At 32.8% G+C, this 57,671-nt stretch carries 51 protein-coding genes and 3 tRNA genes (1 of these 54 running past the window's edge); 40 read left to right on the forward strand and 14 right to left on the reverse strand.

Going from position 1 to position 57,671, the window contains the following annotated elements; translation table 11 throughout:
• Positions 1-29: 29 nt before the first annotated feature.
• The 4 genes from ACW9JY_RS03945 to ACW9JY_RS03960 form a co-directional block, all read right to left on the reverse strand.
• Positions 30-776: a glycosyltransferase family 4 protein gene (locus tag ACW9JY_RS03945; protein ID WP_457283471.1), complete on the reverse strand. Its 747-nt coding sequence runs from the start codon at positions 774-776 to the stop codon at positions 30-32.
• Positions 777-804: 28 nt separating this feature from the next.
• Positions 805-1,818, reverse strand: a complete 1,014-nt coding sequence (locus ACW9JY_RS03950) for a glycosyltransferase family 2 protein (protein WP_103077833.1) — start codon at positions 1,816-1,818, stop codon at positions 805-807.
• Between the two features lie 117 nt (positions 1,819-1,935).
• Positions 1,936-3,405: a hypothetical protein gene (locus ACW9JY_RS03955; protein WP_457283472.1), complete on the reverse strand. Its 1,470-nt coding sequence runs from the start codon at positions 3,403-3,405 to the stop codon at positions 1,936-1,938.
• Between the two features lie 115 nt (positions 3,406-3,520).
• On the reverse strand, positions 3,521-4,480 hold the full coding sequence (locus ACW9JY_RS03960) for an asparagine synthetase A (protein WP_457283473.1): 960 nt from the start codon (positions 4,478-4,480) through the stop codon (positions 3,521-3,523).
• 451 nt (positions 4,481-4,931) lie between these two features.
• On the opposite strand from ACW9JY_RS03960, the gene ACW9JY_RS03965 reads away from it, so the two are divergent.
• From ACW9JY_RS03965 to ACW9JY_RS04015, 11 genes are all read left to right on the forward strand, one after another.
• Positions 4,932-5,663 carry a basic amino acid ABC transporter substrate-binding protein gene (locus tag ACW9JY_RS03965; RefSeq protein WP_103077285.1) on the forward strand — a complete coding sequence of 244 codons (732 nt, stop codon included), beginning with the start codon at positions 4,932-4,934 and terminating at the stop codon, positions 5,661-5,663.
• Positions 5,664-5,733: 70 nt separating this feature from the next.
• Positions 5,734-6,405, forward strand: coding sequence for an amino acid ABC transporter permease (locus tag ACW9JY_RS03970; protein ID WP_103077284.1), 672 nt, complete (start codon positions 5,734-5,736; stop codon positions 6,403-6,405).
• A gap of 3 nt (positions 6,406-6,408) precedes the next feature.
• On the forward strand, positions 6,409-7,176 hold the full coding sequence (locus ACW9JY_RS03975; protein ID WP_457283474.1) for an amino acid ABC transporter ATP-binding protein: 768 nt from the start codon (positions 6,409-6,411) through the stop codon (positions 7,174-7,176).
• Positions 7,173-7,853, forward strand: coding sequence for an amino acid ABC transporter permease (locus tag ACW9JY_RS03980; protein ID WP_457283475.1), 681 nt, complete (start codon positions 7,173-7,175; stop codon positions 7,851-7,853). The genes ACW9JY_RS03975 and ACW9JY_RS03980 overlap by 4 nt, the downstream gene beginning before the upstream one ends.
• A gap of 102 nt (positions 7,854-7,955) precedes the next feature.
• The gene (gene argS / locus ACW9JY_RS03985; RefSeq protein ID WP_457283476.1) at positions 7,956-9,608 is read left to right on the forward strand and encodes an arginine--tRNA ligase; all 1,653 of its coding nucleotides are present in this window, start codon (positions 7,956-7,958) and stop codon (positions 9,606-9,608) included.
• Positions 9,609-9,693: 85 nt separating this feature from the next.
• Positions 9,694-10,797: an FtsW/RodA/SpoVE family cell cycle protein gene (locus ACW9JY_RS03990; RefSeq protein WP_103077282.1), complete on the forward strand. Its 1,104-nt coding sequence runs from the start codon at positions 9,694-9,696 to the stop codon at positions 10,795-10,797.
• On the forward strand, positions 10,784-11,830 hold the full coding sequence (locus tag ACW9JY_RS03995) for a UDP-N-acetylglucosamine--N-acetylmuramyl-(pentapeptide) pyrophosphoryl-undecaprenol N-acetylglucosamine transferase (RefSeq protein WP_457283477.1): 1,047 nt from the start codon (positions 10,784-10,786) through the stop codon (positions 11,828-11,830). The genes ACW9JY_RS03990 and ACW9JY_RS03995 overlap by 14 nt, the downstream gene beginning before the upstream one ends.
• Positions 11,831-11,995: 165 nt before the next feature.
• Positions 11,996-13,345 (forward strand): UDP-N-acetylmuramate--L-alanine ligase, encoded by a 1,350-nt coding sequence (murC, locus tag ACW9JY_RS04000; protein ID WP_457283478.1) that lies wholly within the window; start codon positions 11,996-11,998, stop codon positions 13,343-13,345.
• Between the two features lie 44 nt (positions 13,346-13,389).
• A tRNA-Glu gene (locus ACW9JY_RS04005) sits at positions 13,390-13,465 on the forward strand.
• A 12-nt stretch (positions 13,466-13,477) separates the two neighbouring features.
• Positions 13,478-13,552, forward strand: a tRNA-Val gene (locus tag ACW9JY_RS04010).
• An 11-nt stretch (positions 13,553-13,563) separates the two neighbouring features.
• Positions 13,564-13,639 (forward strand) — tRNA-Phe (locus ACW9JY_RS04015).
• Positions 13,640-13,716: 77 nt separating this feature from the next.
• On the opposite strand, the gene ACW9JY_RS04020 is transcribed toward ACW9JY_RS04015, so the two are convergent.
• The 4 genes from ACW9JY_RS04020 to ACW9JY_RS04035 form a co-directional block, all read right to left on the reverse strand.
• Positions 13,717-14,199, reverse strand: coding sequence for a GNAT family N-acetyltransferase (locus tag ACW9JY_RS04020; protein ID WP_457283479.1), 483 nt, complete (start codon positions 14,197-14,199; stop codon positions 13,717-13,719).
• A gap of 152 nt (positions 14,200-14,351) precedes the next feature.
• Positions 14,352-16,154, reverse strand: a complete 1,803-nt coding sequence (dnaK, locus tag ACW9JY_RS04025; protein ID WP_457283480.1) for a molecular chaperone DnaK — start codon at positions 16,152-16,154, stop codon at positions 14,352-14,354.
• Between the two features lie 192 nt (positions 16,155-16,346).
• On the reverse strand, positions 16,347-17,147 hold the full coding sequence (locus ACW9JY_RS04030) for a nitrilase-related carbon-nitrogen hydrolase (RefSeq protein ID WP_457283481.1): 801 nt from the start codon (positions 17,145-17,147) through the stop codon (positions 16,347-16,349).
• 84 nt (positions 17,148-17,231) lie between these two features.
• Positions 17,232-17,780 carry a 5-formyltetrahydrofolate cyclo-ligase gene (locus ACW9JY_RS04035; protein WP_457283482.1) on the reverse strand — a complete coding sequence of 183 codons (549 nt, stop codon included), beginning with the start codon at positions 17,778-17,780 and terminating at the stop codon, positions 17,232-17,234.
• Between the two features lie 554 nt (positions 17,781-18,334).
• Here ACW9JY_RS04035 and alr point away from each other — a divergent pair.
• The 9 genes from alr to ACW9JY_RS04080 all read left to right on the forward strand — a co-directional run bounded on the left by alr (position 18,335) and on the right by ACW9JY_RS04080 (position 27,285).
• Positions 18,335-19,459, forward strand: a complete 1,125-nt coding sequence (gene alr, locus ACW9JY_RS04040) for an alanine racemase (protein ID WP_169925172.1) — start codon at positions 18,335-18,337, stop codon at positions 19,457-19,459.
• The gene (locus ACW9JY_RS04045) at positions 19,452-20,510 is read left to right on the forward strand and encodes a 3'-5' exoribonuclease YhaM family protein (protein ID WP_245855490.1); all 1,059 of its coding nucleotides are present in this window, start codon (positions 19,452-19,454) and stop codon (positions 20,508-20,510) included. Before alr ends, ACW9JY_RS04045 begins: the two co-directional genes overlap by 8 nt.
• 18 nt (positions 20,511-20,528) lie before the next feature.
• Positions 20,529-22,823: a type I DNA topoisomerase gene (topA, locus tag ACW9JY_RS04050; protein WP_103077237.1), complete on the forward strand. Its 2,295-nt coding sequence runs from the start codon at positions 20,529-20,531 to the stop codon at positions 22,821-22,823.
• Between the two features lie 23 nt (positions 22,824-22,846).
• The gene (locus ACW9JY_RS04055) at positions 22,847-23,752 is read left to right on the forward strand and encodes an ATP-grasp domain-containing protein (RefSeq protein ID WP_457283483.1); all 906 of its coding nucleotides are present in this window, start codon (positions 22,847-22,849) and stop codon (positions 23,750-23,752) included.
• Between the two features lie 165 nt (positions 23,753-23,917).
• Positions 23,918-24,451 carry an ATP-dependent protease subunit HslV gene (gene hslV / locus ACW9JY_RS04060; RefSeq protein WP_103077235.1) on the forward strand — a complete coding sequence of 178 codons (534 nt, stop codon included), beginning with the start codon at positions 23,918-23,920 and terminating at the stop codon, positions 24,449-24,451.
• Positions 24,448-25,032 (forward strand): NUDIX domain-containing protein, encoded by a 585-nt coding sequence (locus ACW9JY_RS04065; protein ID WP_457283484.1) that lies wholly within the window; start codon positions 24,448-24,450, stop codon positions 25,030-25,032. The genes hslV and ACW9JY_RS04065 overlap by 4 nt, the downstream gene beginning before the upstream one ends.
• 107 nt (positions 25,033-25,139) lie before the next feature.
• Positions 25,140-25,409 carry a hypothetical protein gene (locus ACW9JY_RS04070; RefSeq protein WP_103077232.1) on the forward strand — a complete coding sequence of 90 codons (270 nt, stop codon included), beginning with the start codon at positions 25,140-25,142 and terminating at the stop codon, positions 25,407-25,409.
• Positions 25,410-25,509: 100 nt separating this feature from the next.
• On the forward strand, positions 25,510-26,337 hold the full coding sequence (locus tag ACW9JY_RS04075) for a PHP domain-containing protein (protein ID WP_103077231.1): 828 nt from the start codon (positions 25,510-25,512) through the stop codon (positions 26,335-26,337).
• A 111-nt stretch (positions 26,338-26,448) separates the two neighbouring features.
• On the forward strand, positions 26,449-27,285 hold the full coding sequence (locus tag ACW9JY_RS04080) for a DUF368 domain-containing protein (protein WP_169925169.1): 837 nt from the start codon (positions 26,449-26,451) through the stop codon (positions 27,283-27,285).
• Positions 27,286-27,287: 2 nt separating this feature from the next.
• On the opposite strand, the gene ACW9JY_RS04085 is transcribed toward ACW9JY_RS04080, so the two are convergent.
• Positions 27,288-27,848, reverse strand: coding sequence for a 2'-5' RNA ligase family protein (locus tag ACW9JY_RS04085; protein ID WP_169925168.1), 561 nt, complete (start codon positions 27,846-27,848; stop codon positions 27,288-27,290).
• 32 nt (positions 27,849-27,880) lie between these two features.
• On the opposite strand from ACW9JY_RS04085, the gene ACW9JY_RS04090 reads away from it, so the two are divergent.
• Positions 27,881-28,129, forward strand: a complete 249-nt coding sequence (locus ACW9JY_RS04090; RefSeq protein WP_103077228.1) for a hypothetical protein — start codon at positions 27,881-27,883, stop codon at positions 28,127-28,129.
• Positions 28,130-28,137: 8 nt separating this feature from the next.
• Here the strand turns inward: ACW9JY_RS04090 and ACW9JY_RS04095 are convergent, their stop codons facing one another.
• Together ACW9JY_RS04095 and ACW9JY_RS04100 are read right to left on the reverse strand one after the other, a co-directional pair.
• Positions 28,138-28,683 carry an HD domain-containing protein gene (locus tag ACW9JY_RS04095; RefSeq protein ID WP_103077227.1) on the reverse strand — a complete coding sequence of 182 codons (546 nt, stop codon included), beginning with the start codon at positions 28,681-28,683 and terminating at the stop codon, positions 28,138-28,140.
• Between the two features lie 12 nt (positions 28,684-28,695).
• On the reverse strand, positions 28,696-29,004 hold the full coding sequence (locus ACW9JY_RS04100) for a hypothetical protein (RefSeq protein WP_103077226.1): 309 nt from the start codon (positions 29,002-29,004) through the stop codon (positions 28,696-28,698).
• 315 nt (positions 29,005-29,319) lie between these two features.
• Between ACW9JY_RS04100 and ACW9JY_RS04105 the strand changes: the two genes are divergently transcribed.
• From ACW9JY_RS04105 to rd, 4 genes are all read left to right on the forward strand, one after another.
• A complete protein-coding gene (locus tag ACW9JY_RS04105; RefSeq protein ID WP_103077225.1) occupies positions 29,320-31,134 on the forward strand; it encodes a heme NO-binding domain-containing protein in 1,815 nt (604 codons plus the stop codon).
• 152 nt (positions 31,135-31,286) lie between these two features.
• Complete coding sequence (locus tag ACW9JY_RS04110) at positions 31,287-31,781, forward strand: ferritin family protein (protein ID WP_103077233.1); 495 nt, start codon at positions 31,287-31,289, stop codon at positions 31,779-31,781.
• A 30-nt stretch (positions 31,782-31,811) separates the two neighbouring features.
• Entirely contained in the window at positions 31,812-32,165 is a 354-nt protein-coding gene (locus ACW9JY_RS04115; RefSeq protein WP_103077224.1) for a class II SORL domain-containing protein, read from the forward strand.
• Between the two features lie 32 nt (positions 32,166-32,197).
• Entirely contained in the window at positions 32,198-32,362 is a 165-nt protein-coding gene (rd, locus tag ACW9JY_RS04120; protein WP_103077223.1) for a rubredoxin, read from the forward strand.
• A gap of 13 nt (positions 32,363-32,375) precedes the next feature.
• Here the strand turns inward: rd and ACW9JY_RS04125 are convergent, their stop codons facing one another.
• Positions 32,376-34,838: an ATP-dependent Clp protease ATP-binding subunit gene (locus tag ACW9JY_RS04125; RefSeq protein ID WP_457283485.1), complete on the reverse strand. Its 2,463-nt coding sequence runs from the start codon at positions 34,836-34,838 to the stop codon at positions 32,376-32,378.
• Positions 34,839-35,118: 280 nt separating this feature from the next.
• Between ACW9JY_RS04125 and ACW9JY_RS04130 the strand changes: the two genes are divergently transcribed.
• From ACW9JY_RS04130 to ACW9JY_RS04145, 4 genes are all read left to right on the forward strand, one after another.
• Positions 35,119-37,875 (forward strand): ATP-binding protein, encoded by a 2,757-nt coding sequence (locus tag ACW9JY_RS04130; protein WP_457283486.1) that lies wholly within the window; start codon positions 35,119-35,121, stop codon positions 37,873-37,875.
• 211 nt (positions 37,876-38,086) lie between these two features.
• Complete coding sequence (locus ACW9JY_RS04135) at positions 38,087-38,446, forward strand: response regulator (RefSeq protein WP_103077220.1); 360 nt, start codon at positions 38,087-38,089, stop codon at positions 38,444-38,446.
• Positions 38,447-38,468: 22 nt separating this feature from the next.
• Positions 38,469-41,228: an isoleucine--tRNA ligase gene (gene ileS / locus ACW9JY_RS04140; RefSeq protein WP_457283487.1), complete on the forward strand. Its 2,760-nt coding sequence runs from the start codon at positions 38,469-38,471 to the stop codon at positions 41,226-41,228.
• Between the two features lie 90 nt (positions 41,229-41,318).
• Positions 41,319-41,972, forward strand: a complete 654-nt coding sequence (locus ACW9JY_RS04145; protein ID WP_103077218.1) for a TIGR00153 family protein — start codon at positions 41,319-41,321, stop codon at positions 41,970-41,972.
• Positions 41,973-42,024: 52 nt separating this feature from the next.
• Here ACW9JY_RS04145 and ACW9JY_RS04150 read toward each other — a convergent pair whose 3' ends face one another.
• Entirely contained in the window at positions 42,025-43,014 is a 990-nt protein-coding gene (locus ACW9JY_RS04150; RefSeq protein ID WP_169925166.1) for an S-layer homology domain-containing protein, read from the reverse strand.
• 107 nt (positions 43,015-43,121) lie between these two features.
• Here ACW9JY_RS04150 and aspS point away from each other — a divergent pair, with 107 nt between their 5' ends.
• The 11 genes from aspS to ACW9JY_RS04205 all read left to right on the forward strand — a co-directional run bounded on the left by aspS (position 43,122) and on the right by ACW9JY_RS04205 (position 57,484).
• Positions 43,122-44,921 (forward strand): aspartate--tRNA ligase, encoded by a 1,800-nt coding sequence (aspS, locus tag ACW9JY_RS04155; protein ID WP_457283488.1) that lies wholly within the window; start codon positions 43,122-43,124, stop codon positions 44,919-44,921.
• Positions 44,893-45,585, forward strand: coding sequence for a (d)CMP kinase (gene cmk, locus ACW9JY_RS04160; RefSeq protein ID WP_457283489.1), 693 nt, complete (start codon positions 44,893-44,895; stop codon positions 45,583-45,585). The genes aspS and cmk overlap by 29 nt, the downstream gene beginning before the upstream one ends.
• The gene (gene ispH, locus ACW9JY_RS04165) at positions 45,575-46,429 is read left to right on the forward strand and encodes a 4-hydroxy-3-methylbut-2-enyl diphosphate reductase (RefSeq protein WP_457283490.1); all 855 of its coding nucleotides are present in this window, start codon (positions 45,575-45,577) and stop codon (positions 46,427-46,429) included. The genes cmk and ispH overlap by 11 nt, the downstream gene beginning before the upstream one ends.
• Positions 46,426-48,024, forward strand: a complete 1,599-nt coding sequence (locus ACW9JY_RS04170; protein ID WP_457283491.1) for a S1 RNA-binding domain-containing protein — start codon at positions 46,426-46,428, stop codon at positions 48,022-48,024. Before ispH ends, ACW9JY_RS04170 begins: the two co-directional genes overlap by 4 nt.
• Before the next feature lie 100 nt (positions 48,025-48,124).
• Complete coding sequence (gene der, locus ACW9JY_RS04175) at positions 48,125-49,441, forward strand: ribosome biogenesis GTPase Der (protein ID WP_457283511.1); 1,317 nt, start codon at positions 48,125-48,127, stop codon at positions 49,439-49,441.
• 55 nt (positions 49,442-49,496) lie between these two features.
• Positions 49,497-50,105: a glycerol-3-phosphate 1-O-acyltransferase PlsY gene (gene plsY / locus ACW9JY_RS04180; protein ID WP_103077211.1), complete on the forward strand. Its 609-nt coding sequence runs from the start codon at positions 49,497-49,499 to the stop codon at positions 50,103-50,105.
• Positions 50,102-51,910, forward strand: coding sequence for a hypothetical protein (locus tag ACW9JY_RS04185; protein WP_457283492.1), 1,809 nt, complete (start codon positions 50,102-50,104; stop codon positions 51,908-51,910). Before plsY ends, ACW9JY_RS04185 begins: the two co-directional genes overlap by 4 nt.
• Entirely contained in the window at positions 51,903-52,352 is a 450-nt protein-coding gene (locus tag ACW9JY_RS04190) for a tetratricopeptide repeat protein (RefSeq protein ID WP_457283493.1), read from the forward strand. The genes ACW9JY_RS04185 and ACW9JY_RS04190 overlap by 8 nt, the downstream gene beginning before the upstream one ends.
• A 28-nt stretch (positions 52,353-52,380) precedes the next feature.
• On the forward strand, positions 52,381-54,894 hold the full coding sequence (locus tag ACW9JY_RS04195; protein WP_457283494.1) for a polysaccharide biosynthesis/export family protein: 2,514 nt from the start codon (positions 52,381-52,383) through the stop codon (positions 54,892-54,894).
• 24 nt (positions 54,895-54,918) lie between these two features.
• Positions 54,919-55,746, forward strand: coding sequence for a 16S rRNA (adenine(1518)-N(6)/adenine(1519)-N(6))-dimethyltransferase RsmA (gene rsmA / locus ACW9JY_RS04200; protein WP_457283495.1), 828 nt, complete (start codon positions 54,919-54,921; stop codon positions 55,744-55,746).
• A gap of 34 nt (positions 55,747-55,780) precedes the next feature.
• Positions 55,781-57,484, forward strand: a complete 1,704-nt coding sequence (locus tag ACW9JY_RS04205; protein WP_457283496.1) for a flagellar basal body-associated FliL family protein — start codon at positions 55,781-55,783, stop codon at positions 57,482-57,484.
• 4 nt (positions 57,485-57,488) lie between these two features.
• On the opposite strand, the gene ACW9JY_RS04210 is transcribed toward ACW9JY_RS04205, so the two are convergent.
• Positions 57,489-57,671 carry the 3' portion of an acyl-CoA dehydratase activase-related protein gene (locus ACW9JY_RS04210; RefSeq protein WP_457283497.1) on the reverse strand. 4,281 nt of this gene lie beyond the right edge of the window, so the window shows 183 of its 4,464 coding nt (coding positions 4,282-4,464); its start codon lies off the right edge, out of view; it ends in the stop codon at positions 57,489-57,491.

Raw genomic sequence — 57,671 nt, forward strand, 5'->3', positions numbered from 1 at the left:
GAGGAGGTAAAAGTACAATATTGAAGGTATTAAAAGTTAGTTACAATACGTGTTTTAGAGTTTCTAAAGACAGTATTTTTACTAAGTAAACGTCTTATCACAGCATAAGCCAAATCCGTGAAATAAAACCCAGTGATAATTAATGAGATGAAGTAACCTCCTCTACCAGATCTCCCGGATAGAAAAGAAAAGGAATAAAACAAAATAAAACCCAAAAGATAAGAACCCGCATCGCCAAGAAAAATTTTAGCTGGTGGTAAATTGTATAATAGAAATCCAAAAATGGCAAAAGCAAAGATTAACAGTTCGTAATTTTTGGATATCAACGAAAAGAATAACAGACTTACTATTGCCGTTCCAGCACAAACTCCATCCATTCCATCAACCATATTCACTCCGTTAACTAGAGCAATTCCTGTTAATACCAAAATAAAAAAATGAAAAGGTTGTATAATTCCTCCAACAAAATATATTGCCATTGAGACTACAACAAACTCTGCAAATAATCTAACATAAGGAGAAACGCTCTTAATATCATCGTAAAGCCCAATAAAAGTTAAAATACTGGCAGGAATTATAAAACCAATATCATTGTAATAAAAGGGTAAGATTGAAAGAAAAATAGCAACACCACCCAAATAAGGAATGGGAGCCTTATGAACTTTCAACTTATTGTCAGGCCTATCAACAATATTGTATTTTTTTGCAACTCTTATCATAATGGGAACTAAAATAATTGATAAGACAAAAGAGCTTATACATTTTATGACTAACAAATTGCATTCACCCACAATTTTTCAAAATTTATGTTTTCCCGATCTTTGTAAAACGGATTGATTTTATTATACTCCAAAATGTTCCTAAACCATATGAAATATGCAAAAGTAAAAACATAAAAAAACTACAAAATAACAATAAAATATTTTTCTCTTTTATAGCATATTTTAATGAAAATAATGTGTCTAATAACAAATATATGAAAAAAGGAATCGCTAAAATAATATTAAAAGCAGTATTTTTTGATAGAACCAAAAATAAGAATAAGCAAAAAAGATACACTACGAAAATAAGAGGAATGAAATGTCTAAGGGAAATCCCATAAGGAGATATTTTTAGAGTTATGTAATTCCAAAAACCGTTTGAAAAATTCTTTTTCATAAAATCCAACAATCCATTTGGAACATAATATTTATTTGTAATTGGCAATAAAAAGATTTTTAAACCCTTTTTTCTCATTCTATAATTAAATTCAATATCTTGATTTCTTAAAAGTTTATCATTAAAATATCCAACCTTATCAAAAACTTCTCTTCTATAACATGCATATGCAACGGTATCAACTTCTCGTGGCTCTTTCACTTGATATCTATGCCTGGATGCTGTACCAAAGGGGGAAGAAAACGAGAAAGCCATCGATTTTTGTAAACAACTTTTAGCATTAACGGGGGTCGCCAAAGACACTCCTCCAACTGCGCCCGCTTCTGGGTGTTTCATCAAAAACTTCACACAAGATTCCAAATATTTTTTATCAAATTCCGTATGGGAACCAGCTATAAAAACAAAATCCCCCTTACTATTTTTGATCCCTAAATTTAAACCGTAAGGGGTATATTTTTTTTTATTCGTAATGATTTTTATATTATTACTCTTTTCAGCGAGTTTCTCTATTATACTAACGGTATTATCCGTCGACTGACCATCAACGACAATTATCTCATCCGGCTTTCTTGTCTGATTGATTAAAGAATTTAACACATTTTCGATCGTTTTTTCTTCATTTCTACAAACTAATATTACTGAGACTAAAGGTAAAGAAATTTGGTATCACTCCTTGTTTGCGTACTGTGCAAACTACGTTTTTGAATGATTTTGACTTTGAATTTGAATTTGGGGATCTTAAGGGGCTTGCCCCTTAATGCTTCCCCTTAATGAACATTAATATCTATGATACCTTCTCTGTGTTACCAACAAAGTAACGCCATTTTCCTCTAAAATCTTTATATACTTTTCGTATCCCGGTAAGGTTGGAGGAACAATTACCTTTTCAACCTGCCAATTTAATATTGCATCAGTAATTTTCTCAGAATTAATAGGAGAATCAAATATAATTGTTCCTTCCTTCAGAAGTACTTCAAATCTTTCCAAAGTATTTTCAAGGGCATTTAATGCGATTTCTCTGTTCAAACAAGACTGATTACCACAACAAATGAGATTATTTTTTACATACACAGAGGTATCAGATTTATGAATCTTAGCGATCTCGAAGCCCAATTGTTCTGAAGGAGATAAATTCAAAGCAATCTCTTGAAAATTTTGCTTTACGACCAAATCACCATCCACGATATATTCTTCTTCTTGTTCCAAAACTTTTTTATTAACCTTAAAAACCATCGGTTTAAAGGAAATTATTTCTTCTCTTTGTTCAAGATTATAAGAAGTCATTACTCCGTCATGTTTTGAATCTTTCAACTCAGTAATTATATTTGGATCGTCACTATAAACAACCCCGCCTTTTAGTTCTTTAATAATTCTAACAAATTGTTTTTTCTCTTCTTCAGTGGGAGAAGAATATCCAAATACGAAAATTCCTTTCTTTGCAAAACCCAAAAACTCATTGTTTGTAAAACTCGCCAAATGAAAAAGTAATTTTATGTCTTTTAATATCCTCAATGTAGGCTTTTTATGAAAAGTTAAATTTTCTAGATAATCGATGAAAGTATCCTTTCCCAAAAATTTCATTAAAATCGCTTCTTGCATTGGATTAGAGCCATACCTTAAGTTTCCCAATATTTCAAAAAATTCATGGTCAAACTTCTCGGCTGCAAATAGTTCAGAAAAGATTTTATGAATGCTGGCATCGTACTTAGATGTAGAAAAGAAAACTTTCAATGCCAACTTTCTTCTTAATTGTAAAGGAACATCACCACAATCCTCTAAATTGTCAATAACTATTTGATAATCTTTTGGATCTACCAATGCCACAACATCTTTATAATTTTTTGCAGCCGCCCTAAGAAGAGAATAGCCTCCAATATCTATATTTTCTAAAAGTGTTTCCTCATTCTTTGTTTTTTTTGCAATTTCCTCAAAGGTAGGAAAATTACCCACAACCATATCAATTTTTTTAATATTATAATTAATCATATCTTCTTCATGCTGTTTATTGTTAGACTTGGCTAAAATACCTCCAGCTAATTTTGGATCTATACTTTTAACACGCCTACCTAGAATTTCAGGAAATCCAATATAATCAGCCATCTTTACAGTAGGAATTCCTTTTTCTTGAAGATATTTATTTGTCCCTTCTGTACATATAATTTCGACACCATTGCGAAATAAAAAACTAGCTAAATCCTCTAAATTAGTTTTGTCGTAAACTGAAATAATAGCCCTTTTTATATTCATTAGATACCTCCAGTAAAAAAAATTAATTTCCTTAAAAAGGAAAGCAGAGACGATCCTCGATGAACGTCTCTTGCTCTGCAATAATAAACATTTTAGACCTTTTTTGTTAATACAACTAAATGGTATACTTTCCAGGAGCTTTGGCGAACAACCTAGTTTTTTCAACATGATCCAAATCTAATATGTATTTAGTGAACCTTTCTATACCTATACCACAACCTGCAGAATGTTTTAATAACCCTTCTTTTGCTAATTTCAAATAATCTTCATAGCTTTCTAGACCATTACCCTTCAATTTGATTCTTTTAACTATTTGCTCATACTCATGCTCTCTTTCACCACCAGATATGCCTTCACCATGACCTTCAGGATATATTAGATCAAAATCTAACAAAACTTCTGGATTATCAATATCTTGTTTATCATAAAACTCTCTCTCTAAAAGTGGCATATCTATCAACCACACAGGTCCTTCAGCTCGCTCAGATAAAATTTTTTCATAATCATCACCGTAAAGTTCTTTTGCTTTTTTTACACTTATTTTTTGAAAAGGCTTAGTAGGAACTCTCAAATTTGGGTGATACTTTTCTATTATACCAGAATATTTCGTCAATATACCTTTTAATACATAAATTATTAAATCTTCCATCAAATCCATAATCTCTTCTCTTTTCATTTCTTTAGCCTCTATATCCAGTTGAACAAAATCAATCAAGTGTCTACCAGAAGAATATTTTTCCGCTGTTTCCAACCTTAAATTTGGTGAAAATGAAAATATTTTATCATGAACCAGAACGCTAACTTGCTTTTGCAAAATCATGGATTTAGTAACATAATATTTGTTACCATAATAATCTATTTGAGCATCAAAAACGTCGTGATTTAAAGGATCGGTGATTGTTGAAACGATCACCGGAAGAATTTCAACAAAACCCTTTTCTGAAAGAAATTCTCTCGATAATCTCAGTATTTCAGATTGAACCAAAAGTGCGTCACTGTAAGTCTCGTCTTCCAAATAAATTTTTACTAACTCAACAGAATCCACTCTTCTATCTTTTTTCTCTACTTCTGCCATAATTTTCCCTCCTGTAGTGTTTTTTAAAGACGTTATATCGTCTTTTAAAATAAAAATAAAAAAACCGACGCTGTTTTTTCTGCGTCGGCAATTTCCAAAACAACAATGCACAGCGTAATCACCGACGCTGTTTGTTGTTATTATTATTTACTTTTTTAGAAACTGATAGCATTTTTGATATTTTCATAACCATTTTCTCCTAAATCAATTTTTCTTACTATCTTTATAAATTTTCAAATTTGATTAATTATACTATAAAAAAAAATATTTGTCAAATTAAAAATGGGCTCTTTCATTCAAACATATATTATGTTATAATATGTTCAAACAATCATTCTTTAAATAGATTGATACGGCGAGAGCCTGTTGGATAGTTACAAATTAGTTGCAAAGATTCTGATGTTTTATGACTAAGTAAAAAAGTAAATAAGACGATAGGAGGTGTATCAACATGGTGAAAAAGGCTTTTTTGATTTCTATGATTTTGATTTCTTTTGTGTTTTCAGCTTTTTCAGTTACTTATGTTGTCGGTACAGAAGCATCTTTCCCACCTTTTGAGTACGTAGAAGGTGGTGAATTTGTTGGTTTTGATATTGATTTAATAAAGGAAATTGGAAAAATGTACGGATTCGATGTTGAAATAAGAGACATTAGCTTTGACTCTCTCATACCTTCTTTAATGACTGGAAATATTGACATTATTGCTGCTGGAATGACAATAACAGAAGAAAGAGAGAAAGTAGTGGACTTTACAATCCCATATTATAGCGCCGATCAGAGTATTATGGTAAGAAAAGGAGAAGGCACAAATCTAAGTATCCTTTTTACGGAACCAAAAATCGGAGTTCAGACAGGTACTACCGGGGATCTTTGGGTGACTGAAAATCTTATTGACACGGGTTACTTGCCAAAAGCTAACCTTACAAGATACGATACATTCAACTTTGCTGTTCGTGACTTAGTTAACAAAAATATCGATGCGATAGTACTAGATAATCCTGTAGCTGAAAGATTCACCAAGACAGATCCGGTAGAAATTGTAGGAATCATTAAGACTAATGAAAATTATGGTATGGCCGTTGCACCAGGCAATGAAGATTTATTGAATATGTTAAACGAAGGTATAACAAAGTTACAAGAATCAGGAAAGATGGATGAACTTATCGGAAAATATTTTAAGTGATGCTTGTAAATCTTTAAAGTAAAAAACAAGGGGGGTTTACCCCCCTTATATTAAGAAAGAAGGATTATATTTGGAAGACATTCAAGTTATTATCAATTCTTTTCCCTATTTACTAAAAGGAACTCTTGTAACGTTGGAATTAACCCTTTTTAGTTTGATAATAGGATTTGTTATGGGGGTTATAATTTCTTTCGGTCAATTGTATGGTAATAAACTTGTACAATTTATTTTTCTAATCTACGAACGAGTATTTAGAAGTATTCCTTTGTTAGTCATACTTTTTTTGATTTTTTACGGTTTACCTGCTATAGGAATAAGATTGGATCCTTTAATCGCCTCAATACTTGGTTTGGGTTTGAGAAGTTCGGCATATCAATCGCAAATTTTAAGAGGCGCAATTTTATCCATACCAAAAGGACAGCTCGATGCTGCTTACTCCATCGGGATGAACAAAATTCAGACTTTTTTCTATATTATCTTCCCTCAGGCAATAAGAATCGCATTATCAGGATGGACCAATGAAGCAGCGGTGGTTTTAAAAGATACATCTTTAGCTTATGCCTTAGGTGTCGTAGAACTACTAAGGCAAGGTACTTATATTATCTCTGTGACCAACAGACCTTTGATAGTTTATCTAATTTGCGGGGTTATATATTTTATCCTAACTTTTAGTATAAGTAGAGGATTAGGTAGGATCGAAAAAAAGCTTGCAATACCAGGATATGAAACAAGGAGCGTTTGATTAATGAAAAAAGAAAAAGATACAATATTAAAAGTGGAAGATCTTCATAAAAGTTATAATGAAACAGAAATACTCAAAGGGATAACATTGGAAGTTAAAAAGGGTGAAACAAAGGTAATAATAGGTCCAAGTGGAACGGGGAAGAGCACCCTTTTAATGTGCATAAATAGGCTTGTAGAACCTGATTCCGGAAGAATATATCTGGAAGGAGAAGAAATATTATCCTCGAAGAATATTCACAAAATTAGACAAAAAATAGGCTTTGTATTTCAACATTTTAACCTATTTGATCACTTAACTGTGCTTGACAACGTTAAAATCGGGTTGACTAAAGTGAAAAAGATTGAAAAATCGCAAGCTACTGAAATTGCATTAAAAGAATTAGAACGGGTTGGACTGAAGGATAAATCAGAACTCTATCCTGCCCAACTTTCGGGTGGACAAAAACAAAGGGTCGCGATTGCTAGAACTTTGGCTATGAATCCCAAATTGATCCTGTTTGATGAGCCAACCTCCGCTTTAGATCCAGAGCTGATAGGAGAGGTTCTGAACGTTATGATAAATCTTGCAAAAAGTGGGATGACTATGGTGTGTGTTACTCACGAAATGGGTTTTGCAAGGGCTGTTGCTGATGAGATTATATTTATGGAAAATGGTGTGATCGTTGAAAAAGGTCCCCCAGAATCGATGTTCAAAAATCCTCAAAAAGATAGAACTAAGGAGTTTTTAAATAAATTATCGCAGTTGTACGGAAAGGAAGAAAACACATGAGCTTTTTTGAAATTGTCGAAAGTTCCTGGGTTTATATGGTAGAAGGTATATGGGTTACACTTTTTTTAACTTTAATTTCTGTAATTATAGGATTCTTTTTGGGCGTTTTACTAGCAGCTTCTAAAACGTATGGAAATAAATTATTCTATTATATAAGCTATGTTTTTATCGAAATAATAAGGGGTACCCCATTACTTGTTCAACTTTTCATTCTTTATTATAGTTTACCTGTTATTGGAATTAGGCTTTCTCCAATATTAGCCTCAATAATGGCTTTTTCTTTAAATTCTGCCGCTTATCAGGCTGAATACCTAAGAGGTGCCATTCAATCGATAAGTTCAGGTCAAATGCAAGCCTCTTTATCTATAGGAATGAAAAAATGGCAAGCTATTAGATTGATCATATTACCCCAAGCATTAAGAAGGTTTATCCCTTCGTGGACAAATGAATTTATATACCTATTGAAGTACTCCTCTCTCTCTTATATTGTTGGAGCGCCAGAAATAATGGCTCAAGCTAAGTTTGTAGCGAGTCGTAACTTTGAATTCTTTCAAGTTTACCTTTTCGCTGCTATCATATATTTTGTGTTAGTCACAATTTTTGGAGAAATATTCAGATTTATTGAAAAGAAAATGAAGATTCCAGGGACCCTCACTTATGCTAGAAATCAAATTTAGAAATGTAATAAAAGCTAAGTGATTGTAAAGCGAATGGTCGTTAAAGCAATTTTAGAGTTACTAAAGCCGGTAATATACGAAAAAACAGGAGGAAATAAATAAATGATGGAAATAATCGAACTAATAAAGAAACAAATCAATATAACCTTGTCAAATATAGGTGTTTCTGACATCGAACTCAATTTTACTATTGAAACTCCTCCAAAAGATGATTTAGGAGATTTTTCGTCCAACGTAGCATTCTTATTAACAAAAAGGTTGAGAAAATCACCTCAAGAAATTGCCCAAATTTTAAGGGACGAATTAGATAAATCTTCTTTTTTTGAAAAAGTAGATAATGTAAATGGGTTTTTAAATTTTTTTGTTTCTCCCCAAATATATCAAAGGATATGTTCTAAAATTTTAAGCAATCCAAAAACCTACGGGAGATTTGACATAGGGAAGGGTACAAATATACAGTTTGAATTTGCAAGCATTAATCCAACTGGTCCAATTACCGTCGCCCATGGCCGACAAGCTGTTATGGGAGACGTTTTAGCAAATATGTATGAACAAGCTGGATACGTTGTTCAAAGAGAAATGTATTTAAACGATGCAGGCAGACAAATAAAACTTCTCTCCTTCTCACTGTGGGTAAGATACAACGAAATTCTTGGTTCAAAATATGAAATACCCGAAGATGGTTACAGGGGAGAGTATCTTGTCGATACGGCAAAAAAAGTATTGAACAAATATGGAGAAAAGTTTAAAGACAAATGGGATGAAGAAGCTGAGGACATATTCAGAAAAGAAGTCCTGGAAGATATGCTAAAAAATATGTTGGAAACGCTTGGAAAGATAAATGTAAACTTCGATGTAATCTTCAGTGAACAATTATTATTTAAAAATAAAATGGTTGAAAAGACCTTGAACGATTTAAAAGCTAAAGGTTACGTGTATGAAAAAGATGATGCGTTATGGTTTAAAGTATCAGACTTGATAGATGAAAACGACAAAGTATTGATAAGGTCTAAAGATTCGATGCCAACATACTTTTGTGATGACATTGCTTACCATTATTACAAGTACTTACGGGGTTTCGATACTGTGATTGATATAATGGGTTCTGACCATCATGGCCACATACCTAGAATGATGGCTTCTGTAAAAGCATTAGGATTACCAGAAGATTTTTTAAAAATAATTTTACACCAATTTGTAAATGTAAAAAAAGGAAAAGAAATTATAAAGATGTCAACAAGAAGTGGGGAATTCTTCACTCTTGACGATCTTATACAAAATGTTGGAAAAGATGCTGTTAGGTACTTCTTTGCTATGGTTGATCCTGATACAACATTGAACTTTGATATTGATTTGGCTATAAAAAAATCTAATGAAAACCCTGTTTACTACGTTCAATATGCTCATGCAAGAATATGCAGCATATTTAAAGAAGCTCAAAAAAGAGGAATAGACTACGAATTATTTTTAGGTTTAGAATATCTAAAAGAAGCCGAAGAAAAATTATTAATGAGAGAGTTATCCTTATTTCCCAACGTATTAACTAAAGCTGTAATTCAAAACAAACCTAACTTGCTCACTCAATATTTAGAAAGAGTGGCCTCACGATTTCATCATTTTTACAACAACCTCTCTGTTCTCAATGCAGAAAATTATGAACTTATTCAAGGGAGGTTGAATCTCTGTCACGCAACAAAAATTGTCATAGCAAGAGGTTTATCTATTTTGGGTGTAAATGCTCCTGAAAGCATGTGAAAGGAACTTGGGGTTTGGTGATGCTTCCAAACAAAATCTTGAAATTTGAATTTGAGAGGGGGGGTTAGGGGCTTGCCCCCAACGTATGGTAATAAAACGAAATTTCATCTTTTACTTAATAATATTAGGTATTACTCTATTCGTAGGTGTTCTATTCATCTACAGTTCTCTCTTTGCAATCAGTGACATCAAAGAGATAAACCCAGATCAAAAATTTCAAACATATATAATCGCCTTAATTCTCGGCTTTTTAGGTGCGATAATTGCTTTTATGTTCAGTGATATGTTTACAAAAAACAAGCACATTATGATTGCTCTTTTTGTATTTTTAAATCTCATTTTAATTATCGTTTTATTCACTCAACCTATCGCAGGTGTGAAAAGATGGATGAACATTGGTCCTTTCCAATTTCAACCATCAGAACTTGCAAAACTCATTATTCCTGCTTTCTTAGCTTTTTATTACACTCAAATACTTAATAAAAAGAATCTACTAATAAATGTAATTTTCCCTCTTTTAGTATGTGGTTTTAGCATATTCTTAATCTTTTTGGAACCAGATCTCAGTTCTTCCCTTATAATTACAATGTTAACCTTAATAACGATGTTTTTGGGAATAAGAGATAAAAAGGTTATGTTGTTCTTCATTATTTTTACCTTGATTATCGTCTCTGTTCTTTTTATCTTTAAGGATAATCTTCTCCAGACCTACCAAATTTCAAGATTGACAAGTTCCGACGATTTTCAGAGTCAACGTTCGAGAGATGCCATTACAAATGGTGGGCTGATTGGTACAGGACCTTTTGCCGGTGAATTTAAATACTATGTTCCCGAATCTTACAGTGATTTTATCATATCTGTTATAGGAGAAGAATGGGGAAAATTAGGGATAGTGATGGTTCTAACTCTATTCTTTTTTCTATCTCATGAACTTGTGTATCTAGCTTATCTTACCAAAGATCACGGTACTTTCATATTCTGTGGAGCTACAGCTTCTTGGATCTTCATTCAAGTTGTCATAAACACGTTGGTCGGATTGGGAGTACCATGGATGCCAGTTACAGGGGTAACGCTTCCAATGGTAAGCTATGGAAATTCTTCTATGATAGTTACATTAACATCTATAGGGTGGGGACTAGGATTAATATATCATAATTCGGAGTTGACAAGCACAGATGGGGAAGAATAAAGAATTAAAAGTTGTTTTTTCGGGAGGAGGTACAGGAGGACATTATTACCCTGCTCTATCTGTTTTAAAATATTTAAATAAATATTATAATAAGTTAGAGGTAATATATTTTACTACAAAAGGAAGAATTGAAGAAAAAAAGTTGCCTACCGACTTTCCAAAAGCAAAGTTAATTCCTTTAAATACCAAAGGTCTAGAAAGGCCTTTATACAACTTTAAAAATATAAATAGAGCCTTTGAAGTTCTGAAGGATACACATAAAGTTGAAAAAATAATAAAAGAATTCAAACCTGTATTTGGATTTCTAACAGGTGGGTACGTAACTGTTCCCGTTGGTTTAGCTTTAAAAAAACAAAATATTCCTTTTTATCTTCATGAACAAAATTCAACACTTGGAATATCCAATAAAGTACTATCTAGATGGGCAAAAAAAGTTTTTGTAAGTTACGAGCAAACCAAGACGAACGACAAGTTTATTCTTACAGGCAATCCTGTAAGAACGCCTGAAAACGAAATACCACGGTCTTACTTGCTTAATTTTGGAATAAATGATCTAAATAAAAGATGTATATTAGTCTTTGGCGGAAGCCTAGGTTCAAACGAAATAGATGAATTAATGCTCAAAGTATACGAAAAAGAAAAAATTAACAATTATATACACATAACGAAAAACCCAGAAAAATTCAAACAATTTCCTAACGTTTTTACTTTTGAATATTTAGAAAATTTATATGAATTAATGGCTATCTCCGATGGAGTGATATCAAGGGCAGGAGCAACAACACTCGCCGAAATTCAGTTTTATGATCTCTCTGCTATTTTGATCCCATGGAAAGGTGCAGCAGAAAATCACCAATTAAAAAATGCTCTCTCTCTTCAAAAGAAGGGAAAGGTTGCAGTCTTCGATGAAGAAAATGTGGAAATTGATCGACTGATCAACTTTTTAAATTGTATCCAACCAAAAAATGAAGAATATATATACACACCTAAGATAAATAGAGCCACAGAAAGTATTGTTAATAATATCTTATGAGTGCGGGGTGCGTTTGCGTCACTGTGCAAACCATTTTTTTAAATGATTTTGACCTTGAATTTGGGGATCTTAAGGGGTTTACCCCTTAACGTCGGGTTAAGTGGCGCTAACACAAGGTTTTAGAGTTTCTAAAGTCAATATTTGTATTCTCAAAAGGAGGTATCTATGAAGTATTACTTCTCCGGGATAGGTGGTATCGGTATGAGTTCCCTAGCCTTATACACAGCTTATAAGTATGGAATAAAAAACGTGATTGGATCGAACAACGAAATGAACGAAAGAGTAGAATACTTAATAAAAAAAGGAATAAAAGTCAAATTAAATCAGGATTCTGATCTTCCTGATATCGATTTTTTTATTAAATCTACAGCGATAAAAGATACTAATCCAGAACTCATGGAAGCCAAAAAAAGAAAGATAACTATTCTGAACAGAATGCAACTACTCAATTCAATATTACAAAAACATACCTCAATAGGCATAACTGGAACAGATGGAAAAACTACCACAACTGCTATGGTTTCTCAAATATTCAAAAACGCTGGTAAAGATCCGACAGTTTTTTTAGGTGGAATACATGATTCATTAGAAGATGGCAACTTTAGATATGGAAATGGAATAGTAATAGCGGAAGTCGACGAAAGTGATGGCTTTATAGAAGAAACAGAAACGGACTTTTCTATCATAAACAATCTAAGACCTGACCACTTAGAACACTACGATAATGAATTTGATAAATTGGAAAGTTCTCTTTATAAATTTGCAAACAACACTACAGAACTTATTTTATTAAATGGAGACGATAACCATCTCACCAAATGGCATCTGAACGTAAAGAAAGTCTTATACTTTGGGCAATGTGAAAAGGCAGATTATACTATAAAAAACAGACGTCAATATAACGGGTATCAACTTTTTGAGCTTTATCACAAAAATACATACATTGGAGATATTACTTTAAATCTTCCAGGATTACACTACGCTTATGATGCACTAGCTTCAACCGCACTTTCTTTAGAATTCGGCATTGAATTTAACACAATAAAAGAAACTTTTCTTAGATATAATTCGGTTGGAAGAAGATTCAATATACTTTACGATAAAGATAATCTATCAATAATAGACGATTATGCCCATACACCTGACGAAATCTTAGAAACTATAAAGGCAACGAAAGAGTATTTCCCAAAAAGAAAAATAATAACCATATTTCAACCACACAGGTACACCCGTCTTTACTTCCACATAAACGACTTTATTGATGTCCTAAAATATTCAGATGAAGTATTAGTCTACAGAATATATTCAGCCTTTGAAGAACCCATAAACGGAGTGGATGAAAAAAAGGTTGTAGAAGCTCTTAATTCACAAGCTACTTTTTCCAAATATTATAATTCGGAAGATGAAATCATATCAGACCTTTTACAAGAAAAAAATGCTGTATTACTCTTTGTTGGTGCAGGAGACATAACAGAGATAGCAAAAAAATTATCAAAAAACAAAAAAAAACCTTGACATCTCATAATTTTTATGATAATATATTTCAGGTTTGAGATATTGCCCCCATCGTCTAGCGGTCAAGGACATTGGCCTTTCACGCCAAAGGCACCAGTTCGAATCTGGTTGGGGGCGCCATAACATAAACTAGGGTGTTTAGCTCAGTGGGAGAGCGTCTGCCTTACAAGCAGAAGGTCGCAGGTTCAAATCCTGCAGCGCCCACCAAGTTTAAGGATGGGCAGGTAGCTCAGTCGGTAGAGCAACGGACTGAAAATCCGTGTGTCGGCAGTTCGATTCTGTCCCTGCCCACCATACTAGTTTTTAGCTTAACGCTAGTAATATTAAAAAGGCAACCATTTTGGTTGCCTTTTTTTGCATGGTATTGAATATTATGATTTATATCTCATCTCAGCATATTTGGATTCGAAGCCAACTTTTTCGTACAATCTTCTAGCCGGGTTGCCGTATTCCACATGCAAGGATATATCCCCGTCGCATCTGCTAATTGTTTCTTTCAAAAGGTTACTACCGATCCCTTTACCTCTACAATCTTTATCAACAGCTATGTACACCAGCACATGCTCAGGGATATATCCTTCCATACCCGTATCGTTAATAACAACAGCTCCTACGATGCTATCATCATTATGAAGCACCAAAACAAATCCTCCTTTTCCTTTCTCCTCGGAAAAGGCGTAATCAATAGAACTAATGATATCTTCTTTTGGATCTCCATACTTTCCCAAATTTTCTTCTAAGAACTCTGCTATTTCTAACTTGGTGAACTCAAAATCGTCATCTAATAGATCTTCCTTTGAGTTCAGTTCTTTCAAAGATAAGTTGAATGAATCGTAATTAAAGGTTTTCTGCACTTTGCAACCACCTCCAAAATATATTATACCACATTTACGCTTATCTACAAAATGTGGAGAAATGTGAATGTGTTTTATACGACTAATAGATGTAGGGTTATTCAAAGTTTGGTTCAAAAAAATTTAGGAGGCATTAAAAGCCTCCTAAATTTCTAATTTTCTGGGTTGTTTCCAGGGTTGGTTGTTCCCGTAGTCGCTTCTGGGTTTTGGTTTTGATAAATATATTGTCCTACTTTTATAATCTCTTGTTGTAACTCATCTTTGACTATCTTAATTTTACCAACGTTATCTTCCTCTAAAGCTTGCTTTAATTCTTTTGTTTTTTCTTCTATATTCGACTTTAAATCATCAGGTATTTTATCTCCGTTTTCACGTAACAATTTCTCTGTTTGATAGATTAAATCATCTGCTTGGTTCCTCAGCTCAATCTTTTCTTTTACCTTTTTATCTTGTTCTTCGTACTCTCTAGCTTCTTTCATCATTCTATCTATTTGTTCTTTGTCGAGCTTGTGTCTTCCGGTTACTACCATAGACTGCTGTTTCTGAGTCCCTAAATCCTTAGCTGATACGCTTACTATTCCATTAGAGTCAATATCAAAAGTAACTTCTATTTGAGGAACCCCTCTTGGTGCCGGGGGAATTCCTGTCAACTTAAAACTCCCTAAGAAGAAATTGTCTCTTGCTAAAGGCCTTTCACCTTGATAAATTCTTACTTCAACCTCTGTTTGTCCATCAACAGACGTTGTAAAAACTTTCGATTTTTTCACAGGAATTTTGTTATTTCTTGGTATAATAACTTCCATTAAACCTCCTTTAACTTCTACACCTAAAGATAAAGGAGTAACATCAACTAAAACTAGATCTCTTTCAGTCTCTCCAACCATTATAGAAGCTTGAACACTTGCTCCAATTGCGACTGCTTCATCTGGGTTAACATTCTTTGCAGGATCTTTCCCAAAATAATTTTTAACCAATTTTTGGACGGCGGGTATCCTCGTTGAACCACCTACAAGTAGTACATCACTTATATCTTGTGGAGAAAGTTTAGCATCCCGCATTGCATTCTCAATGGGGCCTCTTGTCGATTCTATTAGGTCTCCAATGAGTTCTTCTAATTTAGTTCTTGTTAGTTTCTTTTCTAAGTGAACAGGTTGACCGTCGACAACCGTGATGAAAGGTAAATTTATATCCGTTTCCAATTTACTTGATAATTCTATCTTCGCAGATTCAGCTGCTTCTTTCAATCTTTGAAGTGCTTGCTTATCTTTTCTTAAGTCAACCTTGTACTCTTTCATAAATTCATCAGCTAACCAGTCGATTATTCTTTGATCAAAATCGTCCCCACCTAAATGATTGTTCCCTGAAGTAGCGATAACCTCAATGATATCTTCACCTATATCTAAAATGGAAACATCAAACGTTCCACCACCAAGATCATATACAACTATTTTTCTTTCTTCTTTTGATCGATCAAGACCAAAAGCTATGGATGCCGCTGTTGGTTCGTTTATTATTCTTAGAACCTCCAATCCTGCAATTTCACCCGCTTCTTTTGTTGCTTGCCTTTGAGCATCGTTAAAATAAGCAGGAACAGTAATAACAGCCTTTTTGATCTTTCCTCCTAAATATTCTTCTGCATCTTTAACCAGCTTTTTAAGTATAAAAGCACTTATCTGTTGAGGTGTATACACCTTATCATCGATTTTTACTGTATAGTCACTTCCCATGTACCTTTTTATGGAGCGAACAGTTCTGTCTGAATTTAAAATAACTTGCCTTTTAGCTGGTTCACCTACTAATATCTGACCATCTTTACTAAAAGAAACAATAGAAGGCGTGGTCCTTTTACCTTCCGCATTGGGTATTACTTCAGGGTTACCATCTGGTTTTACCCAAGCAATAGCTGAATTAGTGGTACCTAAGTCTATACCTACAACATATTCTTTTGCACTCATGAAAATACCCCCTTACTAAAACTTTTTTATTTCTACATGTGTATATGTTATTTGACTCTAATACTATTATAATTCAAACACTCTTTTTTTTCAAGTGATTTATTCAGTTAAGAGAATACATATAATATCTATGATAAAATACTTATAAGTAATCTAAATTTAAAAGCAACCAAATATTATATCACTCTTAATCTAAGAGTGAAAATAATATTTTGGTTTTCGATCCTTGAAGAGATCGTTGTATTCATTGATACTTTTATTTTGAGATCTTTTTTCATCAATTTCTACTGTATGAATGTAATCTCCTTGCTCCGGTAATCTAAAAAGCACCTCCCCATCAGGTGATGAGACTTGACTTTTTCCCGTGAAAGAATACTGTATTTCACCGTTGCTCTGGGTTCCCCAAATATTCGATGTGGCAATATAGATCTTGTTTTCTAAAGATCTAATTTTGTTGGCTTCCTGACAATATGGTAAGACTAAATTTGCTGGATGCAAGATTAAATCTGCACCTAATAAAGCTAATGTTCTAAAGGATTCTGGAAAGTACCAATCAAAACAGATGGCAACTCCCACATTTATCCCGTTAACATTTTCCACCCAAAAACCAGTGTCCCCAGGGGTAAAAAATAATTTCTCTCTGAAAAACAAGTGAGTCTTTCTGTATATTTTAAATGTCCCATCACTATTGATCAAAATTGATGAATTATAATACTTATCTTCATATTTCTCGTTAAAACCATATACTACACTTATACCAGTATCTTTAGAAAATTCCTTGAAGATATTAAAGGCGTATCCATTTTCCTCTAAAGGTGATTCATAAGTTTCTTCTACTTCTTTTTTGGAAGAAAAAGCGTAACCGGAAAAAGCTAATTCTGGAAATACTATAAAATCGCTATCTACCCCTTCGATGATCTTCATTACCTTGTCTACATTTTTCTTGATCTCAAATAGTTCTGGTTTGAATTGAACTACGCTGACTTTAAACATTTTTTAACCTCCTATAAAATATTTATTTAATATTGCCATTAGAAACTTTAAGATATGTTTTAGCGCGCCCCTTTGCCCCACAGTTCACTTCGTTTCTATTTCGTTTTTTTCAGTGATAATTAAATCAACTTGTAAATCGTTCGGATGAGTAGGAACGGAATCTATTAATTGAAAGTTGAATATCACTCCTATTAAGTAAGTTTTAGGGTTTTGAAGGAAGTATCTATCGTAATAACCTCCACCATATCCAATTCTATATCCTTTAAAATCGTAGGCAATTGCAGGGATTACGTAAAGATCAATTTTTGAAGAAAATTCTTCATCTATGGGTTCCGGAATATTAAATTTACTTTTAACCAAGCGATCGAGACTTTTTACTCTCCCCATCTTCATTTGTTTGCCTAAGACCTTTGGTAAATATACTTTTTTTTGAGTTTTTAACAATTCCCCTATTAAAGGTAATACGTCTACTTCTTTATTTATGGGATAATAGAGAGCAATAGAACCAAAATCCATTTTTTTGATTTGACTTCTCAATTTTTCTACTATTTTTTGTGAATATTCTTCATATTTTTCTTGATCTAGATCCAACCTTTTTTTTAAAATCATTTCTCTAATTTCTTTTTTCGTCATCGTATTTCATCCCTCTGTAATATTAATTAATGTTATTATAAGTGAGGCCCCACTTCAATGCACATTATACACTAAAAGAAGAAAATTTTTGCCAATTCCTCAAAATTATTGTATAATGTTAATTACGCACTCTAAAAAATAAGTTAAATAGAAGAGGGAATGAAAAATTCTTTATAAGTTTAGATATTCGAAAATCCTTTACTTGCTACCTCTAATCTTTGTTTTATTTTTGTTTATACTAGGTAATTATTTATACAGTCTTTATCCAAAAGGTATTATAGCTTTTATATTTCTTGGAATAATAGTTACAATTCTATTTTATTCCATTAGAAAATTCATGCGATATCCTATTATTTATGATCAAAATAACAAAACTTTTTACGTTATTACCTCTGTATTTTCAGAAAGATATGAGCATTTCAGTAAATCCTCCATTAAAGAAACGGTTATAACTTCCAGAAAAATAATAATAATTTTAAAAGATAAAACAATTATTTTACCTAAGTATATACAAGACCGAGATAAACTCATTTCTTTTTTAAAAGGGGATAAAATTGAAGGGTAGAGAAACGGTCGCATATATAAATATTGATAAATACTTAGAAAATTTGAATTATATACAAAACCAAACAAAAACTAGTATTATACCGGTTTTAAAGGCGAACGCTTATGGACATGGCATGCTTCCTTTAGCAAGGCAATTATTTAATGAAAATTATACTATGCTGGCTGTTGCTTATTTGGAAGAAGCTTTAGAAATCTTAAAGGAGGGAATCCTCCTCCCTATTTTAATTTTTAATTACTTCAGTCCAAATGATTTTGAAGAGTTATTGGAATTCTCCCAGTTTTTGAGACCTACAATTACTTCATATACATTTTTAGAAAAAGTATGTGATATACTAGGAAAAGATGTTGGCAAATTTAAGTTTCATATCAACGTGGATACTGGAATCAACAGAATTGGCATAAAAGAGGAAAATTTACCACAATTAATAAAATTGATCAAAGATAAAAATGTTCAAATAGAAGGTGTTTATTCTCATTTTGCCAGTGCAGATGAAAAAGATGAATTCACCAAAGTTCAATTTGAAAAATATATGAATTTATTGGATTATATAATCAGTTCAGGGATAGATGTTGAAAAAAAACATATCTCTAACAGTGCTGCTGCTCTTTTTTTCCCTGAATACTCTTTAGATTATGTGAGACCAGGAATTGCCACTTATGGCTTACAACCATCCACAACTTATAAAATTGATCAATTAAAACCAATTTTAGAATTAAAGACCATCATCGCGAGCATTCATACCCTCCAACCACACGATACTATTGGTTATGGTCGAACTTATGAAGTACAAAAAAAGATGAAAACTGCCATTGTTCCTATAGGATATGGAGACGGGTATTTTAGAGCCCTTTCCAACAAAGGAGAAGTTTTAATTAACGGAAAGCGATGTAAAATATTAGGTAGAGTATCTATGGATCAGATCGTGGTGGATGTTACTGATAATAATGTATCAATCGGCGATGAAGTTGTTATCATTGGAAAGCAAAAGTACGATGAAATAAGCGCAGAAGAAGTAGCTAAAAACACTTCTACTATAAACTATGAAGTAATCTCAAGAATAACTCAAAGGGTTCGGCGGTTTTACATTAAGGGAGGAAAATATTTTGAATGAAGATTATTCTTTGGGAGATATAATAAAAGATAATCCGTTTCAACCAAAGACAAATGGGGAAAATATTACATTAATATCAGATTTAAAACCAACTGAAGAAGCAGAAATTGAAGGAAAAGTTGTGAGCAAAAAGCTTCAAAAAACAAAAAATGACAAAACATTTTTGTTGTTTACGCTTGCGGATAAAAGTCAGTCTATTAGAGCTATAGATTGGTATAACGCTGAAGCAAACAACAATAAGATTCATATTGGAGATGTTATAAAAGTAAAAGGCAAAATAGTTTATTTTGAAAATAGACTTCAAATTAATATTAGTAACGAGACCAATTCAGTGCAAAAGATTAACATAACGAATATCAACCCGGAAAAGTACTTGCATTTTTCCAATAATGATCTATCAAAATTAAAAGCAAAACTCGAACATTACATAGAAACCGTTGAAGATGAAGGTATCAAATCTTTGCTAAAACAGATCTTTTTGATTAATTCAAAATTAAGAGAATCCTTTCTTTTTTCACCAGCAGCGATAGAAGTACATCATGCCTATCCTGGAGGTTTATTGGAACATACTGTAATGGTTACCGAACTATCTTTAAGATTATACGATCTTTACAACGAAGATAATGAAATATGTATCAATAAAGATATTATAATAGCTGGATCACTTTTGCACGATATAGGAAAAATAGAAGAATACGCTATAAAACCCAGTGGAATAGAAAAAACGGAGCAAGGTGAATTAATTGGACACATACATCTTGGAACAAAAATAGTATACGAGGAGTCAAAAAAAGTAACTCCAAAAATAAAGGACTCAGATCTTAATCATTTAATACACATCATACTTTCCCATCATGGAGAAATCGAATATGGAAGTCCTGTAGTTCCTAAAACTATCGAATCATTTATTATTGGGTTAAGTGATAACATGGACTCCAAAATTGCTCAAGTTAAAGATAATATTAGAAATACTTTACAAATAAACAAAAATCAAAGTTGGAGTGAATACGATAAAAGGCTGGCGCGCAAGATAAAAATAGAAAAATACTAGCAGGAGGTAATTCAATTAATGCCAAAAAAAAGCACTAAATCCAACAACAATAGTGGGAAAAGTAAATATGTAGTGATCGTTGAATCCCCATCAAAGGCAAAAACAATAGAAAGATATTTAGGAAAGGAATATAAAGTAATAGCTTCAAAAGGTCACATCCGTGATTTACCTAAAAAGGAGTTTGGTGTTGATATCGAACACGACTTTGAGCCAATCTTTCAAGTGATTCCCGGTAAAGAAAAGGTTATAAAAGAAATAAAGAAAGAAACAAAAGGGAAAAAAGTATTATTAGCTTCGGATATGGATAGAGAAGGAGAAGCTATAGCATGGCACCTTTCCCAGCTTTTAGATCTCGACCCGAAAGAGAAAAATCGAATCATATTCTCAGAAATTACGAAAAATGCAATAAAAAATTCAATAAGTAATCCTCAAAGTTTAGACTTAAAAAAAGTTGATGCCCAGATAGCTAGAAGAATCTTGGATCGAGTGGTAGGATATAAAATCTCTCCCTTAGTTTGGAAAGTATTAAAGGATTACAAAACAAGCGCAGGAAGGGTTCAATCTGCCGCATTAAAATTGATAGTGGATAAAGAAAGGAAAATTTTCTCTTTCAAACCAAAAAAGTACTACAATATCTACCTTGAGCACAAAGGTCAAAATATTCCTCTAACAAAAGAGGACGGTAAAAAAATAAAACCAGAAAGTATAACAAAAACAAAAAAAGACCAAATCTTTGAATATTTAAAAGACAAGGATTTTAAACTAGTGAATGTAGAAGAAAAGGAAACAATAAGGAAACCTCCTTTACCATTTATTACCAGTACTCTACAACAAACAGCAGTTTCAACTTTTAACTGGAGTTCATCTAAAGTAATGAAAATCGCGCAAGATTTGTATGAGGGTGTGGAAACCCGTGAAGGAAGTATTGCGTTTATTACTTACATGAGAACTGACTCTACAAGAGTTTCAAACGAAGCTCAACAAGCAGCTATTAACTATTTGGAAAAAAATTATGGAAAAGATTACGTAGGACATTACCTATCTAAAAACAAAAAATCCAACGTTCAAGATGCTCACGAGGCTATAAGACCTACAGACATCAACATGGATGTTAACAATGCAAAAAGGTTAATTTCCTCAGACCATTTAAAGTTGTATACCCTTATTTGGAATAGATTCATGGCGTCTCAATCAGCTCCATCAAGATATTTAGAAAAAACATACACTATAGAAGACAACACCAACAAATATTCATTTGAAATAACGTCCAAAAAATGTATCTTTGATGGATTTGAAAAATTCTGGAATCCTAACAATAAAGAAGTAGATTTTGAAATAGGCAAAAATGATAAGATCACATACGATCAATTAAAATTCGAAGAAAAAGAGACTAATCCACCAAATAGGTATACAGAAGCAACATTGATAAAGGAACTAGAATCCAAAGGAATCGGAAGACCATCAACATACGCAACAATAATATCTACACTTTTGCAGCGTAAATACGTTTCTAAAATATCGAAAAGTACCTTGAGACCTACAACTACGGGTTTTGTGGTAACTGATTTTTTGGAAGCCTATTTTCCAGAAATAGTGGATGTAAAATTTACCGCAAACATGGAAGCAAACCTTGATAAGATAGAAGATGGGAAAAACAAAAGTAAAGTAGTTTTAGAGCAATTCTATAATGAATTTGAAAAGTTCCTTACCACTGCTTCAAATAATATAAAAAACAAACAAAAAGTTTTGCATTACGAAAGCGATGTACCCTGCGAAAAATGCGGTAAAAACATGAAATTAAATTTTGGACGATACGGTCTATATTTATCTTGTGAGAAATGCAAGGAAACTCAGAAAATTCCTGCGGAATCATTTGGAGTGACAATAAAAGACAAATTATACATAAAAGAATATCTACAAGAAACTTTAAAATTAAACAAAGAAGAGAACAAAATAGGTGAAAAATGTCCCATCTGTGGTGGAGATCTCATATTAAAACACGGGAAATTTGGAGAATTTATAGCATGTAGTAACTACCCAGATTGTAAATATACCCGTAATGTAAAAGCACGAGGAAAGTGCCCCAACTGTGGCGGTGATGTCATAAAATTGAGAAGCAAAAAAGGAAAAACTTATTTCAAATGTGATTCTTGTGGAACATTGTATTGGTACGAACCTTCAGAGTACAGTTGCCCCAACTGTGGAGAAACACTATTCTACAAAACCCTAAGAGGAAAAGAAAAGTTATACTGTCAGAATGACAAAACATATTTTGAAATCGAAGAAATCAAACAATTAACAAAGTCAACGTAGAAAATAAAAAAGGAGAAAAAACAATGGACATCCCAATCATTACAGGTGGGAAATCTATAGAGAGAGAAATTGCCTTTAGAAGTGCAAAAAATGTTTTTAATTCTATAAATAATTTAGGTCATCAACCACTGATACTAGATTTAATAGATGATGATTTTATAAATAAAATTCGAAATTATAAATTCGCCTTCAATGTAGTGCATGGAGATTATGGAGAAGACGGAAGATTATCTTCTTTGTTGGACATATTAGGGATAGACTACACATGTTCTAACTCTGAAACATGTGTAGCCACATACGATAAATTTATATTCTATACTCTATTTAAAAATTATATACAAATGCCTCAAACAATCTTAACCAACAAATTGATATCACCGCCTTTTCAGTACCCTTTTATCATCAAACCTCGAAAAAGTGGATCAAGCAAAGGAGTATACATCATCCACAACGAAAATGAATACAGATTCTATTTAGAAAAAAATTTGAAAGAATTTCAGGAAGTTCTGGTTCAAGAATACATAAAAGGTCGGGAAATAACGATATCTTATATTCAGAAAAATGATGAGTTCATACTACTACCAATCCTTGAAATTCTTCCAAAAAAAGAATTCTATGATTATGAAGCAAAATACACTAACGGGTTAACTGAACTCAAGCCACAGCTTAATTCACCTGAAAAAATCATACAAAAAGTAAATTACATAGGAACTCAAGTCATGAAAATACTTACTTTTAAAGATATGTTTAGGATCGATGCAATCTTAAAAGGTGATGAAATTTACGTTTTAGAAATAAACACTGTACCTGGTTTAACGAAATTAAGTGATCTTCCTACATCCGCAATAGCTGCAGGAATTAGCTTTGATGATTTAATAGATATAATAATAAAAAATCATATAAAACAACCCACAAAAATTAGTTTTTGAAAATGAATAGACGATAGCGTAGCAAAGTGTTTTTGGGCGGGCAGCGGGACGAAAGACAAAGAACTTTTATCCTTATGGGTGGGCAGCGGGGCGAAGGGGCGCTATCTACCAAGGTTTTAGAGTTTCTAAATAAAAAAATGTGAGTGCAAGGAGGAAATACAATTTATGGATTTTCATGGGACAACAATATTAGGAGTAAAAAGAAATGGAAAAACTGTAATATGTGGTGATGGACAAGTAACAATGGGAGAAACAGTCTTTAAAGGCAACGCCAAAAAAGTGCGAAGATTGGGCGAAGGAAAAGTAATATCAGGTTTCGCTGGATCCGTAGCAGATGCCCTCGCTTTGTATGAAAGATTTGAAGGAAAGTATAAATCTTCACACGGTAATCTTATGAAAGCAGCTGTAGAACTGACTAAAGAATGGCGCATGGACAAAGCACTTAGAAGACTTGAGGCATTATTATTGGTTGCCGACAAAGAAAATATCTTTTTAATTTCTGGTAATGGCGAAGTTATGGAACCACAAGAAGATGCAATTGCAATAGGTTCCGGTGGACCTTATGCATACGCTGCAGCAATGGCTCTGTTAAGAAACACGGACTTAGATGCTGAGGAAATCGCAAAAAAAGCCATAAAAATAGCCGGTGAAATATGTATTTACACGAACGATAATATAACAATGGAGATTATAGAATGAGTGAACAGATTTTAGCTATTCCCACCATAAAAATTGTAGAAAAAATATCTTCGTTCAACAATAATTTTTTTAAAATAAAATTTAGCGATTTCGTAGAAATATTAGAAAGCGGTAATTTCCACGAAAGAGATGAAATAGAAAACGATTATAATTACAAACAAATCATACCTTATGTAGTGTTCAAAAACTACGAAGACAAAATTTTAGTTTTAAAAAGAACACAAAATCAAGGAGAAAAAAGGCTTCACAACAAAATATCAATAGGAATAGGGGGCCACATAAACAAAGGGGATAAGGGTATTACCATGGAACAAACCTTTTTCAACGGAATGGATCGTGAAATTAATGAAGAATTATGGATTACCAATTCATATAAATATGTTTACAAAGGAATAATCAACGATAACGATGAAGATGTATCCAAAGTTCATTTAGGTGTTCTTTTTGTTGGATTCATCGACTCTGCTAAGATTAAAGAAGAAAATAACTTTGAAAGCACATGGTTAAAAAAAGAGGAAATCGTAAATTTAAAGGATGTGAATTTCGAAGGTTGGACTACGATAGCTTTAAATAACTTGTAAGGTCCCTTCCTTAAATGGGCGGGTTGCGGGGCGAAGGGGCGCTAAAACAAGTTTTAGAGTTTCTAACGACAGTAAAAACGCACATAAAGGAGGCCTAAATTAACTTTATGAACAATATTTACGGAGAAGATTCAGGTAAAGGTTTTATCAAGGAAGTACCTTTATCTACATTTGCAAAGGCAGTAGAAAGTGCCATTTATAAAGCACCATTAAGAGAAAACAACAAAGTTTGGTTAAGCGACTTATGGTTCATCACTTCTTTACCAGAAGACCTGATCAAAGAAGCGATATCCAAATATATTGAAGAAATTGATCTGCCCGAAGATGTTGAAGAGATATACGACGACGAAAAAAATAAAGTTCTATGGAAAAAATAAATTAGGGCCAACTCTGGGGTGGGTTGCGGGACGAGGGGGCGCTAACACAAGTTTTGGAGTTTCTAAAGACAGTAACTCTAATTAAAACTGGAGGGAAAAAGTGAAAGTTGATTTTCATACTCATTCAACAGGATCCGATGGGAGTAACACTCCTGATGAATTATTGAATCTGGCCTTAGAAAAAAATATAGAATATCTATCTATCACCGATCACGATACCCTTGATGGAATAAAAGCTATAGAAAACCTTACAGATTTAAATAAGTTAAAATTTGTTCCTGGAGTAGAAATAAGTGCAGAATTCCCGAACACTTTACACCTTTTAGGATACGGCTTTGATATCAAAAACAAAAGGTTAAATAAGGTTTTAGAAGACCTTCAAGAGTACAGAAAAAAAAGAAACGTTTTGATGATCGAAAACATGCAAAAACTTGGTTTTCAAATTACCCTTGAAGAACTAAAAAAAGAAGCAGGTGGAGAATTGATTGGTAGGCCTCATTTTGCTTCTTTAATGGTGAAAAAAAATTATGTAAGCAACAAACAAGAAGCTTTCGATAAGTATTTAAAGAAAGGTGCACCTCTTTACTTAGATAAAAAAAGGTTGGAACCAAAAGATGCAATATTGTTAATTAAGGAAGCTGGGGGCGTAGTGGTTTTGGCACACCCTTATCAAACAAAACTCGATGAACAAAACCTAGACAATCTGATCAGAGAGTTAGTAGATTATGGATTAGACGGCATAGAAGCTTGTTACTCCTTGCACACCAAAGAAATGATCGAAAGGTATAAAGCACTTGCCAAAAAGTATGATTTGTTTATAACCGCTGGTTCGGATTATCATGGAACAAACAAACTAGGGATAGAAATGGGGATTAACATCAGCAAAGAAGAATTAGAACCATTTTTAAAAATTTTAAGGATGTTTTAAGTCTTTCTGCATATAATAGGGTTAGAAAACAATAACCCCCAATAAAATCCCCAACTTATCCCGCTTTATGCGGGGTTTTTTTATAATGAAATTTATTGAATGGAGGTATTTATGAAGAAAAAAAATCTTTTAATTCCGTTGTATGGTGTTTTCATGGGTATTTCTGATTCTATCCCTGGGGTTTCAGGGGCGACGATAGCCTTGATACTAGGCATTTATGAGAATTTCATATCTGCATGGTCTTTTGTCTTTTCCAATTTATTCAATTTCAAAACTTTAACGAAAAGTCGGGAACTTAGATTTTTGATCATGTTGTACATAGGCGTTTTTCTTGGAATGTTCTCAACCTTGGGATTTATAGACTTTTTAATAAATAATTATCAAACAAGTGTCTTTTCTTTCTTTTCAGGTTTAATTATCGGTAGTATCTTTTTTTTGGGATCTGATCTATTTAAAAATGTTGATTTCAAAAATACGGAGAAATCTAAATATTTTTCTTTTTTTATTTCAGCCACTATTGGTTTTTTAGTTGCCTTCTATATCTCAGGGGCAAAATTTTTAGTAGAGCAACATGGTTTTTTAATAATCTTTTCGTCAGGATTTTTGGCTATTTCTGCCATGATTGTGCCGGGGATTTCCGGTGCCTACGTTCTATTACTTTTGAATCAGTATTCATACATAGTAAAAGCAGTTAATGATTTTAATTTCTCTGTGCTGATAACCTTTGTTTTAGGTATTGTGCTGGGATTGGCTTCTATGAGTAGATTACTGAAATGGGTATTGGATAAGTTTTACCTCGCGACAATGTTTTTTTTGATGGGATTAATGGTTGGAGGATTGAGGGCTCCCATTTCAAAAATAGATAACTTTGTTAGCTTTTTAATATTTGCTTTAATTGGAGCCATAGTAATTATAATTATAGAGAGGTTTGGTAGAATCAATAGATAATTTTACTTCTTCCTTTTGCGCCTTTTCGGAATTCCAAAAGTTTGATCAATTTCAACCTCTTTTCCCAACTCTCTGTGAACTAGGGAAAGAGATTCCAACTTTATTTGATATTTTAACTTTTTATCAGACAAATAACTGGTAATCTGTCCAATGTTCTCCTTATCAATGTCTTCTACCGCCAAAGTTATATGTGGAAACCAATTATCTGGAGAATAATAATCGTTTAACTTTGACTCATTTACGTTGACCAAATTCCACAGATATTCGTGAAAGTTTAACAATTCCTTTGTCGGTTTTACAGGGATGTACAAAGTTAATTTAGGTCCTGTAAATAAGGCTATACCTTCCGTTTTTATGGTTAAGGAATCTAATTCTTTGGTTGCCTTTTTGAGTAACTTGTTTAACTCGTTAACTTTATACTCCTCAGCGACACTCCAAGTTATATGAGGGAAAGGCACGTTATTTTTTACCCATTTAACATCAAAATTCTTGTCCAATTCATTCCAAAGTTTTGTTATTTTGTTGTAAAAAGGCTGAGGTAAAATAGTTAAAAGAGATTGCACTGTTATCACCTTTTTTAGTAGGAGGTTTAAAGATGAGCTATAATAAAAAACGAATCGTGAAGTTTCTTATCTATTATTTCTCTATTTCTGTTGGAGTTCTTTTAATATTCTATTTTTGGTTCACAAAACTTTTTTGGTTTTCTCTAGTTACTTGGATTTTTGCCACATTTGGTGTTGTTTCAATTTCGTTTTTCACTTTTATGAACCTAAGAATCGTCGAACTTCAAAATGAATCAGAAGAAGCACATGATAAAAATATTGAAAATGATAAAAATGATTAATGTATTTATCAAGCTAAGTCCAATTCATCTTTTATTCGAACCATACCATCAATGGCTATTTTGAAGAAATCGTTCAATTCGATATCTAGCTTGGCTATTTCTTTTATTTTTTCTCTATCCGCTCCTCTTGCGAAAGCTTTATCTTTAAATTTCTTTTTTAACGATTTGACCGATAACTCGGCTATATCTTTGTTTGGTCTTACCAAGACAGCAGCAACGATAAGCCCGGAAAGCTGATCTGCAGCATATAGGGCTATCTCAATATCTTTTTCTAACTCTTTTTTTTCATTATGTGCTAATATAGCGTCTTTTACATCTTGATCAACTTTGTCTCCAAGCATTTCAACAGTTTTTAACGCATGATTATCTGGATCGTCTTTTGTTTCTTCGTAATCCAGATCATGTAGTAAACCGGTGATCTCCCATTTTTGCTCATCTTTGTTTAGATGTTTTGCTAACTCCTTCATAATGGCTCCTACGGCAAGGGAATGAGTGAACAAATTATCCGTTTTTAAGTTTTGCTTTAGTAACTCAAGAGCTTCTTCTCTAGTCAAAAAAATCACTCCTTATTCAAATTTATTAAAAGCAAATTTAAAGTAAAAATAAAAGATTAAAGCAGTAAACAAAACAGTTGCGAAGATGATCCATAAACCTATTACTACGGGGGGTGTTGTTGTAAAAATTAAAACTAAACACACAACTAAACCTAAATTTAACCAAAACATGAACTTCAAATTATGCCACATTTTATTTAATTTTTCTTTCATTTTAGAATTTTGAAAAAGCAGATCGTCCAAAGTTTCTCTATTTTCTCTATTTTGTTCTTCTAATACTTTTATTCTACTCTCTAAGTCTTCAACATTATTCTTAGCCATTCTTCTTGACTACCTCCTTTGGAGAAAAGCTGATTTTTATATCTTTTTAAGTATTATACCACAATTTTATAGAGTTCAAAGGTGTTTCGTGCAATAAATAAGTATCATTACGGCTTATTAACCGATCAATTAGTTGATTGTTGCATTTTCCAAATATACAAATTATTTGTCCTCTATTTTTAATAATTAAATAATTCGAAAAAATATGGTATAATTTAACTACAAAAAGATAAAGAACTTTCATCGTTCGGGGCGTTAAATCTTGTTTTAGAGTTTCAAAAGTCATCATAAACACTGCACTTAGGAGGGGATTTAATGAAGGGAATGATCGTTGAAACATGGCTTGAAACTTGGAAAAATACATACGGCGAAGATTATGTGAATCAACTTTTAACTGAAATAGGAATTCCAGAAAACAAACATTTCTCCCCTTTTGAAGATTTGGAAGACTCTAAAGTCTTTAAACTACTTGATTTGATGAGTAAAAAGACTAATAAACCAAAAGATGAGATTATGAAAGAACTTGGCAAAAAAAACATCTATACCTTCAAAAAATATTACCCCAATTTTTTCAAAAAAAAGGGACTTCTCTCTTTTTTGTCAACGATGAATGATGTTCATAAATCATTAACAAGAAGAATAAAAGGAGCCAAACCTCCCGCCATTGAATTTGAAATCATAGATAGCAACTCTGCCTATCTTACCTATCGTTCTTTCAGAGATATGAGATACTATTTTCTAGGATTACTGGAAGGTTCAGCTGAGGTTTTTGGTGAGAAGATTGAATATGAGATTATTGATCAAGGGAGCACTGATGAAGGTAGCTTTCTTAAAATAAAATTAGAGAGTGAGAAACCATATGCAAAAATTAGAAAAGCAAGGTTTTTTGCAGCCATGAGTTTGTCATTAATGAAAATGTTTTTTACTTCTTTAACCTTTTATACAATAATCATAGTCTTTTTATTATCTTGGCTATTCACCGGGCTTTTAGGTAATCATTGGTATACTTTTTTGGTTACAGGTATTTTATCTGGAACATTTATTCTTTTTATGGGGAACTACTTTAAACGATTATTTTCTTCTTCTACAGAAGGGTTACAAAATTTAAATAACCAGGAATTTGACGAACCTGTTCTATTAAAAGGGGAAAAGATACTCGAAAAGCATTCTTTAGAAATTGATAATTTAAGGAATAATTTTAATGGAATTTTTATTCAACTGACGGGAGATATAGAAGAAATAGAAACCTTTACCGGAAAAGTTGGAGAAAGAGCTGAGGAGATGAAGGAAATAAGTGACTCAATAGGAGAACTAGTTGAACAGGTGGCTATAAGCTCAGAACAAATCGCTCAAGATGCCGAGTCCATATCAAATGTAGTTGAAGTGAATGTAAATACTATACAAAGTATCATATCCAGAGAAAATCAAATGGTAGACTCTTTGGAAAATGCAGTCAAAAGAATCAATGATTCCTCTTCAAAAGTAGAAACTTCTTCAAAAGAAATAGAAAGTATGAGTGAGCGATTCAATAATTTGGTGAAAGAAAGTGATAAGTTAGAAGAGGATACTCAAGAAATTCTTAAAGTCGTTGATACGGTGAAAGGTATTGCGGATCAAACTAATTTGTTAGCCTTAAATGCCGCAATTGAAGCATCAAGAGCAGGAGAAGCCGGCAGAGGATTCGCTGTAGTAGCTGATGAAATAAGAAATTTAGCAGAGGAAAGCAAAATAGCTGCTTCACAGATTGATAATATACTTAGCAGGATATCTTCAGGTATTGAGTTGTTAACAGAAACTGTTGAAAAAGAGTTTAAATCGATGAAAGAAGGAGCTAATAATCTAAGAATTAGTTCTCAAGATAATAAAGAATCTGCAACTAATATAGAAAATATTTCCAAAGAAATCCGCGAAATTTTAGATGAATTAAGTAGCGAAGGGGTTAAATTAGAAGATTTAACAAAAAACACCCAAAACTTGTTAGCTATATCTGAAGAAGGTTCGGCTACTTCTGAAGAAATATCTACTTCCGTCAAAACGTTTGTAAGTAATATAAAAGAAATTCTACAGAATATAAAAGAGGTGGAAAGATTTATTTCTTCCCTTAAAGACAGCTTATCCAGTAAAAATTGATCTTTTATTTCATAATAATTTTATTTTATTCATCTTTTTTTAAAACTTTCATGTTATAATTTACGTTGAATCGTGCTTTAAGGATCTTAGAAAACTTTTAGATGAAGAAATATTTTTAATGAAGGGGGTAGATAACTTTGGTAGAAAGACCAATGACAAAACAGTTTTTGGAGGATGCCTTTTGTGGTGAATCCAAGGCACATATGAAGTATTTGATTTTTTCTGCTGAGGCAGAAGAAAAAGGGTTAAAAAATCTTGCAAGAATATGGAAAGCTATTGCTCATGCTGAGTTTGTTCATGCGAGAAACCATTACAGAGCTTTGGGTTATATAGGATCAACAGAAGATAACCTACAGCAATGTATAGACGGAGAAACCTTTGAAATTGAAGAAATGTATCCCGTGTACAACAATGTAGCTAACTTTCAAGAAGAAAACGAAGCAGTAAGAACAACTCATTTTGCCTTGGAAGCAGAAAAAATACACGCCGAGTGGTATAAAAATGCAAAGAAGGTTGCAGAAAAAGGTAAAGATGTGGAAATTGGTAAAATTTTCATTTGTGATATCTGTGGTTACACCGTAGAAGGAGAAGCTCCAGAAAAATGTCCTGTTTGTGGAGCACCAAGAAGCAAATTTGTAGAATTCTAACCAAATTTATAAAAAAGGGGATGATTCTTTGTGTTAGGTGAAGTAATTAAGACTAGTGATTTCAAAAATGAAAAACATGTCCCTACTATCGATTGTCCAGACAAAGTTCAACCTAACGAAGAGTTTGAAGTAGATGTACAGATTGGTAAAGAGATTAAACATCCAAACACTGTAGAACACCATATTGAGTGGATAGATCTTTTTATGCAATACGATGATGATCCAAATACCGTACATGTAGGCAGATATATGTTCGGACCCGTAGTGGGGGAACCTCATGTAAAAGCTAAAATAAAGTTAGCGAAATCTGGAACGTTGATTGCACTCTCTCATTGCAATATTCATGGACTTTGGGAAAATACCAAAAAGATTTCTGTAGGATGATTTTTGAAAATATTATATAGGGGTTGATGAGAATGAAAAAATACAGATGCACCATTTGTGGTTATATATACGATCCAGAAGTAGGAGATCCTGATAACAACATAGAACCAGGAACCTCTTTTGAAGATTTACCCGATGATTGGACTTGCCCCGTTTGTGGCGCTGCTAAAGAAGACTTTGAATTACTCGAAGATTAAAAAAGGCGGGATATTAATCCCGCTTTTTTAATAATTCTCCAGCAGCTTTTCTTATTTCTAAATTTTCACCATCTTTTGAGTCAACTATGACCGTATCTCCTTCTTTTATAGTATCTTCGATGATCATATTTGCCAAAGTTGATTCGATTTTTCTTTCTATAACCCTTCTCAACGGTCTAGCTCCATAAACAGGATCGAATCCTTCTTTTGCTATAACGTCTTTGGCTGCCTCAGTTATTTGAATACTTATGTGTTTCTCTTTTAACCTTTCTTCTAATCTTGAAATCATTATATCAACTATTCTCTTTATCTGAGAGATGCTCAAAGGTTTAAATACAATAATATCGTCCAACCTGTTAATAAATTCTGGTCTAAATGCCATTTTTACCTGGCTCATAATTTCATTTTTTGTGTTTTCATAAGATTCTTCTTCTGATTCTCCAACAAAACCGACACTTTTTTTGGTCTTATTTAAGAATTCTGAACCTAAGTTAGAGGTTAATATTATAATGGTATTACTGAAATTGACCGTCCTACCTTGGGAATCTGTTAACCTTCCATCGTCTAAGATCTGTAATAATATATTGAATACATCGGGATGAGCTTTTTCAACTTCATCGAATAACACTACTGAATAGGGTCTTCTTCTGATTATCTCTGTTAACTGTCCCCCTTCTTCGTAACCAACATAACCCGGTGCCGCACCCACTAACCTTGAAACATTGAATTTTTCCATGTATTCACTCATATCTATCCTGACCAAAGCATCTTCGGTTCCAAACAAAATCTCGGCCAATGTCTTAGCTAATTCTGTTTTTCCTACTCCAGTTGGCCCAAGAAACAGGAAAGAACCCACTGGTCTCTTAGGATCTTTCAATCCTGCTCTTGCCTTTTTAATATGGTCTGCAACAATTTTAACCGCCTCATCCTGATCAACAAGCCTTTTGTGTATTTCATTTTCAAGGTTGGCAAGTTTTTTCTTTTCATCTTCAACCATCCGAGTAACAGGAATGCCGGTCCATTCTTGTACCAAAGAAGCGATTATCTCTTCATCTACTACATTGCTTATTTCACTTTGTACTCGTTTGGCAGCTTTTTGTGCCTTTTCTAATTCCTTTTGAAGATCAAAATATTCCGCTTTTTTTTGAGATGCTTCTTCATATTTTTCCTCTAAAGTTAGTTGATTAATTTCTTCTTCAAGTTTCGACATTTTCTTTTCCAATTCCCGAATTTTTTCTGGTTTAGCGGAGTTTCTAAGTTTTACTCGAGCACAAGCTTCGTCTATCAAATCGATAGCTTTATCTGGTAAAAACCTATCATTAATATATCTGTGAGAAAGATTTACTGCTGCAATTAAAGCTTCATCCAATATTTCAACCTTGTGATGCTTTTCGTACGTTTCTTTTAGACCTTTAAGTATTTCAATGGCCTGTTCAGGGGTAGGTTCTTGTATATACACAGGTTGAAACCTTCTTGCTAAAGCTTTGTCCTTTTCAATGTACTTTTTGTATTCTTCATACGTTGTTGCTCCAATAACCTTTATTTCACCTCTAGCTAAAGCTGGTTTTAAAATATTTGCTGCATCCATTGCATTTCCTTCAGCCACTCCTGCACCTATTATATTGTGCAGTTCATCGATAAAAAGAATAATTTCATCGCTTTTTTCTTTTACTGTATCGATAACTGATTTAAGTCTTTCTTCAAACTCACCTCTAAATTTTGAACCTGCCAATAATGCAGCCATGTCTAATTGTAAAATTTTTTTATTTTTCAGATAGGAGGGAGGATTTTCATCTACTATCAACTGTGCTAAACCTTCTACTACAGCGGTTTTTCCAACACCAGCGTCTCCAACTAACACTGGATTATTTTTGGACTTTCGGGATAATATTTCAATCATTCTATTTATTTCTTTTTCCCTTCCTATGACAGGCGTAAGCTTTCCTTTCTTAGCCTCTCTGGTTAAATCAATAGTAAATTTTTTCAAAGGATCTCCCGTACCTGATTCTATTTCTTCATCTCCGCTTTCTAACATTTCTTGTAACTGTTCTCTAATTAAAGCCTCTGATGTATAAGCGGACAACAGTTTGGAGGCGTAAGATGTACCTTCCAACAAAATTCCTAATAGAAGGGCTAATAAAGGAATTTTATTAAATCCCATTCTATTGGCTTCTGATTTAGCTATTTGTAAAGCGTTTGCTAAACTTGTTGATAGATATATACCTTGTGGTCCACCATAAGACATGGAGTAATAAATTCCCATTTCTTCAGATAAAGCTTCTTCAAGTTTGATTTTTACTGAATTGATATTGGTACCTTGAAAAATTTTTTTCACATTCTCATCTTCAATATTTAGAATTGCTAACAGCAAATGTTCCGGTTTAAGAATATTTCCACCCGAATAACTTAAAACATTCTGGGCTTCTTGAAATGCTTTTAAAGATTTTTCAGTGAAATCATTCGGATTGAATCTCATTGTGTCACCTCCATCTATTTTACGTAATAAGATATTTTATCACTCGTAACTTTTATTTGCTAATTCCATTTTCATTATAATACTTTTCAATGTAAAATGTCAAGATAAAATTTTAAATTTCTGTTTTAATTCCTTTTCTTTTATAAAATCGCCCAATATATCTAACTTGTCATTAGGCAATTATTCCGTTATTAAATTCACAATATATTTTTATCCCATTTTTAAGCATTTTAGTGTTATAATTAAGACGAAAAAGATAAAACATCGGAGTGTGGAATTTATGATGAATGATATTTTAAATATTATATACAATGATGATCCTCAAAATATTTTAAAATCAGTTTTTAAAGAAGTATCCTTCCAATTGAAAGAATCAATTGGGAAAGACAATATTATGTTTATCTATCAATCAAGCAGAGAGGTTTTTAAAGCTTTAGCTTCTACAATAGACAAGTTTGAAAATGTAAAAATATATATACGTGGAGTCGAAGAGTTAAAAAACAAAATTTTCTCAAATGAAATTCTTTCGGTTAATCTACAGGATGATACTTTAAAGGTAAGTTCAGACAGCAACGATAAAAAAGAAATATTTTTATATCCGATTTTTTCGGAAGAGACTTTAATCGGAGCCGTTGGATTATTTGATAATCAAATCGACAAAGATACTTTCGACCAACAATTTTTTTATTACGTGGTTTTGATTAACTTGATTATAGAAAAAATAAAAATCAAGGATTTGAAAGACAAAGTAGTTTTAATGGAAAAACTCACCGACATTATAGAAGAAATTACACAAAAAGATGTAATAATCAAAAATGTATTGAAACTCCTAAAAGATTCACTCCATGCAGAAAGCATAGTTTTCTGGGAACTTCAAGGAAATACACTTGAAATCAAATACGTTCTTGGAATAGATGAAAACTCAATCTTAAATAAAGAGATTCCTTTAGAAAATACTCTTGAGGGAAAAGCCATAAAAGAAAGAAGAAGTTTTATGGTTGTTGGACGAGAAAACTTTCAAAATTATTTTATCCCTTTTGATGTCGATCTCAAATCTTCTATTTATTCTATTATAGAACAAAATAATGAATTATATGGTGTTTTAAGTGCTTATAACAGAGAAGAAGGATACTCCTTTAGAACATACAAAAATTTTGATGAGGCAGATTTCCATGTTTTTTCAGATACAGCTAAAAGATTAGCTTTTTCTATTCACAGAATCAATTTATACAACAAACTTCAAAATGAAGTCAGTAAATTGACTGAATTGAAAAAGAATTATGAACAACTTATCGAAAAACAAAAAGAACACTTAGATATGCTAAATGCATTAGACAAGATATCTCAAGCCGTGAGATCTGTTTACGATAAAAATTTAGCAATAAAAATAATGCTTTTAGGATTAACTTCCGGAAGGGGGCTTAGGTTCAACAGAGCTCTGTATTTGGAAAAAGATAAGGTTCGAGGTTTCCTTGTTCCAAAAATATGGATTGGTCCCGATGCAGAAGAAGATGCTAACGAAATCTGGAAAGAAGCTAACATTAGGGCTTTAAAATACGGAAACGTTGTTCAATACTTCAAAGAGGAAGCCATAAAAATACCCACAAATAACAAACTAATTCTTAGTTTGCAAAACAAAGTTTTAGCATATAAAGGACACCCTATTTTAGAAAGAGTAGTTGAAAAAAAGCAGGTGTTACATATTGTTCCACAAATGTTGGAAATTAAATGGGAAGATTTAGAAGATATATACGATATAGTTAAAATAAATGAGTTTCTAATTTTTCCAGTTGCTGGGATGGTTGAAACTAAGGGTGTAGTTATAGTCGATAACAAAATAAACAAAAAACCCATCACCAGTATAGAAATTGAAATTGTAAAATTATTTAAAGATAATATGGGATTAGCTTTAGAAATGATAGAAAATTATCAAGAATTAAAAGAAAAAACGTTGCGATTAGAAGAACAGAAAGATTTGATGGATTACTATAGGAGGTTTAAAGACAATATCTTACAAAATTTAGCTGTCGCAATTGTTGTGGTTGATAGAAATGGAAAAATAAACGAATGGAACAGAAAAGCAGAAAATTTTTTCTCCCGACCAAGAGAAACCATGATCGGAACAGCTATTCAAGGTATAACAGATATAATAGGGGAAGAAATAATTGAAAAAATTAAAACCATTTATGAAACTAGAAATAATATCAAATTAAAAAATTATGAAGTAAAACTTTCCAATACAAAGAAAATTTTTGATATTCAATTATCTCCTTTGAGAAATGAAGATTTAGGAGTTATCGAAGGTGTTATAATTGTTTTTGATGATGTTACTGAACTGTACAACCTTCAAAAAGAAATGGAAAAGCGAGAAAGACTTGCTGCCATGGGAGAAATGACCGCTAGAATAGCTCATGAAGTGAGAAATCCTATTACGGTTATCGGCGGATTTTTAAACAGAATATCTAAAATGAATAAAATGGATGATATTCAAAAATACACTCAAATTATTAAAAAAGAACTCTCTAGGCTCGAACATATAGTAAATGAAATCTTAGAATACTCTAGAGGAGGTAAAATTAACCAGATTGAAGAAGTCAATTTAATAGAAATCATACGCGAAATAATGTTGATGTATGAAGATTTTATACAACAAAAACACGTTATGGTGAACACTGATTGGTTAAAGGAAGAGATCGTAATAAAAGTAGATAAAGATAAAATAAAACAAGTATTGTTGAATTTAATAAAAAACGCTTTAGAGAGTGTTAATAATAATGGAAAAATTGATATAAAAGTTGGATTTACTGATGAAAATAGAGTTTTTTTCGAAATAACCAATGATGGACCACCCATACCACCAGAAATTAAGGAAAAATTATTCACTCCTTTCCTTACAACAAAGAGTAATGGTACAGGACTTGGTTTAGCTATTTGTAAAAAAATAATAGAAGAAGAACACAAAGGTAAAATTTATTTGGTAAAATCTGACGATACTGGAACTTCTTTCAGATTTGAAATTCCAACAGGTAATAACTAAATTATTGTATAATTTAGACGCTAAGGGCCAATTGTGGGAGGCGGGACAAAGGGGTACTAAATCGGATTCGATATTACTTACATGGACACTTTAAAAATAGGGTAATTTTCAAAAATTAGATTTAGATTTTTAAAAGGTTACAGGGCGAAGCCCTCACCCATCCATCTGGGCGGTGTGAGGGAAAAGATAAAACTTTCTAGGAGGGGTTAAGTTGTCTAAAGTACTAATAGTGGATGATGAAGAGAACATAAGAACTTTAATAAAAGAAGAATTGGAAGAATCTGGTTATGAAGTTATTGCGGTAAGCAATGCAAAAGATGCACTGGAAACATTAGAAAGCGATAAAGATATAGATATCATATGCACCGATATCGAAATGCCCGATGTAAATGGTTTAGAACTCGCAAGTGAAATCAGAAAAAGGTACCCAAACAAAAAAATAATATTTCTCACAGCCTACTCACATTATAAAAGTGAGATGGCATCATGGGCAGCAGATGCTTACGTTGTAAAATCAATGGATTTAACGGAAATAAAAGATACTATCGAAAATCTCTTAAAAATTCAATAATATTTTATCGGAGGTGCGCGTTTTGGATTACAAAGATACAATCAATCTTCCAAAGACATCATTCAAGATGAAGGCAAATCTGAAAGAAAAGGAGCCTCAGATTCTTCGAAAATGGGATGATTTAAATATTGCTTACTATCTCAGAGACAAAAGAATAGGGAGAAAAAAATTTGTTTTACATGATGGTCCACCGTATGCCAATGGAGACATTCATATGGGAACCGCTCTTAATAAAGTTTTAAAAGATATAGTTTTGAAATACAAAACATTGAGAGGTCTTGATGCACCTTATGTTCCTGGATGGGACACACATGGTCTTCCAATAGAACATAATGTAACTACTAAACTTGGAGATAAAGCAAAAACATTGAATAAGTCCGAAATTCGAAAACTATGTGAAGATTATGCATTGAAGTTCGTAGACGTTCAACGAGAAAGCTTTAAAAGGTTAGGGGTAATAGGTTTTTGGGATAAACCCTATTTAACTTTAAATCCCGAATATGAAGCCAAGGTTTTAGAGATCGTTCGTACTTTAGTTGACGCTGGCAACATCTATAGGGGCACTAAACCGATATATTGGTGTCCAGAATGTCAAACCGCTTTAGCAGAAGCAGAAGTTGAATATCACGATCATACATCGGATTCAATTTATGTAAAGTTCCCTCTAGTTGGAGAAAATAATACACACGTGATCATCTGGACGACAACACCTTGGACTTTACCAGCAAACGTAGCTATTGCTGTGCACCCTAATTTTGATTACGCAAAAGTGGAAGTTGGAAACGAATATTGGATAATGGCTAAAGAATTGGTTGATAAAACCATGAAAGAAGCCGGTATAGATGATTATAAAATCATCGATACGTTTAAAGGATCAACATTAGACGGGAAAAAAGCTAGACATCCTTTTATTGATAGAGACAGCCTTTTGGTACTTGCAGATTACGTAACTTTAGAAGAAGGTACTGGATGTGTTCACACTGCACCAGGGCACGGTATGGAAGATTATATAACAGGTACAAAGTACAATCTTCAGGTAATATCTCCTGTAGATAGCCAAGGATATTTCACGGATGAAGCTGGAAAATATAAAGGGATGAAAATTTGGGAAGCGAACAAAGAAATTATCAAAGATCTAAAAGAAAACGGATTTCTCGTTCAATCAGGAAAGATAACTCATTCCTATCCACATTGTTGGCGTTGCAAAAACCCTGTTATCTTTAGAGCCACTCCTCAATGGTTTATAGACCTTGAAAAAAATAACTACCGTGAAAAGGTATTAGAAGAGATAAAAAAAGTAAATTGGATACCCAAGTGGGGAGAAAATAGAATATCCTCTATGGTGAGAGAGAGACCTGACTGGGTAATTTCAAGACAACGTGCATGGGGCATCCCAATACCAGCTATTAAATGTGAGGATTGTGGTGAAGCAATTTTAGATACCAAAATTTTAGACCACGTTATCGAAATTATAAAAAAAGAAGGGAGTAATGCGTGGTTCGAAAAAGAAACGAAAGAACTTTTACCGGATGGTTACACGTGTCCTAAATGTGGCGGTTCGGCCTTCCAAAAGGAAGAAGATATTTTAGACGTTTGGATCGATTCTGGATCATCTTTTGAAGCGGTTGCAAATTCACGCGAAGAATTAAAAAAATTCCCTGTAGACTTATATTTGGAAGGAAGCGATCAACATCGAGGGTGGTTCCAAAGTTCTATATTCTTATCTGTTGCAAAACATGGAATAGCCCCTTATGAATCTGTTTTGACTCATGGCTTTATAAAAGACGAAGAAGGAAAGAAAATGTCTAAATCCTTGGGGAACGTAGTCAATCCAAAAGACATTATCAACAAATATGGAGCGGATATATTAAGATTATGGGTTGCATCAGCGGATTACAGAATGGATATAAAAATATCTTACAATATCTTAGAACAACAGGTTGAAACCTACCGTAAACTTAGAAATACTATAAGATTTTTGTTGGGTAATATAAATGATTTTAACCCTGATGAAGATTCTGTCGCTTATGAAGAAATGTTAGAAATAGACCAATGGGCGATGATGAAGTTACATAATTTGATAAAAAATGTCACCAAAGCCTATGACAATTATGAGTTTTACAAGGTACATTATCTGATAAACAACTTTTGCACAATAGATATGAGTTCTACTTACCTGGATATAATAAAAGATAGGATATATGTAGAAGGGAAAAAATCTAAACTCAGAAGATCAGCTCAAACCGTTTTATATGAAACTGCCGTAGCTTTAAATAAGATGATTTCACCCATATTACCTTTTACAGCAGAAGAAGTTTACGATCATCTCAATTATTCAAACAAATATGAAACCATATTCGCTGAACTATGGCCCGAATACAAAGAAAATTATCTCAGTCAACAGTTAGAAGAAAAGTGGAATAAAATTTTTGCTTTGAGAGAGGATGTTTTAAAAGCGCTTGAAGAAAAAAGAAAAGAAAAATTTTTAGGAAACTCTCTAGAGGCTAAAATTATCGTTAATCTCAAAGATGATGCTTTAAAGCAAATTCTATCTCAATACGATAACAACTGGATTGCTGATCTATTTATAGTATCTCAATTTGAATTTGGTAATGTCGATGAAGGATTTGAGGGTAGGTACGGTACAATTAAAGTTACCAAAGCGGAAGGGGAAAAATGTGAAAGATGTTGGAAAGTAGATCCTAATACGGGCAAAGATCCTGAATTTCCGGGTGTTTGTCCAAGATGCGCAAGAGTATTAAATGAAGAAATAAATGCATAAATCCTAGGATGGGCTGTATAGCGAAGGGATACAAAAAGAAGTTTTTAAAATTCTAAAGATGCTCTTTTAAGTTATGTGAGGGGGTACACCATGAAACTTTTTTTTGGAAAAAAGGAAGAGAAAGTAATAAAACTTTTTTCTAAACATTTAGAAAAAGTTGAAGAAGGAGTAAACTTACTCACAGAATCAGTAGAATTATATGTAACCGACGATATTGAAAAATCTGTAGAATTATCAAAACAAATATCTAATATAGAAAGCGAAGCTGATACATTAAGAAGAAAAACCGAAAGTGAAATGTATCAAGGAGCTTTTTTACCAAATTTCAGAGGTGAGCTTTTAGAATTAATAGAAGCTGTTGATAAGGTTATGAATAAAATCCAAACCGTTTCAGAAATCTTAGCTTTTCAAAAACCTAAAATACCTGAGGACTTTAAAGCAGATTTCTTAGAACAAAGTCGATTGGTAAAAAAAACTTATAAGTTCTTGAAAAAATCTATAGAAAACGTATTCGAAAATATAGAAAAAAGTGGTGAATATATTCAAAAAGTTGAATTACATGAACATGAAGAAGATATCTTAGAGAAAGATATGCTAAGAAGATTGTTTGAAATAAATAACCTTGAGTTATGCGAAAAATTGCAGTTAAAAGATCTTTTTTTACAAATAGGAGATATAGCTGATAAGGCTGAAGATGCGTCTGATAAATTAGAAATTATAGTCTTAAAAAGGAACATTAAATGAAAAAACCGCTGGTCACGAAAAAACCAGCGGTTTTTTTATATCAAGGTCATTGTTACATAAAGTTCACTATAGCAAAAGATAAACCTGCAGAAATTACCACCGAGATAATAATATCTAAGAAGTTCACTCCTCCAGCACCCTCAGCTGTTTGTTTTACCTCAGTAACCTCTTGAGATAGCTGGTCGACACTACTTTGAACGGTTTGCAAATTTTGTGACAATTCAGTAATAGATTGGGTATTACTATTTAATTGAATACTTAATTCGTCAGTAGTATTCTTTAACGAGGTCAACTCAGTTTTATCAACTTTAGAATCTATCTTCGAATTCAAGTTAGCAGTTAAAGCGTTCAATTTCTCCATATCTTGATTGATACTAGAAAAAGAGTTTTGTAAAGTACCGACTGAATTTTTTAACGACTTTATTTCTTGATTGTTATTAGCAACCGTTTGAGAAAGATTTTGATAATTATTATCCAGACTTTCAACAGTGTTTTCCAAATTGGTTACTCTGCTATCTAAGCTTCTAATGTCAGTTTCGCTTACAACAGGCACGGATATGGCGTTGACCTTTCTCTCTAATTCATCTATCTTTGTGGTGGCATAACCAAGCAACTCATAAGAATTCTGTAGTTCCTTCACCGAACTATCCAACCTCGAAACGGAACTCTGAAGACTAGAAAGATCACTTGTAAAAGAGTTTAATTTTGTTTGAAGTTGTTGTAATTCTGATGATGAAACCCCTTGTGGTACAGATAAACTACTTACGGTCTTTTCCAGATTTGCTAAATCTTGGGCTAAAGGTTCAACCATACTTTGTTCTACGTAATCAATCGTTCTGGACAAAGCGACAGTCAGTTGATACCTGTTCATGTTTTCTAATCCTTTAAAAGTACCATCGGGGTATCCTTCAATTATGCCAATACCAGAAAGCCTTTCAACTGCGTCATATGCCCAATGATTGATGGGAACATCCTTAAAAGACTGTGAAAATACTCCTAAAGCCAAAAATAAAAATAGAAACAAAATACCTACCTTTTTCACTACATACACCTCCTGAATTTTAGAATTTTAAGTTTTTTGCTGTTATCGATTTTATTTTACCACAAAAAATGGTAAAATAAGATGAAAAATAATTGGAGGTGTTATTTTTGTTTCAAAAAAGAACTCACACTTGTGGAGAATTAAACGAAGACGATATAGATAAGATCGTTATTTTAAACGGATGGATAGATAGGATTCGTGATTTAGGTGGAATTATTTTTGTTTTGATAAGAGATAGATACGGTAAAACTCAAGCGGTTTTCGATTCTAGTGATAACAATACGATTTATCAAAAAGCCTTAAAATTAAAAAATGAATACGTTGTTTCTATTCAAGGAAAAGTTAGGGTGCGTCCTGAAAAAGACAGAAACCCAAATATGCCAACTGGGGGTATTGAAATACTTGCAACAAATTTAGAAATCCTTTCTGAATCTGAAACACCACCAATATACGTCAACATAGAAGAAGATATTTCGGAAAATTTAAGGTTAAAATATAGATATTTAGACCTTAGAAAAGAACGAATGCAAAGGAACTTAATAATTAGACACAAAGTTATGAAAATCACTAGAGATACGCTAAGTGCTGAAGGCTTTCTGGAAATTGAGACCCCTTACTTAACAAAATCAACACCAGAAGGGGCAAGAGATTTTTTGGTTCCTTCTAGATTAAAACCAGGCAATTTTTATGCCTTACCTCAATCTCCACAGCTTTTCAAACAACTACTGATGGTATCAGGTTTTGATAAATATTTTCAAATAGCTCGCTGTTTCAGAGATGAAGATTTTAGGGCGGATAGGCAACCCGAATTCACACAAATTGACATAGAGCAATCTTTCGTTGAAAAAGAGGATATATTTGAACTAACGGAAAAATTAATTAAAGAAATATTCGAAAAATCTATAAATTACAAAGAATTAGAGATTCCGTTTCAAAAATACGCCTATGATGAAGTAATAAAAAAATACGGTTCAGATAAACCTGATATACGGTATGGTATGGAATTTATTGATCTAACAGCATATTTTCAAAATACAGAGACTAATTTTATAAAAAATGGGATAGATAAAGGTCTTATATTAAAAGGTTTTGTTGTCCCTGACAGGTCTAAAAATTTTTCTAGAAAAAAATTCGATGACCTGACAGAGTTCGCAAAAGAACAAGGAAGCTCGGGTTTGATATGGATCGCTTGTGACAAAGAAATAAGGTCAAATATAAAAAAAGCCGCAGCTAAAGAGATTAATATCTTAGTAGAACGTGGTATAATGAAAGAAGGTGACGTTTTATTAGCTATTTTAGAAGAAACAGACAAAATAGACCAGATTTTAGGCCAATTAAGAATTAAAATGATCAAAGAAGAATTCGAAAAAAAATCTGGATTCAGCATAATTTGGGTTACTGATTTTCCAATGTTTTCTTGGAATGAGGAAGAACAAAGAATTGTAGCTGAACATCACCCCTTTACTATGCCCAACTTAGATGATTTAGCTAAATACGAGAATAAAGACCCTTTAAAAATCAAATCTCAATCCTACGATCTTGTTATAAATGGTTATGAGATCGCAAGTGGCAGCATAAGGATACACAAACAAGATATACAAGAAAAGGTGTTCGATATTTTAGGCTTGAGCAAAGAAGAGGCAAAAGAGAAATTTGGTTTCTTGTTAGAGGCTTTTAAATATGGTGCTCCTCCTCACGGTGGTATAGCGATTGGAATGGATAGATTGGTGAGCATACTTGTAGGAGAAGAATCGATAAAAGAGGTAATTGCATTCCCAAAAACAGCTTCTGGAACTGATCCTATGACCGATGCCCCATCAGAAGTCAGCGAAAAACAATTGGAAGAATTACACCTCGCTTTGAAAAAAATAAACAAGAGTGAGATGCAAAATGGCTCAAAAAGCTAAAAAAATAAAGATTGCTATAGATGGTCCGGCAGGATCAGGAAAATCTACAATCGCACAGAAATTAGCTAATTTACTAAAGATAAATTATCTAAATAGTGGAGCTTTGTATAGAATCATTGGTTATTACCTAAATCAAAAAAAGGTGGACCCAAAAGATTCAAAAAATATAGAAAATATTTTAGAAAAACTTAATATTGAAATAAAAAACAACCGTTATTTTTTAGATGAAAAAGATATTACCACCACCATTAAAGACTCGAAAATCGGTGATTTAGCTTCCCTTTATTCCCAGAATAATATTATCAGAAAAAAAGTTAATGAGATAATAAAAAAAATTGCCGAAAAAGACAGTATAGTGGTTGATGGAAGAGATATAGGAACGGTAGTTCTCCCCGATAGTGATGTAAAAATATATCTAACCGCCTCTTTAGAAGAAAGAGCTAAAAGAAGATGGAATGAGGAAAAAGAGGAAAAAGGTAATATTTCTTTCAATGATATACTGGAAGAAATAAAAAGTAGGGATTACAACGATTCAAACCGTTCTATAGCTCCATTAAAGCCAGCACGAGATGCAATAATTATAGATACTACTAATCTATCCATAGAGGAAGTTCTGCAAAAAGTACTAAAAATTGTCGAAAAGAGAGGTATTTATGGAGATTAATGTAGCGAAAAGAACCGGTTTTTGCTCAGGTGTTCAGTTAGCCTACAATCAAGTGAAAAACTCCATCGTTGATAGAAATAAAATTTATATTTACGGTGAGTTGGTACACAATAGAAAGGTAATAGAAGAGTTAAATAGAGCAGGTGCGATAACTATAACAGAATTGGATGATATACCAGACGATTCTATAAATGAAACAGTAATCATCAGAGCCCACGGTATTTCAAAGTCTGAAAAAGATTTTTTAAAAAAACGATTCTCTAAAGTTATTGATATGACTTGCCCAATAGTCACAAATTTAGTAAAATACGTAAAAGGCAAACAAAAAGATGGATTTTTTGTAGTCGTGTATGGAAAACCCGACCATCCTGAGATACTTGGGCTAAAAGGAAATGTAGATGAGAGTAAATTATTAATAACACTCTCTCCAGTGAAAATACCTCAAAGAAAGATATTGATTGTATCACAAACAACCATGGGGGAGGAAGAATATAAAAATTTTATAGCCGGTATGGTAAATATTAATTCTTTTACGGAGGTGTTGATAAGAGATACTATTTGTTCTGAAACTGTCTTAAGGGAAAAAGAAACACTCGAACTTTCAAAAAAAAGCACGTTGATGTTAGTTATAGGCGGGAAAAATAGTTCCAATACTCAAAAACTATACCGTATTTCTAAGAAATATTGTAAAAGAGCGTATCATATCGAATCTGGTGAAGAACTTAAGGAAATAGTAATCTCTCCACAAGACAAAATCGGAATAGTTACTGGTTCATCCACTCCAAAATCAGAGCTAGACAAAGTACTGGAGTATCTACGCCAAAAGAAGGAGGATCTTTCATGATGGAAGAAAAAACTTTTGAAAAACTTTTGAACGAACAAGAGATAAACGAAATAAAAAAAGGAAAAATAATAGAAGGAAAGGTGTTTGAAATAAATAGTGATGGTATATGGGTTGCTTTGGAAGGTGCAACAGGAGATGTGTTTGTAAGTCAAGGAGAACTCATAAAACCACTACAAGAATATCAAGTAGGTCAAAAGATAGTAGTAGAAATAACTAAAACAAATGATGCAGAAGGGTTAAACTTTGCCTCTGAAAAAAGGGCTGTTTGGAGCGAAACTATAAGTAAGATAAAAGAAGGGGAAAATTATCCAATCATTTTTAAAAACAAATTAAAAAAAGGTTATAGCGTTCTGATCGAAGGTATTGTCAACGCATTCCTTCCTGGTTCACTATCTTTATTAAGACCTAAAGACGATTTACCAAAGGGAGAAAAAATGGCTAAAGTTATTTCTAAAAATGGAAAAAACATAGTCGTCTCAAGAAGAGATTATGTAGAAGAAAAAATCAGCCAAACTTTCATTGAATACGAAGAAGGAATGGTAATCGATGGTGTTGTAGAGGATATAAAAAATTTTGGCGCATTTGTAAAATTGAACGATCATCTTAACGGCCTCATACCAGCAAGTGAGGTTAGCTGGAACGAGAAGATCTCAATAAAAGATTATCTAAAAGTGGGTCAAAAGATCAAAGCTGTAATAATCAAATTGGACAGCGAGAAAAAAAGAATTTCACTATCTCTTAAACGTTTGAAAGAAGATCCTTGGATAACACTGGACGAAAAGTATCCTGTAGGAAGCATTGTTCAAGGTACTGTAACCAACATATTACCTTTTGGTTTTACTGTTAAGTTTGATGAAGGTTTAGAAGGTTTGGTTCATGAAACGGAAGTATTCTGGGGCAGGAAAGGTAGAATAAGCGATGTAGTACAAGTTGGAGACAATGTTCAAGTTAAAATATTGAATATAGACAAAGAGAATAAAAAGATTAATTTAAGTTATAAGCAAGTTTTAGGAGATCCCTGGGAAACCCTAGAAGAAACGTACAACGAAGGAAACATTGTTACAGGAACCGTCGAAAAGGTTCTAAATAATGGAGCGATTATAAAAATAGACGAAGGGATCACTGGATTCCTACACGTTTCAGAACTTTCTTGGGATTTTGTAGACGATATTTCTACGGTTCTTCAGGAAAAACAAAAGATCAAAGTAAAAATAATAAAAATAGACAAGGATAACAGAAAGATGAGACTATCAGTTAGAGAAACAAAAGAAAATCCTTGGAAAAAGGCTTCACAGGAGATAAAACCAGGTGATACAGTTAAAGGAAAAATAATCCGTTTTTTAGATAAAGGAGCAATAGTACTCATCGATGATTACGAAGTAGAGGCTTATCTACCTGCAAGCAAGGCTTCTACAAATTCAAAAAGTCTCGAAGAAACATATAGGATTGGCGATCAAATAGAAGCGAAAGTTTTAGAGATCGGTCTTGAAAATGAATTTAAAAGGGGCAATATGATTATAAGTGTAACACATCTAGAAGAAGAAAGAGAAAAAGAAGAAGCGTTAAAAATAATGAATGAAATGAACGAAGAGTAAATAGCTTCAGTAAAAAAACAAGAGGTGGAATAACTTGGAAAAACCGACGGTCCTCATAATTGGAAAACCCAATGTGGGAAAATCAACATTATTTAACAGAATGATAGGTGAAAGAAAATCAATAGTTCACGATATGCCCGGTGTAACGAGGGATAATATATTCGCCACAATTCAATGGGAAGATGTATCTTTTACATTGGTTGATACGTGTGGTATATTCGAACAACCGGAAGATAAGATAGAAGAAAGACAGAAACAAATAATTTTTGAGAGTTTAAAAGACGTATCTTTGGTAGTATTTGTAATCGATGGAAAGATTGGACTTACCTCAGAAGACTATCACATTGCTGACTACTTAAGAAAGACCAATTCAAGGGTTATCTTAGTTGTTAACAAGGCAGAGAATTTTGAAAAATACGAGTTGGAGGTAAAACCAGAAATATATTCTCTAGGCTTTGGTGAAGGGATCCCTGTTTCCGCCGAACACAACAGAAACATTTTTACTTTAATGGATACTATCACAAACACTTTAAAAACTTCTGGCTTAGATTCAGTAGAACCCGTTGATAAAGAAGTTGATAACAGAGAAATAAATGTTTCTATCGTTGGGCGACCCAACGTTGGAAAATCTTCTCTTTTTAACAGCATACTTGGTTCAGAAAGAGCCATTGTTTCTGAAATACCTGGAACTACCCGAGATGCCATTGATCATCTAGTTAAGATTGGCGATAAGACCTTCAGATTCATAGATACAGCTGGAATGAGAAAAAAAAGTACTATTCATTATGGAAGTATCGAAATGTTTTCAATATCAAGAACGATCAAAGCTGTTGAAAAGTCAGATGTCGTAATTTTAGTAGTTGATTCAACAGAAGGCATAACCCATCAAGACAAAAGCATTATAGGTATTGCTGAAAAAAGAGGAAAGGGAACCATTGTAGCCTTTAACAAGTGGGATCTAGTTAGTCACAACCACAAGAGAAAAGAAGAATTTTTTAAATACTTTGAAAAAGAACTCTACTTTGTAAATTACAGTCCATTAGTATTCACATCAGCCCCCAAAAGATGGGGGATTCAAGAATTAATAACTGCCATAGAAGATGTTGAGACATCAAGAAACAAAAAAATCCCTACAAGTGCGTTGAATTCAGCCTTAGAAAAATACACACTTGTAACTCCACCGCCAATTAAAAAAGGAAAAAGAATAAAATTTTACTATGCTACACAGGTAGGGACTAGACCTCCTGTTTTCGTATTCTATTCAAATTTACCATACGATATACCAAAATATTATCAACAAGGTTTGAGAAATATGATACGAAATTATATCGATCCTTTTATTGGTTCACCTATATTTTTAAAATTTGAAGCAAGAAAAAACCAAAAAACAACCAACACCAAACAAAAAACACTCTGAAATTTGTTTTTAAATTTTTAACACCTTACAAATCCTATTTCAGGGAGGAAATTATATGTCCATTGCTGCTTTGATTATCAGTTATCTATGTGGATCGATTCCTTTCAGCTTCTTGATTCCATGGAGTAAAGGAATAGACATAAGAAAAACTGGTAGCGGAAACGTTGGAGGAACCAATGTTTTAAGGACTTTGGGGCCAAAATGGGGATTACTATCAATCATCCTTGATTTTTTGAAAGCATTCATTCCCATTTTAATAATAAGACTGATTTTTGGCGTTGATTCGTGGATTACTTATTTTTCTTTGATAGTCCTTGTGTTAGGTCATGACTATCCAATTTTTTTAAAATTCAAAGGTGGAAAAGGAGTTGCTTCTACGTTAGGCGGTTATTTTGCTTTGAGTCCTATGTTAGGTGTGATATTTTTGTTAATTTGGATACCCGTCGAATTATCAACCAAATATGTTTCTTTATCATCCCTTTTAGGTCTGCTTATAACTGCTATCTTAAGTTATTTTTGGAATTTAAAAATGGGCATTACCTATACACTTTTATTTTTTCTGAGCTTGTATAAACATAGATCGAATATCAAAAGGTTACTAGCTAATTCTGAAAATAAAACAGACATTATAAAAATCCTAACAAAGGAAGAAAAAGTCAAATGAAAAAAGCAATCATTCCCCTTTTTATCTATCTTTTGCTGACGAACGTTTGGATATTCTCTCAAGAATTATCGGAAAGTGAATTAAACTCTAGAGAACTATTTTCGGAAAGTCTCCAGTTGTTATTTGAAGGGAAAAAATACGAGGCACGTGTTCAATTGAATCAAGCAATGAGCGGAGAAATATACATAACAGATATACCTAAACTTTGGTACTATGCAGCAAAATTGGATTTACAGTTGGGAATGATAGACAAAGCTATTCAAGACTTGGAAAATTCTCTATTATTTTCTACCGTAAATGAGGAAGCTAACACCTTGTTGAGTTTTATAGACAGTATCAAAAACTTTTCACTTTCCAACTATGCTACACCTGTATTTCTCGAAATCAGCCAAACAGCAGGAGTAAAAGATTCTTTTGAAAGATTTTATAATCCTGTAGACTGTGAGATCACCAATTCGAATTTGTACGTCTTAGATTCTCAAAATCACTTGATATTTAAAACAAGTAATTACGAAGAAGCATGGATAAGATTAGACAAAGACAAAAATTATTATTCTATAAACGCCGACGAAAATCTAAATAGAGTTTACCTAGGTACAGATCAAGGGATTTACTACTTTGAAAGTTATTCTCCAATCGTTAGAAAGGAAATTAAAACCGATTCAACGGTGGAAAGTACGGTATTAACAAGCGAGACTGAAAACCACATGGAAGTTTTGACGAAAGATTTTCCCTTTATAATTTACGATATTGATAACGCCGGAAGACTGGTCGGATATGATCCATACAACAATGAAATAAAAATTATAGGTTACAACGGTGAAATACTTCAACAAAAGAAATTTGATCATTCAATAACATTTCTCGATGGAGCCTTATGGCACAATAATTTATACCTTTTAGATTACGCAAGTTCATCCGTTTTTAATTTCGATATATTAAAAAATGAAGTAGTGAACATCCTAAAACTGCCAAATAAAACTTATATTTCTCTTGACGTTCTTCCATGGAATAAAATCTTAATTTCTTCTCTTGAAGATGGCATAGAAATTTTAGAAGAAGATGGAGAACTCAAGCCAATCGATGATGGTTTTAGCGGTGAAAATATCAGTCAATTCAGGGGAAAAGTCAAAATTGAAAATGGTGTGCTTATCCTTACGGATTTAGACGATAACAAAGTTTACTTAGAAAGAATAGATTCAAATACAGAAAGTAATCTATATATTTTAAATTTATATGGTTTAAAATATAGCAAAAACGACAGAACAGTAACCTTAAAATTTAATATTAACGATATCTCAGGCGAAAAAATGGATTTTTTGACCAAAAATATATACGTAATGGATTCGGGGGGAAGAGTACCCTTCAATTATCACCGTACTTATTCGATATCAGATACATATGAATACGAAATTAATGAACTCTTCCAAGTTCATGTGCCACAAATTAATACCGATTCGAAGATATTAACTCACGGTGAAATCAACATGGAACTAACCCCTGAAAAGACGATACCTTTTATCCTTTCAAGTAGCTCTTTATTTCACCTGACCAATGGAAAAGAAGTTAATACAAACTTAGAAAACCTTGCCTTCATGAGCGGAGGAGGCATTATAGATCAAAACCAAGAAGAATACCTCAAAGATTATTTGAAAGTTTCTTATAAACCTATTGATTATATAGAATACAACTTATTCCCTCCAATAATCAGTGGAATAAATCCAGCCAGTGTTTCTCTATTATTAGAAGATAAAATTTTAGTCGATACCCTTTTTTACTACACTGAAGGTGATATAAATGAGTAAAGAACTGGCATATTATTACAACCAAAAAGCAAACACCATGTTAGAAAAAGGTAATTACCTAAATGCTGCTTCATATTATAAAAAAGCGATATCTTTACTTCCTGAAGATCCTATGTTCTATCATAACATTGGGGTCTGTTATATGCTAAGTGAAGATTACGAAAAAGCTAGTAAATTTTTAGAACTTGCTTTAGAAAAAGGTATAGACTTAGATGAGACAAACCTTTACCTTGCCCATTCATTATACGAAATAAAGAAGTACGAAGATATATTATATTTAAAAGAACCTCAGGATGGACAAAACAAAATAAACTTTTTGATTATAAAATCAAAAGCCGCGTTAAAAAGTGGGAACAGTGAAGTTGCAAAAAAAATAGTAAGTCATTTAAAAATCTCAGGTTACGATTCTCAAGAATTGGAACTAATAGAAAAAATGATATAACAAAAAAATTTAGTGGGGAGGATAAAAAATGAAAAAAGGTCATTTTATTGTCGTTCTTTTATTTCTTTTGGTTTTACCAATTATTACTTTTTCATATAACGTAAGGATGGGTGACACCTTAGGAATTTGGGTTCTGGGATATCCTGAATATTCAATAACCGATGCAGTTGTTGGACCAGAAGGAGACATCACGGTACCTCCTATTGGCAGAATAAAAGCGGAAGGTAGAACTTTAGAAGAAATCGAAAACGAAATATCGAATAAAATGGAGAGTTATATAAAAACTAATAAAGTTACGGTTGGAATCACCCAGTATGCCCCATTTTCGGTAACGGTTTTAGGAAACACCAACATAAACGGAGTTATTGACATAAAAAACGAAAAGATTAAGCTTTCAGATCTAATCGGCTTAGCTGGTGGGATAAAAGATATCACTAAATCCTCTTACGCGTTAATCAAATCTCCCGATGGAAAGGAACAAAAAGTTAATATTGCATGGATTAAAAGCGGAGAAGCTGGTGAAGATCCTTATATATATGAAAATTACTTTGTTCTCTTCCCTTACGATTATACAAATAAAGTCACTGTTTTTTCAGACTTCGGCACCTCCTCATTAGATTACTATGAAGGTTTGACGTTGAAAACCGTTATCTCTTCCATGAATATTCCAACTAATAAGATACCTACAAAAATAATGATTGTACGAGAGGCAGAAATTCAAGAAGTCCCATTTGATGAAATAGTAAAAAAAGAGGATTATTCCTTACAACCAGGTGACACAGTAATAATTCCTTACAACTATACGAATAATGTTCTTGTTTTTTCTGATTTCGGATCGGCTACTTTAGATTATTTTGAAGGTATGGGAATAAAATCTGTAATAACTATGATTTCCTCTGGTTCTGATATAAACTTACCTTTAAACCAAGTAAATGATGAAATAACTGTTGTAAGAGGGGAACAAACGTACAAAGTGTCTTTGCAGAAAATAACTCAAGGAAGTGATTTTCTCTTACAACCTGGAGATACCGTAATAATAAATAAATTTGAAAATTATGTATACGTAAGTTCACAAGAAATTTCAAAAAGAATCGACTTTGAAAAACAAGAAAGAATGAACATCAGAACACTCTTAACTAAAGTTGGTATAAGCGAAGAAAATGTGGAAAAAATTCGAGTAAACAACCAACCCGTAAATTCAAATGCTGAATTAAAAAAAGGTGATTTTGTCCAAATTACACTTAAAAGAAACTACGTTTACTTAAGTGGAGCATTCAACACAACGGGAAAGGTTGAATTTTTACCCAACGAAGAAATAAGCATGGATAAGATAGTTGGATTAGCTGGTGGTTTCAGTAGTAATTTTTCTGGTAATTTGGTTATCGTGGATAATTCCGGGAGCACAAAAAGTTTAACCGTCGACCCAAATAACTTGACTATGTTGAAAGATATTATACTAAGTTCTGGCTCAACGATAATAGCCGATACAGAATTAAGAATGGCGTATATATTCGGAGAAGTCTCCGATGTTATAGAATACAATCAAGGAGAAAGTTTGTATGAATTGTTGCTCCCATTAAACTTAGATGAATCCTACCAAGTTAGATATCAAATCGGTGAAAAAATGGGAACTTTAACAGCGAATGAATTTGACAGTTTAAAAAATATTCCACTAGAGGGCAAAGTCTTTGTAGAAATTTCCAAAATTGCTCCAGACCAAGTTATTGTCTACAAGGCAGGAGAAACACAAATTATCCAACAAAAAAATGTGAGGTTAATAGATATCTTCTCGTCAGTAAATGGATTCTCTCCTGTAGATACCGGAACAATCACAATCTACCAAAACAATGAAGCTATAAAAACGATAAATTCTGAAGAATTGTTAAATAATTTAATGATGGAAGTTCCTAAAGGTTCATACGTCGTTGTTCAACCAGAAGTGAGTGGTTCATACATAGCCGTTTTGGGAAATATTCCTTCTCCAAAAAGTTTAAGAACAGATGTTCCTATGAGCTTGGTTGAGATACTATCTAACTCAGCTATCGATTGGAAAAATCAAGAGAGCATTTTCATCTACACAAAAAACAACGAAGAAATAAAAGTCGACATAAAAGATGTAGAGTCTTTAAGAAATGTACTCGTTAACCCTGGATCTATAGTCTACGTACCACCAGCAGAAGAGCAAGTTGTTTACGTTTTTGGAGAAGTAGCAGAACCCGGTATTATCTCATACAATGCAGGCATGACAGTGCTAGATGCTGTACTCAAAGCCGGAAACGCCTCTAAATCGGCTCAATTAACAACGGTATACTTATTCAAAGATGGCCCAGAAAATCCACCCGTAACTTTGGACTTATCTGGAATAATAAACGCAGCCCCCGTAAAAACTGGGATGAACCCAGAAGTAAAACCAAAAGACATTATCTACATTCCAAAAAACACACTAACCAACATCGTAGAAGTTATGAGTACGGTACAAACATTCATGAATTTTATTAAAACCGGTGCTGAAACATACACAAGTGTATCTGGTCTATTTTAATAAGACAAGAAAGGTGAAATTTCTTTGAAAACTTCTGAATGGCTTAAGAAGTACGATATCAGATTAAAAAAAGGGTTGGGTCAAAATTTTTTGTCTAACTCTAATGTATCTCGGGAAATAGTCCGAAAAAGTGAAATCGATGAAAATGATGTAATAATCGAAATTGGAACCGGCAACGGAATCCTTACAGAAGAGATGGCAAGGAAAGCAAAAAAAGTAATAACTTTTGAAATTGATGAAAGGCTAAAACCACTGTTAGAAAAAAGGTTTGAAGGTTCAAATAATGTAGAAATACATTTTGAAGATTTCCTAAACACGGACCTTTCTAAATTCAAAGATATTCCAAAATTGAAATATATCGCAAACATCCCATATTATATCTCTTCAAAAATATTAGAAAAGATATTTGTAGAGTCACCAAAATTTGAATACGCTATTTTTATGTTTCAAAAAGAGTTTGGACAACGGTTGATGGCGAAATCAAAAAAAAGTTACAGCCCTTTAAGTATATTCGTCCAGACTTATTGTACCGTTGAAAAAATCATGGATGTATCTAAAAACAATTTCGTACCAATTCCAAAAGTAGATTCAGTAATATTAAAGTTTAAACCTATATATAAGTATGTAGAAGAAATAGATCCAAAAGATTTCATGAAATTTGTTCACAAATGTTTTTCTAAAAGAAGAAAAACTATAAAAAACAATCTAAAGGAGATAATACCTGATACGGAAAAATATCTAAGTGAGGTACAGATTAATCCGTCATCTAGACCGGAAGATATTCCCTTAGAAACATATATAGAGTTGTACAAAAAATTGTTGGGGCGAAGGGACGCTAAAGAAGGTTCCTAAAGGCGACAATATAATTATCTTTGGAGGGATAGCAATGGCTGAAGAGAACAATTCTGAAAATAAGAATGAAAATAAATTAGAATACGAAAGTTTAATCAACCAAGAAGAAAAGAAACCGCCACAAAACAGAGAGAGATTAATTATAATTACAACTATTATTGCAATAGTTGTGCTTGGTATAGTGATAATATTTTCCCTGTTGTTTTTTGGTAGAAATTATAATGTAACGATCAACTATGAAATAGTAAAGTCTCAAGATGTACAAGAACCCTACAAAGAAATAAAAGTTGAATTGATGGGAGCCAATACTTACGAAGCATCTTTCCCCATTGGAGAAAGTATAGAATTAACATCGATAGAAGAAGGAACTTATCAGCTGAATATTATGGCCGTCGATGATTCTGGTCTCGCATATTACTACTATAACAACCCAGAATTCTTTGTGAATGAAGATAAAACACTAACCATAAATCTTGAAAAATTACCTTTAAAATATCAAATAGATTACAGATGGGATAATAACGATTTATACATAACGCTTCCACAAGATTATGACCAATATTTAATTTATAGAAAAAACAGTGATGGAATTTATGAACCTTTTAGAACTTCCACTCAAAATACCGTTATTTTAAGTTCAGTGCCGTCAGAAGGATTGGATCTGAAATTTGCTGTTGTTAAAAACAATATGGTTTATGATTTCTCTGAAAACTATTATTTTCAAAAAAATAGTCCCCCCAATAGTCCTATAATCTTATCTCCATCTGCAAATCAACAATTAAGCGAGCCAAATGTATACTTTGTATGGCAAGCGGAGGATCCCGATGGAGATTCTTTGATTTTTGACTTATATTTAATCGCTGATTCCGAACAGGAGCAACTCATAGCAGAAAATATCAATACCTATTTTTATCAATTTGATTCCTTGAAAATGGGGAAAAGTTACACCTTAAGAATTGTTGCAAAAGATCAAAAAGGTGGGGAATCTACTTCTCAAGTACGATTTTCCACAAAAGTAGTTCCTGATGAAAAAGTCTACCTGTACTCTCCAAGTGGAGAAATGGGAGTAACTATATATGAAGTTACAGATCCAAATAATCCACAAGAAATTGCCACAATAGACACACCTGGAAACGTCACAGATGTAATTAATCACGATAACTATCTTTATATACTCAGACATATGGATGGCTTAAGCATCGCAGAAATAAGCAAACCTAATTCTCCCAGGCTACTAGAAAACTTAAATTTAGCGGGTATTAACGGAATTAAAATCGCTAATGGCTATTTATACGCTAGATTTGAAAATGGACAAGTTAGTGTGTACTCAATTAAAGATAATCCACGTAATCCAGAATTTCTTGGATACACTGACATAAAATTCTATGGTGCGTTAGAACCTGAAATCAGGTATATTCAAACTCAGCAAGACTTAAAAGTCGAAATTATCAAAGGCGAGTACCCGGTTAGAGTCAACCTTAACAACCGTGTTTTTGTGACGGAATATTCCTTATTAGTAACCAACGCAGAAATGAAAGAAACTGTAGAAAATTCTTTTTCGCAAGTGTTTGACACTCTTAGACTCATATTTTCAACTTATAATCCTGAAGATTTTAAAAGTAACGAAACAATTGCCGAAATTGAGAACAAATTGCTTTCAGCCTTGAATGAACTATTTCAAACAAACACCACAAACGGTATAAAAGAAGTAACTTTAGATGTTTCTAGAGTAGAATGATTTTCTATTTTGTCAATTTATGTTTGAGATAGCATTGTTCTCTGAATGCTGCAATTTCAGCTTCAAGATTTGTATTGGCAGAATCTCCGAAAAACGCATGAATCATGGGGACAACTAACGAAGGATCTCGTTTAGATACTTCTGTGGTGATGGCGTCCATTTTTGCCATCGCCACCCCTTCTTGCAT

The organism is Petrotoga sp. DB-2, from assembly GCF_054051725.1.

Excerpts from the sequence above, each read along its gene's own strand:
- ACW9JY_RS03955 (WP_457283472.1), bottom strand. The coding sequence starts at position 3,405 with ATGAATATAAAAAGGGCTATTATTTCAGTTTACGACAAAACTAATTTA.
- ACW9JY_RS03960 (WP_457283473.1), bottom strand. The coding sequence starts at position 4,480 with ATGGCAGAAGTAGAGAAAAAAGATAGAAGAGTGGATTCTGTTGAGTTA.
- ACW9JY_RS03965 (WP_103077285.1), top strand. The coding sequence starts at position 4,932 with ATGGTGAAAAAGGCTTTTTTGATTTCTATGATTTTGATTTCTTTTGTG.
- ACW9JY_RS03975 (WP_457283474.1), top strand. The coding sequence starts at position 6,409 with ATGAAAAAAGAAAAAGATACAATATTAAAAGTGGAAGATCTTCATAAA.
- ACW9JY_RS03980 (WP_457283475.1), top strand. The coding sequence starts at position 7,173 with ATGAGCTTTTTTGAAATTGTCGAAAGTTCCTGGGTTTATATGGTAGAA.
- argS (WP_457283476.1), top strand. The coding sequence starts at position 7,956 with ATGATGGAAATAATCGAACTAATAAAGAAACAAATCAATATAACCTTG.
- ACW9JY_RS03990 (WP_103077282.1), top strand. The coding sequence starts at position 9,694 with ATGGTAATAAAACGAAATTTCATCTTTTACTTAATAATATTAGGTATT.
- ACW9JY_RS03995 (WP_457283477.1), top strand. The coding sequence starts at position 10,784 with ATGGGGAAGAATAAAGAATTAAAAGTTGTTTTTTCGGGAGGAGGTACA.
- murC (WP_457283478.1), top strand. The coding sequence starts at position 11,996 with ATGAAGTATTACTTCTCCGGGATAGGTGGTATCGGTATGAGTTCCCTA.
- dnaK (WP_457283480.1), bottom strand. The coding sequence starts at position 16,154 with ATGAGTGCAAAAGAATATGTTGTAGGTATAGACTTAGGTACCACTAAT.
- ACW9JY_RS04030 (WP_457283481.1), bottom strand. The coding sequence starts at position 17,147 with ATGTTTAAAGTCAGCGTAGTTCAATTCAAACCAGAACTATTTGAGATC.
- ACW9JY_RS04035 (WP_457283482.1), bottom strand. The coding sequence starts at position 17,780 with ATGACGAAAAAAGAAATTAGAGAAATGATTTTAAAAAAAAGGTTGGAT.
- topA (WP_103077237.1), top strand. The coding sequence starts at position 20,529 with ATGCCAAAAAAAAGCACTAAATCCAACAACAATAGTGGGAAAAGTAAA.
- ACW9JY_RS04055 (WP_457283483.1), top strand. The coding sequence starts at position 22,847 with ATGGACATCCCAATCATTACAGGTGGGAAATCTATAGAGAGAGAAATT.
- hslV (WP_103077235.1), top strand. The coding sequence starts at position 23,918 with ATGGATTTTCATGGGACAACAATATTAGGAGTAAAAAGAAATGGAAAA.
- ACW9JY_RS04065 (WP_457283484.1), top strand. The coding sequence starts at position 24,448 with ATGAGTGAACAGATTTTAGCTATTCCCACCATAAAAATTGTAGAAAAA.
- ACW9JY_RS04070 (WP_103077232.1), top strand. The coding sequence starts at position 25,140 with ATGAACAATATTTACGGAGAAGATTCAGGTAAAGGTTTTATCAAGGAA.
- ACW9JY_RS04080 (WP_169925169.1), top strand. The coding sequence starts at position 26,449 with ATGAAGAAAAAAAATCTTTTAATTCCGTTGTATGGTGTTTTCATGGGT.
- ACW9JY_RS04090 (WP_103077228.1), top strand. The coding sequence starts at position 27,881 with ATGAGCTATAATAAAAAACGAATCGTGAAGTTTCTTATCTATTATTTC.
- ACW9JY_RS04100 (WP_103077226.1), bottom strand. The coding sequence starts at position 29,004 with ATGGCTAAGAATAATGTTGAAGACTTAGAGAGTAGAATAAAAGTATTA.
- ACW9JY_RS04105 (WP_103077225.1), top strand. The coding sequence starts at position 29,320 with ATGAAGGGAATGATCGTTGAAACATGGCTTGAAACTTGGAAAAATACA.
- ACW9JY_RS04110 (WP_103077233.1), top strand. The coding sequence starts at position 31,287 with ATGACAAAACAGTTTTTGGAGGATGCCTTTTGTGGTGAATCCAAGGCA.
- rd (WP_103077223.1), top strand. The coding sequence starts at position 32,198 with ATGAAAAAATACAGATGCACCATTTGTGGTTATATATACGATCCAGAA.
- ACW9JY_RS04125 (WP_457283485.1), bottom strand. The coding sequence starts at position 34,838 with ATGAGATTCAATCCGAATGATTTCACTGAAAAATCTTTAAAAGCATTT.
- ACW9JY_RS04130 (WP_457283486.1), top strand. The coding sequence starts at position 35,119 with ATGATGAATGATATTTTAAATATTATATACAATGATGATCCTCAAAAT.
- ACW9JY_RS04145 (WP_103077218.1), top strand. The coding sequence starts at position 41,319 with ATGAAACTTTTTTTTGGAAAAAAGGAAGAGAAAGTAATAAAACTTTTT.
- ispH (WP_457283490.1), top strand. The coding sequence starts at position 45,575 with ATGGAGATTAATGTAGCGAAAAGAACCGGTTTTTGCTCAGGTGTTCAG.
- ACW9JY_RS04170 (WP_457283491.1), top strand. The coding sequence starts at position 46,426 with ATGATGGAAGAAAAAACTTTTGAAAAACTTTTGAACGAACAAGAGATA.
- der (WP_457283511.1), top strand. The coding sequence starts at position 48,125 with ATGATAGGTGAAAGAAAATCAATAGTTCACGATATGCCCGGTGTAACG.
- plsY (WP_103077211.1), top strand. The coding sequence starts at position 49,497 with ATGTCCATTGCTGCTTTGATTATCAGTTATCTATGTGGATCGATTCCT.
- ACW9JY_RS04185 (WP_457283492.1), top strand. The coding sequence starts at position 50,102 with ATGAAAAAAGCAATCATTCCCCTTTTTATCTATCTTTTGCTGACGAAC.
- ACW9JY_RS04190 (WP_457283493.1), top strand. The coding sequence starts at position 51,903 with ATGAGTAAAGAACTGGCATATTATTACAACCAAAAAGCAAACACCATG.
- ACW9JY_RS04195 (WP_457283494.1), top strand. The coding sequence starts at position 52,381 with ATGAAAAAAGGTCATTTTATTGTCGTTCTTTTATTTCTTTTGGTTTTA.
- ACW9JY_RS04205 (WP_457283496.1), top strand. The coding sequence starts at position 55,781 with ATGGCTGAAGAGAACAATTCTGAAAATAAGAATGAAAATAAATTAGAA.